We start from the raw sequence: 57,671 nt of genomic DNA, 5'->3' as shown, positions 1-57,671 counted from the left end.
TCAATGCCCTCAGTTTTTTGAAAAAAACAGAAGAAACCGGCTTGAAACCGGATTTTACCGCCGGACACAGTTTAGGCGAATATAACGCGTTATACGCCTCGGGCGCCTTTGATTTTGAAGAAGGCTTACAGCTGGTCAGAAAAAGGGGCGAACTGATGAGCCGCGCCAAAGGAGGCGGCATGGCAGCGGTGATCGGCCTGACTCATGAGCAGGTGACGGACGTTTTAAAAGAGTATCACTTGCATATGGTTGATATCGCCAACATGAACACACCGCAGCAAATTGTCATTTCCGGATATAAAGAAGATATTGAAAAAGCCGCATCCGTTTTTGAAGCCGTAAACGGCGTAAAAATGGTTCACCGCTTAAATGTCAGCGGCGCCTTTCATTCCAGATATATGATGGAAGCGAAGGAGGAATTTTCACGGTTTATTGAAACTTTCCATTTTAAGCCGCTGTCCATCCCGGTCATTTCAAATGTGACGGCAAGACCATATGAGCAGACCGAGCTGAAAGAGACACTCACCGGACAAATAACGGGATCGGTGAACTGGACAGACAGTATCCGTTTCTTAATGGGAAGAAAGAACATGAGTTTTGAGGAAATCGGTCCCGGAAAAGTGCTGACAGGGCTGATTCAAAGAATTACGGCTGAAGCGGAGCCGATAACAGATGAAATCAAAGTCCCGGCTGAGGCTGGAAAAAGCTCAATTACGGCGGCGTCTTTAGGAAATGAAGAGTTTAAGCGCGATTATCAATTGAAATACGCCTACTTGGCCGGCGGCATGTACCGCGGAATTTCTTCGAAGGAAATGGTCGTCAAACTGGCCGAAAAAGGAATGATGGGCTTTTTCGGAACGGGCGGTTTGAACATCGCGCACGTTGAGGACGCCATTTTGTCAATTCAGCATGAGCTTCGTGACGGCGGTTCCTTCGGTATTAATGTTGTACATAACATGAAGCATACAGATTCAGAAGAAAAAATGATTGATCTTTTACTGAAGCATGGGGTTCAGAACTTGGAAGCATCAGCATTTTTAACGGTTACTCCCGCTTTAGTAAGGTTTCGCGCTAAGGGGTTAAAACGCGGTGCCGGCGGACAAATAATAGCGCGTCAGCGGATTATCGCCAAGCTGTCCCGTCCGGAAGTAGCGGAAGCGTTTCTCAGCCCGGCGCCTGATCACATTCTGCAGAAACTTGCAGCCGAAAACAAAATTACCGCTGAAGAAGCAAGTCTGATGAGAGAAATACCCGTTGCGCATGACATCTGCGTAGAGGCTGATTCAGGCGGCCACACTGACGGCGGAGTTGCTTACAGTCTCATGCCGGCGATCATCCGTTTACGAGATGACATGATGAAAAAATACCGATACGGCAAAACCGTCCGCATCGGAGCCGCAGGGGGAATCGGGACGCCTGAGGCTGCCATGGCCGCATTTATGCTCGGCGCTGATTTTATTGTGACCGGATCCATTAACCAATGCACCGTTGAAGCAGCGACGAGCGGCCTTGTAAAGGATCTCCTGCAGCAGATGAATGTACAGGACACGGCCTACGCGCCGGCCGGCGATATGTTTGAATCAGGCAGCAAGGTGCAGGTATTAAAGAAAGGGCTGTTCTTTCCGACCCGGGCCTCTAAGCTGCATGAACTGTATCAGCGTCACCGCTCAATTGAAGAAATTGATGAAAAGACACTCAGACAAATAGAAGAGAAGTATTTTAAGGCAAGTGTAAGCAGTATTTATGACAAAGTGAAGGCTCATTATTCGAATGAAGACATTTCAAAAGCCGAACGGAATCCGAAACAGAAAATGGCGCTCATATTCAAATGGTATTTCAGGCAAAGCTCTGCTTCGGCGATTAAAGGAGACCCGGATGCCAAGGTAGACTTCCAGATTCATTGCGGGCCGGCATTAGGCGCCTTTAATCAATGGGTGAAAGGTACGGAGCTGGAGTCCTGGAAAAACCGCCATGCCGATGGTATCGGCCTTCGTCTTATGGAAGAGACGGCCTCGCTTTTGAATCAGAAGTTAGGTTCATTTCTGCAAACGTGTTGACAAGACGAAATGATAGATTGAAAACATGGAATATTCATAAAAGATGAAACAGGGAGGAACTGACAATGAGTGAAGAAAGAATCTTTGAATTGCTGCAGAACACAATCTACGAGGTTTTGCCTGATTTAGAAGGCGAACAGCTTTCACAGGAAGACCGGTTAGTTGATCTGGGGGCGGACTCAGTGGACCGCGCCGAAATTATCACGATGATGCTTGAAGAATTATCACTGCAGATCCCGCGTGTTGAGCTGACGGGAGTGTCAAACATCGGCGAATTGGCGGCAAAGCTTTATGAAAAGGTACAGGCTGTCTGATAAAGCGGTGAAACAATCGGAAACTCAAAATTCATATTGGAGGCGAAGTTCATGGCGGCTGCCGGAATAGAAGCGATAAATGTGTTTGGCGGGACGGCATACCTTGATGTCATGCAGCTGGCGGAGTACAGAAACTTAGACCCTGCCAGATTTGAGAATTTACTGATGAAAGAAAAAGCGGTGGCGCTTCCGTACGAAGACCCCGTCACATTCGGCGTTAACGCGGCAAAGCCGATTATCGGCCGATTGACAGAGGCTGAAAAAGACAGAATCGAGCTGCTGATTACCTGCTCGGAGTCCGGCATTGACTTCGGAAAATCACTCAGTACATATATTCATGATTACTTAGGTCTCAACCGGAACTGCCGTTTATTTGAACTGAAGCAGGCCTGTTATTCAGGAACGGCGGGTTTGCAGATGGCGCTTAACTTTATTTTGTCGCAGACATCCCCCGGAGCGAAGGCGCTTGTCGTCGCGACGGATATTTCCCGGTTTTTAATTGCCGAAGGCGGCGATGCGTTAAGCGAGGATTGGTCTTACGCCGAACCGAGCGCCGGAGCGGGTGCCGTCGCCTTATTGATCGGTGAAAATCCAATTGTATTTCAGGCGGATGCGGGCGCTAACGGCTATTACGGCTATGAAGTGATGGATACATGCCGTCCGATCCCGGACAGTGAAGCCGGTGACGCCGACTTGTCATTGATGTCTTATCTCGATTGCTGTGAACAGACATTTCGCGAGTACAAAAAACGTGTGCCGGGCGCTGACTATAAAGAGACGTTTCACTATCTTGCCTTCCATACACCGTTTGGCGGCATGGTCAAAGGAGCTCACCGGACGATGATGCGCAAGCTTGCAAAAGCGAAAAACGCTGAGATCGAACAGGATTTTCAAACCAGGGTAGAGCCGGGGCTCCGCTACTGCCAAAGAGTCGGAAACATTATGGGGGCAGCCTCTTTACTGGCTCTTGCAAGCACGATTGACCAAGGGGCATTCGACACTTCTAAGCGGATCGGCTGTTTCTCGTACGGCTCCGGATGCTGTTCAGAATTTTACAGCGGCATTGTGACGCCTGAAGGACAAACGCGGCAGCATTCTTTCAAAATAGAAGAGCATCTGAACAACAGATACAGGCTGTCCATGGAAGAGTATGAAGAACTGTTTAAAGGCAGCGGTCTGGTGAAGTTCGGAACCCGGAATGTCAAATTGGATATGAATATGATTCCGAACATTTTAGACCATCATGCCGGGAGCCCTCGTTTATATTTGGAAGAAATCACGGAATTTCATCGGAAATACAGGTGGATCCCGTGACCTATGAGACGATCAACGTCCGTTTTCAGCAAAATGTCTGCTTCATCACCTTTGATCGGCCTGAAGCCAACAATACGATTAATGAGCGTTTAGTGGAGGAATGCCTGCACGTTCTTTCTGAATGTGAGGACTCCGTGACCTCCGTAGTGCTTGAAGGGCAGCCGGAGGTATTTTGTTTCGGGGCGGATTTTGATGAGATGTACCGAAAAATGAGGCAGGGAATGCAGCATGCGGAATCGCAGGAGCCGCTTTACCGTTTGTGGCTGGCATTAAAATCCGGGCCGTACATCACAATCGCCCGCGTCCGCGGAAAAGTAAATGCGGGAGGTGTCGGTTTTGCCGCCGCGTGCGATATCGTCATTGCAGAGGAGAGTGCTACGTTCAGTTTATCTGAACTGTTATTCGGACTTTATCCAGCCTGCGTTCTGCCGTTTTTAATTCAAAGAATCGGATTTCAAAAGGCGCATTATATGACGATTATGACAAAGCCCGTGCCGGCGCGCCAGGCGCTTGAATGGGGACTTTGTGACGTATGCGTCCCGGACTCAGCAACAGAGCTGAGAAAGCATTTGCTGCGCCTTCGCCCGCTGTCGAAAAAAGCAGTCATCCGCTATAAAAAATACATGGATTCCTTAAACGACCTTGTTCATCGTTCGAAATCCATTGCTCTAGCCGAAAATCAAGCGATGTTTTCAGATCCGGATAACCAATCAGCCATTTTCCGTTATGCAGAAACGGGGCGGCTTCCTTGGGAAACGGAGAACAGTTAGGAGGATATCATGCCGAACGCCGCAGTTGAACTGCTCGAAATTGAACCGGATATTATCCAAGTGACAATGCAGGATAAAGCCCATAAAAACGCCTTCTCCAAAGAACTGACGGATGGATTGATGGAAGCATTCACCCGTATAAAAAAATCGTCAGTCTATAAAGCTGTGATTTTAACAGGATACGGCCATTACTTTGCTTCCGGAGGCACACAGGAAGGTCTGCTCAGGATTCAGCAGGGCATCACGAAGTTTACGGAAGACCGCATGTACTCTTTGGCGCTGGAATGTGATATCCCCGTCATTTCCGCCATGCAGGGCCACGGAATCGGAGGCGGGTTTGTCATGGGGCTTTTCAGTGATTTTGTCATTTTAAGCAAAGAAAGCGTGTATACCGCAAACTTTATGAAATACGGTTTCACCCCCGGAATGGGGGCTACTTTTATCGTTCCGGAGAAGCTTGGGGCAAGCCTCGGCCATGAAATGCTGTTAAACGGCGGCCACTACCGCGGCGGTGATCTGGAGAAAAGAGGGGTGCCATTTCCGGTGCTTCCGCGGCAGGAAGTATTAGACTATGCGCAGGAATTGGCCCGTGAGCTTGCGGAAAAACCGAGAAACTCTTTAATTACATTGAAAAGGCACTTGGTGACGCCGTTTCGCGAGCAGCTTCCGGCTGTCATTGAGAAGGAGTTAATCATGCACGATGAGACGTTTCATGATGATGAAGTGAAAAAACGAATCACGACGATGTACGGAGTATAAGACATACATCTTACATACAGATGAAATGGAGGCAGCTCTATGAAAAGTGATATGAAGGCAAGCGGGTTACTCAAGCCATCTGTCAGCTATGGAAAACCATTGCGGCTTTCAGCGGATCAGCCGATGACGATTCCTGAAGTCCTGCACAAAACCGCCGCGGCAGCGGGAGATCAAAAGGGCATCACATATATACAGCCTGACGGCACCAAAGTGTATCAGACTTACAGCGGCCTGAAAAAGATCGCCCTTTCGATTGTGAAAGGGCTCCGCCAATCAGGGGTGAAGGCTCAGGATGAAGTCATATTACAGCTCAGTGACAATTCTCAGCTGATTCCTGCTTTTTGGGGCTGTGTTTTTTTAGGAGCGATCCCGGTTCCGCTTGCGGCCGCTCCGGCTTATACAGAAATGAACAGCGGGACGCAAAAATTGAAAGACGCCTGGACGCTTTTGAATCAGCCGTATGTCATCACAAGCCGTGACGTGCTGCCGGAGATGACTGAATGGGCGGAGGAGCAGGAGCTTTCCGGGTTTTGCGCTTTGGCGGCAGAAGATCTCAGTGCGCATGAAATGGATACGGACTGTCATCATCCCCGTCCGGAAGATTTGGCGATGCTGCTTTTGACCTCGGGAAGCACGGGCACGCCGAAAGCCGTGATGCTCAGCCATGAAAACATCGTCTGCATGGTCAAAGGAAATATTCAGATGCAGGGCTATACAAGTGAGGATGTCACGTTTAACTGGATGCCTTTTGACCATGTCGGCGGCATCGGAATGCTTCATCTGCGTGATGTTTATCTCGGATGTGAGGAAATCAACATACCGAGCGAATCCATTTTGATGGATCCTTTAAAATGGCTCGACCTGATTGATCATTACCGCGCTTCGGTCACGTGGGCCCCCAATTTTGCCTTTGGGCTGCTTGCCGATTTCGCAGAAGAGATTCAAACACGGAAATGGGACTTATCTTCCATGCGTTACATGCTGAACGGCGGGGAGGCCGCGGTTGCGAAAGTCGGACGCAGAATTATGGAGCTTTTAGAGCCGCACGGTCTGCCGGCTAATGCCATCCGTCCCGCATGGGGAATGTCCGAAACGTCTTCGGGCGTTATTTTCTCAGATGAGTTTACACTGGAAAACACGAGTGACGACGATCGTTTCGTCGAGATCGGTCTGCCGATCCCGGGATTTAATATGAGAATTACGGATGACCGCAATCAAGTGGTGGAGGAAGGAGAAATCGGCCGCTTTCAAGTGTCCGGTCTGACTGTAACGAGCGGATATTATGAGCGCCCGGACTTAAATGAGAGTGTCTTTACAGAAGACGGCTGGTTTGAAACGGGAGATCTCGGATTTCTGCGTGAAGGCCGCCTGACGATAACGGGGCGCACGAAAGATGCCATCATTATCAACGGTGTGAATTATTACAGCCACGCCATTGAATCAGCGGTTGAGGAATTGCCGGAAATTGAAACGTCATATACAGCGGCATGCGCCGTCCGGCCGAATCAAAGCACGACAGATGAGCTGGCGATTTTCTTTGTGACATCCATTCCGTTGGATGAGAACCGCATGACGAAGCTTCTTCATCACATTCACCAGCACGTGACACAGAGAATCGGCGTTACCCCTGATTATCTGCTTCCGGTCGCAAAAGAAGACATTCCTAAGACGGCGATCGGGAAAATCCAGCGTACTCAGCTGAAACATTCATTCGAACAAGGGCAATTTGATTCATTACATAATAACAGACAAGAAGGCGGCAATTCAGACACGGCTTCTGCAGAGAAAGAAATTGAACGGGATTTTATCCGTTTTCTGAAAGAGGAACTTTCCATCGCGGATGAGCTTGTTGATCCAAATACACCGTTTCAAAGTCTTGGCGTCAACTCCATCAAGATGATGAAACTCGCCAGATCAATTGAAAAAACGTATCACATCCGGCTGACGGCAAGAGAGCTGCACAAAAACCCGACGATTGGCGCTTTAGCGGCTTATACTGCTGAAAAAGCGGCAAACATGTCAGCGGAGCATCATTCCCAAAAAGCCGAACCGCCGGCAGAACGGGAGAAACGGCAAACGGCGCCGGCGCTTTCAGAAGTCCAAAAAGGGCTGTGGACATTGCAGAAAATGTCGCCTGAAACGACTGCATACCATGTCCCGCTCTGTTTCCGATTCACAACCGGAATCGACAAAGAGAAACTGAAACAGGCGTTTCAGCTCGTATTAAAGCAGCATCCGATGCTCAAAAGCGCCGTGAATGAAACAGACGGCGGGTTTTATTTCAGAGAATCGGCAGATCCTTTTGTATTCTCGGAGGAAGATATTTCTGACGTCAATGAATCACAAATCTCCGCTCTGATACGGAAAAAAGTGAAAGAGCCGTTTGTCAAAGAAGGCGGGCCTTTGCTGCGCGTGCGGCTGCTTTCAAAATCCGCCGCGGAACATTATCTTTTGACGGTGATTCACCACATCGTGTTTGACGGTATTTCATCCATTACATTTATTCACAGTCTGCTGGATCATTATCAGGCGCTGCTGGAGGGAAAAGAAGAGTTTGCGGCCGCCGTTCCCGGCATTCATCCCGATTTCGCGGCTTGGGAAAAGCGGTATTTAGCGGGTGAAGAAAGCAAAGCTGCCCGCGCTTACTGGATGAAACAGCTCGGGGGCGATCTGCCTGACCTTCAGCTTCCGTCGATGCGCGCGGACAGCAGCGTTCCGGAGTTTACAGAAGATACGCTGACACGCCGTCTTTCCGAACGGCTGCTGAATAATCTAACGGCGTTTGCCGCATCCCGTTCGATTCATTTGTCTACCGTTATGCTGAGCTGCTATATGGTGCTTTTAAGCAAATATACGGATAAGGAAGATATTGTGACAGGCATGCCTGCAATGGTCAGACCTGAAGAACGCTTTGACGGAGTGGTCGGCCATTTCCTCAACATGCTTCCTATACGGAGCAGAGCCGGACGAAAAGAAACATTTGCTGACTTTGTTCAAAAGGTGCAGGATGCCGTTCTGGACGGACTGGATCACTCCTTTTATCCGTTTCCGAAAATGGTGCGTGATGTGCATGCGAAACCCCTGCAGAACGGTTCGCCTGTTTTCAGCAATGCCTTTTTCTATCAGAACTTTCTGCAGCATTCAAGCTATCAATCGATGCTGGATGAATACAAGGAATTCTCCTGTGAGTTTGTAAAAGACATTCATCAGGAGGGGGAATATGATCTTGTATTTGAAATGTGGGAAGAAGCATCAGGCATGGATCTTACGATTAAATACAGCACCGAATTATTCGACGAAGCAGGGGCGGCCAGACTTTTCAGCCAATTTGTACAGGCCGCTGAAGCTTTGACGGCGAATCCGGATATGCCGCTTGAGAACGTTTCTCTCATGACAAAAAGAGAGGAGCACATGATTCTTAAGACTTGGAATGAGACAAGCCGTGAATATCCGGATGCCTGCTTCCATGAATTATTTGAACGTCAGGCGGCAGAAACGCCGGACGCTTGTGCGGTCGTGTATGAACAGCAAAAGCTGACGTACCGTGAGCTTGATGAAAAAAGCACGAAGCTGGCGCTCTATTTGCAGGCGCACGGTGCAGGCCCTGATGATCTCATCGGCATTTATACAGACCGTTCATTGCATATGGCTGTCGGCCTTCTCGGCATTTTAAAAGCCGGGGGAGCGTATGTGCCGCTTGATCCTTCTTATCCCGCTGACAGATTGGAATATATGATCGCCGACAGCAGAATTTCAATGTGTCTGACGACAGCTGATTTAGAGTACTCCTTGAACTGGGGAGGCGTGCAGACAACTGCCATTGACCGCGATTGGTCTCGTATTGAAAGTACAGCCGCGGAAAGAACGTCGCTGAAGCGGTTAGTGACACCTGACGATCTGGCGTACGTCATTTACACGTCGGGCAGCACGGGCAAACCGAAAGGCGTGATGATTCCGCACCGGGCCCTGACCAATTTCTTAATCTCGATGGCATATGAACCGGGGCTTTCGTCTAAAGACAAACTGCTTGCCGTCACGACATATTGCTTTGATATCGCGGCACTGGAGCTGTACCTTCCTTTAATCAAAGGAGCGGAGTGCAACATCTGTAAGACAGAAGTCACAAAAGACGCACGGAAGCTGAAAGAGCTGATTCAAGAGTACAAACCGACGATCATGCAGGCGACGCCGTTTACGTGGAAAATGCTCTTTCATTCCGGATGGTCAAATGAAGAAAAAGTGAAAATCCTTTGCGGCGGAGAGGCGCTCAGCGAACAATTGAAGCAGCAGTTTCTCGATACGAAAAGTGAGGCTTGGAATATGTTCGGGCCGACAGAGACGACAATCTGGTCCGCGGTGCAGCGTATAACGGAAAATGAGAGCGCGCTTACGATCGGGCGCCCGATCGCCAATACCCGTGTGTATATTATGGATTCCGGTCTCAACCCTGTTTTAGAAGGGGTGCCGGGAGAACTTTGTATTGCGGGAGACGGATTGGCAAGAGGGTATTTCAACAAGCCTGAGCTGACAGATAAAGCTTTCGTCAGCCACCGGCTCGAACTGGGATCAAAGCTTTATAAAACAGGCGATATGGCGCGTTTTCTTCCCGGCGGCCGCATTGAATACATGGGACGGATGGACACCCAAGTCAAAATCCGCGGCTACCGGATTGAACCCGGAGATATTGAGAGCCGGCTGAATGCCTATCCGGCCGTACAGGAAAGCGTAGTGGTTGTGAACAATCACTCCGGAAATGAAAAGCTTTGCGCATTTTATATCCTGAAAAACGGAGAGCCGCTTCCGTCTGCAAAGGAATTGCGCAATCATTTGAAACAAGCGCTGCCGGCCTATATGACGCCAGCTTCGTTTATCCGTCTTGAAGAGCTGCCGCTCACACCGAACGGAAAAGTTGACCGCAAGCTTCTTGCTGCCCGTGATCTGACGGAAAAGCAGCCGGACACACAAACATTTTCATCATCTCATATCCAGCAGGCGGTGCTGGCGATTTGGCAGGATGTATTGAAAAGCAAAGATATAGAGCTTGATGACCGCTTTTTTGATGCGGGGGGAGATTCGCTTCTTGCCGTGACTGTCACTGACCGGATGACGCAGGAACTGGATTGTGAATTCAGTGTAACGGAGCTGTTTGAATACGCGACGGTAAAAGACATCAGCCGGTACATCACAGAACAAAAACCGAAAGAAGCCGTTTTGGCTCCTGTGCCGCAAAAGAAAGTGAATACAGAAGACCGGGAACACCCAGCGGGAGAAATTCCCGATTATTATGAGGACAGTGTCGCGGTTATCGGTATATCCTGTGAGTTTCCGGGAGCGAAAGATCATTATGAATTTTGGAATAACATCAAAGAAGGCAAAGAAAGCATCACCTTCTTTTCAAAAGAGGAGCTCCGCCGATCCGGTGTTTCTGAAGAACTGGCTGATCATCCCGGCTTCGTTCCGGCTAAATCAGTTTTAGAGGGGAAAGAAATGTTTGATCCCGGTTTCTTCGGCTTTTCGCCGAAAGATGCGGAATATATGGACCCTCAGCTGAGAATGCTTTTGCTCCATTCATGGAAGGCAATCGAGGATGCGGGATATATCTCAAAAGAAATTCCGGAAACAAGCGTGTATATGTCTGCCAGCACGAACTCTTACCGCAGCCTGCTGCCGGAGGAGACGACAGCACAGCTGGAAACGCCGGATGGCTACGTGTCATGGGTGCTTGCCCAAAGCGGTACGATTCCGACGATGATTTCTCATAAACTCGGGTTAAAAGGGCCGAGCTACTTTGTCCATGCCAACTGCTCATCTTCGTTAATCGGCCTGCATTCGGCTTTTCAAAGCCTGCAGTCCGGCGAAGCCAAGTACGCTCTTGTCGGGGGTGCGACCCTTCATACGGAATCAAGTGCCGGCTATGTTCATCAGCCGGGGCTGAATTTTTCAAGCGACGGGCATATTAAAGCGTTTGACGCGGCTGCTGACGGAATGATCGGCGGTGAAGGAGCCGGCGCCGTGCTCTTGAAAAAAGCGTCGGATGCCGTTAAGGACGGCGACCATATTTATGCTCTGCTGCGCGGAATCGGCGTCAATAACGACGGAGCGGATAAGGTCGGATTTTATGCGCCGAGCGTCAAAGGACAGGCTGAGGTCATTCAGAAGGTCATTGATCAGACGGGCATCCATCCTGAAACGATCGCGTACGTCGAAGCTCACGGCACAGGAACAAAACTCGGCGACCCGATCGAACTGTCCGCACTTCAATCGGTGTACGGCCGATATACAGATAAAAAACAATACTGCGGCATCGGTTCAGTCAAAACAAATCTCGGGCATTTGGATACAGCGGCCGGAATGGCGGGCTGTATCAAGGTTGTCATGAGCTTATATCATCAGGAAATCGCGCCGAGCATCAATTACAAAGAGCCGAACCCGAATCTTCATTTAGAAGACTCTCCGTTTTACGTAGCGGGAGAAAAGAAAGAGTTAACCCGTGAGAACAGAGCGCACCGCATGGCTTTAAGCTCTTTCGGTCTTGGCGGAACAAACACACACGCGATTTTTGAACAATATCCGGATGCATCCGAAGCAGCAGACGCTGCCGGTCCGTTCATCATTCCGTTGTCAGCCAGAAAAAAAGATCGTCTGAAGGAGTACGCAAAACAGCTGCTGGCTTTTCTGGAAAGAAAAACGGACGCCGGCCTCGCTGATCTTGCCTACACGTTCCAAGTCGGAAGGGAAGCGATGGAAGAGCGCGCGGCCTTTATCACAAGCGGCACTGCGGAGCTCAAGCGGCAGCTTGCCGATTTTATCAATGATAAGCCGGCTGTAACAGGCTGCTTCAGAGGAGAAAAACAGCAGGCGAAAGATATTGCCTGGCTTTCTGATGATGATGACAGTGCTGAACTCATTGAGAAATGGCTTGCGAAAGGAAAAGGAACGAAGCTCTGTGAAATGTGGAGTAAAGGTGTCGCCATCAATTGGCACAAGCTTTACAAAGACAAGCATCCGAAACGGATCAGCGTGCCGGTCTACCCATTTGCAAAGGAGCCGTACTGGCCGAAAAAAGCAGAAAAGAAAACATCTGCCGCACACACCGGAATCTCAGTTTTACACCCGCTCGTGCAGCAAAACACGTCAGATCTGGCCGTTCAGCGGTTCAGCTCACGGTTTACAGGCTCAGAATTTTTCCTGAAGGATCATGTGGTCAGGGAAAAAGCGGTGCTTCCGGGAGCGGCATATTTGGAAATGTCTTATGAAGCGGTAAAACGGGCGCTTGGCGGCTTATTAAAAGACCAAGACAGAATAACGCTCCATCATACCGTCTGGATGAAACCGATCGTCGTTCACGAACAAGAGCGCCAAGTCCATATTGCGCTGTTCCCTGAAGAGGACGGCATCATCTCATATGACATTTACAGCGTAAACGCTGACGATGAAGAAGTGCTGCACAGCCAAGGACGGGCCGAAATCATAAAGGCTGAACGAGAGCCTGAGGCTGACCTTTCTGCCATACAAAACAGATGCACAGCGGACATTCTTGATCCGGCGGCCTTTTATCGGGAAGGCCGGAGCAGGGGGATGTTCCACGGAAAAGCCTTCCAAGGCATTAAGTCCGCCTTTATCGGCGAGAAAGAAGTGCTTTCGGACATACAGCTTCCGGATTCTGTTTCTCATACGAACGGACAATTTACGCTTCATCCGAGCATCATTGATTCGGCTATTCAGACGGCGACGATCTGCATTATGCAGGAGTTTTCCGGACAAAAGCTGATTCTGCCGTTTGCGCTGGAATACCTTGAAGTCGTCAAACCATGCACACCGACTATGCGGGCGCATGCACGCTTCAGCGAAGGATATCAAACCGGTGATTCCGTGCAGAAAGCCGACATTGACCTGTTCGACGAAACAGGAGCGCTTTGCGTGAAGGTGAGAGGATTCTCTACGAGAGTGCTTGAAGGCGATGCAGAATCGGCTCAGCGGCCATCAGGCTCGGAAAAGGTCTTGTTTGCTCCGGTCTGGATAGAAACCGCCGCATCCGAGGAATCTTCTGTCCATGCTGATGTACATTTGATCATACTTTGTGAAGATGCCTGCCGTATAAAAGATAAAGCGGCATCCGGCCTGAAAGACGCCGAACTGCTGATTGCAGAAGGTGAGGGAGAAACAGCCGCTGAACGCTTCCAAAGCTACGCGCAGACAATCGCTGAACACATCCGGCGGATCATCAGCGAAAAAAGGCAGGGCCGCATTCTGATTCAGACCGTTATTTCAGCAGACGGCAGCCAGCAATTGTTTGCGGGGTTAACAGGTTTGTTAAAAACAGCCGAGCTGGAATACGGAAAACTTAACTGTCAGCTCATCGAAATGGAATCAATCGGCGAAATGCCGGCTGTCGCTCAAAAACTGAAAAACGACAGTCATCGGCCGCATGATAAACATATCCGTTATACAGGAGAAAAACGGTATGTGAAGGCTTGGGAAGAAATGCATCCTGCAGGTGGCGGCGCCGTCTGGAAGGACGAAGGCGTATATCTGATTACCGGAGGCGCAGGAAGCCTGGGGTTGATGTTCGCAAAAGAAATCGCTGGTCGCGTAAAACACCCGAAAATCATTCTGACCGGCCGCTCAAATCTGGCAGAAGCCAAACAGCGTGAGCTTGCTATACTTCAGGACTCAGGCGCAAATGTCGTCTACAAAAAGCTGAATGCGGCAGACCGGCGGGAAAATGAAGCGCTGATAAAAGAGATTACGGCGGAATTCGGGGAGCTTAACGGAATTATTCACGCAGCGGGAGTGATTCAAGACCGTTTCCTGCTGCAAAAAACGAAGGAAGAGTTCAGGGAAGTGCTTGATCCGAAAGTGATCGGCACCGCTTATTTAGATGAAGCCAGCAAAGACTGCAATCTTGACTTTTTCGTATTGTTCTCCAGTGTTTCCGGCGTTCTCGGCAATGTCGGGCAGGCTGATTATGCCGCCGGCAACGCGTTTATGGATGCATACGCCGCTTACAGGCAATCCCTTACGGAGAATGGCTTGCGGCACGGAAAAACGATCGCCTTTAACTGGACGCTGTGGAAAGATGGCGGTATGCAGGCGGGAGACGAGACGGAAAGAATGATGAAAAAAGCTTTCGGCATGGTTCCGCTTCAAAAGGCGTCAGGCCTGGCCGCATTTTATGAAGGAATGGCTCAGGAAAAGCCGCAGCTTTTAGCAGCTGAAGGAGACGCAGCAAAATTAAAACAGTCGTTCCTGTCCGTTTCTGAAACTGAAAAGCCGCAGGTGGAGAAAATAGAGCCTGTATCCGCCGTTTCGGGAGACAAATGGCACGGTGCGCTTATCAGATTGGTCAGTTCAATTTTAAAAGTCGGCCAAGACGAGATTGATATTGATACGGAACTGAGTGAATACGGTTTTGATTCCGTATCCTTTACCGTCTTTACGAATCAATTAAATGAAGCGTATCAGCTGGAGCTGGCGCCGACGATCTTCTTCGAGCACGGGACGATCCGCAGTTTAGCAGAGTATTTGACGGATGAAACAGAAGCAGGTCTTCCTTTTCAGCCGGAAGAAAAACACGATGCAGAAGAATCTCTTCAAGCGCTTCACACCGCTTTGACAGCCATGGTAAGCGGCATTTTAAAAGTTGACCGTGAGGACATTGATACAGATACGGAACTGAGTGAATATGGTTTTGATTCCGTATCCTTTACCGTCTTTACGAATCAATTAAATGAAGCGTATCAGCTGGAGCTGGCGCCGACGATCTTCTTCGAGCACGGGACGATCAGCAATCTCGCCGGATATTTGGCAAAAGAGCATCCGGGCCGTTTCGGCGAAAAGAAGAAGGAGTCTCCGAAAAAAGAGCAGCCAAAAGCCCAAAAACCGAAAACGCAGCGGAAAAAGCGCTTCGCAACGGTAATGAACGCTAGGGCAGCGACACAAGAGCCGCGCCGCTTGGACCCTGTTGCCATTGTCGGAATCAGCGGCCGATTCCCGGGCGCAAAGGATATGGAGGAATTTTGGCGCAATCTGAAAGAAGGAAAAGATTCTATCACAACCATTCCGAAAGAACGCTGGGATTGGCAAGCGTTTGATGGCGACCCGAATCTTGAAAGGAACAAAACGAATATCAAGTGGGGCGGCTTTATCGACGGAATAGCTGAATTTGATCCGCTGTTCTTTGGGATTTCACCGCGGGAAGCCCCATATTTAGATCCGCAGCAGCGGCTGTTATTGACTTATGCATGGCGGGCGATAGAAGATGCGGGCTGTAAGCCGGAAAGTCTTTCCGGCACAAATACGGGCGTCTTTATCGGCACCGGAAATACCGGTTATAAAGATTTGTTCACAAGGGCAGGTCTTGCGCCGGAAGGACATGCGGCGACAGGCAGCATGATTCCTTCCATCGGTCCGAACCGTTTAAGCTATTTGTTAAATCTTCACGGGCCGAGCGAGCCGATTGAAACGGCATGTTCAAGCTCGCTTGTTGCGATTCACCGGGCGGTATCCGCTATAGAAAACGGAGAATGCGACATGGCGATTGCCGGGGGAATCAACACGATTCTGACGGAAGAAGCGCATATCAGCTACAGCAAAGCAGGCATGCTCAGCAAAGACGGAAAATGCAAAACCTTCTCCAAAGATGCCAACGGGTATGTCAGAGGAGAAGGCGCGGGAATTCTGATGCTGAAGAAACTGACAGATGCAGAACGTGACGGCAATCCGATTTACGGCGTGATCCGCGGTACGGCTGAAAACCACGGCGGCCGGGCGAATACGTTAACCTCGCCGAATCCGAAACTGCAGGCTGATTTATTGGTGAAAGCATATCGGAAAGCGGGAGTGGACCCGAGCACCGTCACGTATATTGAAGCGCACGGTACAGGAACGGAATTGGGCGACCCGATTGAAATAAACGGTTTGAAAGCGGCGTTTCACGAGCTGTCGAAAACAAATCAAGAGCCTGAAGTCTCCGATCACCGCTGCGGCATCGGTTCGGTCAAGAGCAATATCGGCCATTTAGAGCTTGCCGCGGGAGTATCAGGCGTCATGAAAGTGCTTTTGCAAATGAAGCACAAAACGCTGGTGAAAAGCCTGCATTGCGAGACGATCAATCCGTACATTCAGCTCGATGACAGTCCTTTCTACATCGTGCGGGAAAATCAGGAATGGACGGCAGCGAAAGATAGAAACGGAAATGCGATTCCGCGCCGGGCCGGGGTCAGCTCATTTGGCATCGGCGGGGTCAACGCCCATATCGTCATTGAAGAGTATGTCCCGAAAGCAGCCGCTCAGCCTGAGCACAGCCCGGAAAATCCGGCAATCATCCTTTTGTCCGCCAAATCAAAAGAAAAACTGTTTGAACAGGCGCAGCAGCTGCAAAAAGCGATCCGTCAAACGCCGTATACAGATCAAGACTTGGCGGGCGTCGCTTATACGCTGCAAACCGGAAGGGACGAAATGGAAGAGCGCCTGGCCATTCTTGCAGCGACGATGGCGGAATTGGAAACAAAGCTGGAAGCATTTACGAAAAATGAGAAAAACATCGCGGGGCTGTATACCGGCCAGTCTCACCGCAATAAAGATACGTTTGCCTTATTCACGGCAGATGAAGATATGGACATCGTCATTGACGCCTGGATTAAAAAAGGAAAATTCGCCAAGCTGGCAGAGGTATGGGTGAAAGGCGGCGTGTTGAATTGGAACCGGCTTTATGAAAAAGGTACGCCGCGTTTACTCAGTCTTCCGTCTTATCCGTTCGCAAAAGACACGTATTGGGTGCCTGAGAATCCTGACAAAAATAAGGTCCATACAGAGGAACGGATGAAACGTATTCTGACAAAACAATGGGAACCGAGCCCGCTCGAACTGCGTGAACCGTGCGCACGTTCCGTTGCGATTTTGACAGGCGGGGACACGATCAATCTCGCAGAAGAGATCGCAGCGCATATGCCGAATCACCGTATTATCACAACATCAGACCTTACCGGTGAATATGATTGGCAGGCGTTTGGCGGAGTTATCGACCTCCTCGGCGCAGCGAAAGAAGAAGCTTCTGGAGATATGCCCGGTATCAAATGGCTTCAGCAATTGATTGAGCATGGGCATAAAGAAGGGATGACACTGCTTTGTGTCACGAAAGACCTTGAGTCATTAAATAAAGAGGCCAATCAAACAACAGGAGCAAAACGGGCCGGTCTGTACAGAATGCTGGCATGTGAGTACGGTCATCTGTCTTCAAGGCATCTCGACCTTGAAGGAGCGCTTTCTGATGACAAACTGGCGAAGCAGATTGCCGATGAGTTTCATGCCCGTACTGATGACGCGGAAGTTTGCCGGAGGGACGGCTTGCGCTACCGCGCTGTATTGAGCGGATCAGAAAATATGAATATGCAAGGCGAGAGAATTGATTTTCCGGACAACCATGTGCTTCTGATCACCGGGGGGACGAGGGGGATCGGTCTTTTATGCGCACGTCATTTTGCCGAACATTACGGAGTGAAAAAACTGGTGCTTACAGGCCGTGAGACCCTTCCGCCGCGAAGTGAGTGGACGGGCGGACTGAATGGGGTGACGGCTTCTGTAAAAGCGAAAATTGAAGCTGTTCTCGACTTGGAATCCAAAGGTGTACAAGTGAAGGTATTGTCAGTCCCGTTAGCTGATAAAGCCGGGCTGAGACAGGAACTGAGTCAGATCAAACAGACGCTCGGACCTATCGGCGGCGTGATTCACTGCGCGGGTGTGACCGATAAAGAGACGCTCGCATTCATCAGAAAAACCGATGCAGACATACAGCGCGTGCTCGAGCCGAAAGTAGACGGGCTTCAGGCATTATACAGTGTGCTCAGCGAAGAGCCGCTGAAGTTTTTCGTCTTGTTCTCTTCCGTGTCAGCTGCGATACCGGCGCTTTCGGCAGGACAGGCCGACTACGCCATGGCCAATGCGTATATGGACTATTTTGCAGACTCATACAAAGAGCAGCTGCCGATCGTAAGCATTCAGTGGCCGAACTGGAAAGAAACCGGAATGGGCGAAGTCACGAACAAAGCTTATAAAGAGAGCGGGCTATACAGCATCACAAATGCAGAAGGATTACAGCTCCTTGACGGCATACTTCTTGAATCAGCAAGAGGCCCGGTGCTGCCGGCCGTTCTGAATCCTAAGCTGTGGAAGCCGGAGCGATTCCTGCGGCGAAGCAGGCAGGATCAGCCAATGAGCCCGGCTATGGTAAAACCGGCGGAAAAAACCGCTGATACTGCCGCAGACAACGCTCAATTAACAAGGAAAACAGAAGAATGGCTGAAAGAATTATTTTCTGAAGAGCTGCGGATTGACCAGGATCAGCTTGAGACAGACGTATTATTCCAAGATTACGGAGTGGACTCCATTATCCTTGCTCAGCTTCTGCAGCGGATCAATCGGAATCTCTCGGCATCGCTTGACCCGTCCATTCTGTATGAATATCCGACGATTCAATCTTTCGCAAATTGGCTTCTTGAAGGATATACAGAAGTTTTGTCAGAACGGTTTGATTTGGCGGCGGAGCCTGTTATGAAGAAGCCGGCTGAGCCGGTAATTGTAACACAAGCCGTTAAGGTGCAAGAAGAGCCGGCCGAAAAACAGATTCACCGGGAAGATATCGCGGTCGTCGGCATGTCCTGCCGGTTTCCGGGGGCGGCTTCCTTAGAGGCGTACTGGTCGCTTTTGGCTGAAGGCCGTTCGGCTATCGGTCCTGTTCCGGCTGAGCGATGGGGGTTGAAGACGCCTTATTACGCGGGAATGCTTGATGGAATTGATCAATTTGATCCGGACTTCTTTTTACTGGCTGAAGAAGATGTAAAGGCAATGGACCCTCAAGCTTTGGCCGCTCTGGAAGAATGTCTTAACCTGTGGTATCACGCTGGCTATACGCCGGATGAGATAAAGGGAGAAGCAATAGGTGTGTACCTCGGCGGACGCAGCCGTCACAGACCGGGTGAAGAGAAACTGCTGGATGCGAAAAACCCGATCGTCGCGCTGGGCCAGAATTATTTGGCCGCAAATCTGTCTCAATATTTTGATATGCGCGGCCCGAGTGTTGTCCTCGATACGGCTTGTTCTTCTGCTTTAGTCGGAATGAATATGGCCGTGCAGGCTCTTGTAACAGGAGAAATAAAAGCGGCCGTCGTCGGCGGTGTGAGCCTGTTTGAATCAGAAGAAACCCATAAATTATTTGAACAGCGCGGCATATTAAGTAAAGCGCAGTCGTTCCATGTATTTGACGAACGCGCCGATGGAGTCGTGCTGGGCGAGGGAGTCGGAATGGTTCTTTTAAAAACCGTGTCTCAGGCCATTGAAGACGGAGATTCTATTTATGCCGTAGTGAAGGCGGCATCCGTCAATAATGACGGAAGAACGGCAGGCCCGGCTACGCCGAGCCTGGAAGCGCAAAAATCCGTCATGAAGACGGCTCTTGAAAAAAGCGGAAAACAGCCGGAAGACATTACTCATATTGAAGCGAACGGTTCAGGCACGGTCGTGACGGATCTGTTAGAACTGAAGGCCATTCAATCCGTCTACCGTTCAAAAGATGCCGGCCCGCTCGGAATCGGATCTGTGAAACCGAACATCGGGCACCCGCTTTGCGCGGAAGGAATTGCAAGTTTCATAAAGGTTGTTCTCATGCTGAAAGAAAAGAGCTTTATCCCGTTTTTATCAGGTGAGCATGAAAACACACATTTTGATAGAGAAAAGGCCAATATTCAGTTCAGCCGCACTCTGGCAGACTGGCCGTCACCAATACCGGCGGCAGGAATTAACTGCTTTGCCGACGGCGGAACAAACGCCCACGTCATTGTGGAAGCGTGGGAGGAAGACGAAGGGCGCCGAATCAAGCGCCACCCTTTAACACCGCCTGCATTAAATAAGCGGCTGATTTCGCCGGACAGCAAAGAAGAAACGAACGAAAAAGCTGCGGCAAACATCTGGGATACCTATGAAGTGGAGGTTTAACGTGAAGAACTTCAATAAGCAAATCACTTTATCGCTGAAAAATCCGTTTATTTTACATCATGACGTTTACGGACAAAAAGTCCTTCCGGGATTGGCTTATATTGATATGTTTTATCAGATTTTCAAAGAGCGCGGCTATTCATACGACGGGCTTCAGCTGCGCCATTTATCCATATATCAGCCGCTTATCGCGAAAGAAGACAGCGCCGTCAAGCTTACGGTTGAATGTACGAAGGTAAAAGAAGGGCGCTGGAAACTTACCGCAAAAGGGGCTGAGGTCAGCGGCGGACGAGTCCAGCCGGAAGCACGTATTTACGTCAAAGCGGAAATGCACGAGACGGCACCCGCAGTTTTCAGTGACACGCTTGATCTTGACTCTGTCAAACGCGAGGCGGAACGCACCATCGATTTAAATGAGCTGTATGCACAATGCAGAAGCCAGGAATTGGTTCACAGCGGATATATGAAAGCGGAAGGAGAAGTGTTTGAGGAGCGGGACGGCGTCACCTTTGATGTATCGCTCGGAAAAGACGCGATGGGACAGGCCGGAGGGTTTTTGTTCCATCCGACTCTTCTTGACGGAAGCGGCGTCGGCGCAAACCTATTGATCTCCTCGCTGTTAAATGGGGAAAAGAGGCTGTTTCTGCCTCTTTTCTATGAATCTTTTACAGCTTCCGAACCTTTGCAGGCCGGCTGCATCACGAGAATCAAACGTTCGTCGCTCAGGCAGGAAAAAGAGCTCATTTACATTACACTGGAGTTTTTTAACGCATCCGGCCGGAAAGTAGCCGAGCTGAAAGATTTCACAAGCAAGCTCGTGCGGGATGCCGAGCTGATCAATACAGACCGTAAGCCTGCTGAGAAGTCTCCTGAAAAAGCCGGTTTACCGGAAGTTGCGGCATCGCTTGAAGGCGGACACCCGCATGAGGAAGCAGAACGGTATGTCATGAATCTGATGGCGGAAAAAATCGGCAAGCCGCTTGAACAGATTGATTCTCAAGTCGGCTACTATGAAATGGGGCTGACATCGTCCGGACTGCTTGACGTCGTCGAAACGATAAGCGAAAAAATCGGCGAAACCCTTTCTCCGACTTTGCTGTTTGAATATACGACGGCAGCAGAGCTGGCGGCTTTCCTGACAGAGCAGTACGGAAGCCATTTCAGCGCGTCTCCTGCAAAAATAGAGAAGCAGGTTGAGAAGCAAACAGAAAGAAGACGGAAAAGCAGTGTTCCGCAAGATGAAGATATCGCGATTATCGGCATGGCCGGCCGCTATCCGCAGGCCGAAAATATTCATGAATTCTGGGAAAACCTGAAAGAAGGAAAAAACTGTGTCACCGAAATTCCGGAGTCTCGTTGGGACTGGCGCAAATTTGAAAATGTAAAGTCGCCTTCCGGAAAGAGCATTTCAAAATGGGGCGGATTTATTGATGATCCGGATTGCTTTGATCCCCAATTTTTCCGGATTACGCCGCGGGAAGCTGAAACAATGGACCCTCAGGAACGGCTGTTTTTACAAACATGCTGGGAAACGATTGAGGATGCCGGATATACGCCGAAGTCGCTCGCAGAGGCGCGCGGACGGAATAAGAGACAGCGCGTCGGCGTCTTCACAGGGGTGATGCATAAGGATTATACGTTGGTCGGAGCTGAAGCTTCTTCTGAAGATCATGTATTCCCGCTTTCTCTTAATTATGCGCAAATCGCAAACAGAGTTTCATATTTTTGCAATTTTCACGGGCCGAGCATGGCGGTCGATACGGTCTGTTCATCCTCGCTGACTGCGGTTCACCTTGCTGCGGAAAGCATTCGGCGCGGGGAATGTGAATCGGCGGTTGCCGGAGGCGTCAACTTGTCGCTGCATCCGAATAAATATCTGACATACGGTTTATGGGACATGTTTTCAACAGACGGGGTTTGTCATACATTCGGGAAAGACGGAGACGGCTATGTACCGGCTGAAGGAATCGGTGCCGTTTTATTAAAACCGCTGCGAGAGGCGGTAAAAGACGGAGACCGGATTTATGCGGTGATAAAGGGCAGTGCCGTCAACCACGTGGGGACGGTGAGCGGAATTTCCGTGCCGAGTCCTGTCGCGCAGGCCGATTTGATTGAAGAATGTCTGGACAAAGCGGGCATCGATCCGCGCACGGTCAGTTATGTTGAGGCGCACGGGACGGGAACTTCTCTCGGCGACCCGATCGAGGTTCAAGGCCTTGTCAAGGCGTTCCGCCAGTACACACAGGACAAACAGTTCTGTTCGATCGGATCAGTGAAGTCCAATATCGGCCATGCGGAATCGGCGGCGGGCATCAGCGGCTTAAGCAAAGTTGCCCTGCAGCTTCACCATAAAACTCTGGTGCCGTCTCTTCATTCCGAGGAGCTGAATCCGTATTTAGATTTTGAACAATCACCGTTTTACGTCCAGCATCATACCGAAGCATGGCAGCAGCCCTCAGTAAAGGAAAACGGAAATGAGACCGTATATCCCCGGCGTGCGGGCATCAGTTCTTTCGGGGCGACAGGTTCAAACGTGCATCTCATTCTGGAGGAATTTATCCCTGAAGAATCACTCGGAACAAATGCTGAACCGGCAGAAGAACAGACATTCATTTTCCCGGTTTCAGCCCGGAATGAAGAACGGCTAAAAGAGTATGTTGCGAAGCTGTCTGCATTTATTCATCCCGGCCTGCCGCTTGAGGATGCGGCGTATACACTTCAGATCGGCCGTGAACAGATGGAGGAGCGGGTTGCGTTCACCGCTCAGAATATGACACAGCTCAAAGAGCGGCTGGAAGGCTTTCTGGCGGGTAAAACGGTCAGAGGATGCTGGCGGAACCGAGCCGATAAAAGCAATCAGGCAGAGCTTGCTCCGGACTTGATACATAAATGGCTTTCTTCCGGGAGTCTGGAGATGATTGCCGAAAAGTGGGCCGGCGGAGGAACGATGGATTGGAATCTCTTGTACAGTGAAAACAAACCGAATCGGATCAGCCTGCCGACATATCCATTTGAAAAAATCCGGTATTGGGTGCCAAAGGCGGAGAAAAGAGAATCGCTGCCGCAAAACAGGGCAGGCATGCTGCATCCGCTCCTTCATGAAAATGTATCAAACATGTCAGGTGTCCGTTTCCGGTCCTCTTTTAGCGGCGGAGAATTTTTCCTGAAAGATCACGTCGTCAAAAACGAGCGGACGTTACCGGGCGCGGCTTATCTGGAAATGGTCCGGGCGGCCGTTGAACACGCGGCAGAAACGAAGGAAGAAGGAACAGTCCGCCTGAAACATGTCGCATGGATACGTCCGTTTACAGCGGCGGATGAGTCCGCAGAACTGTATCTCCGCCTTTATGACGAAGAAAATGGGGAGATGGGATTCACGGTTTACAGTGAATCGGCTTCCGCGGAACAAGAGCCCGTTCTCTATGCGCAAGGAAGCGCGGCGGTTGTCCGAGCGGGCGAACCGGCCAAAATCGAGATTGACAAATTAAGAGAGTCACGCCGTCTGATGATCACACCCGACGCTTGCTATCAGGCATACAAACAGATGGGGATTGAATACGGGGATGCTCACAAAGCGGTCACGGAAATCTATGCAAAAGACAGCAAAGTGCTCGCAAAGCTCTCACTCCCGTCATCTATTTCTCATACAAAAGATCAGTTTGTCCTTCATCCGAGCCTTTTGGATGCGGCCTTCCACGCGACAATCGGGTTAATGCTTGACAGAGACGGGACTGACATAAGGCCGATGCTGCCGTTTGCTCTCGAACAGATTGATGTGTTGAAAAGCTGTAAAAGCGATATGTGGGTTTCCATTGCGTACAGCGGCGAAAGCAAGCCTGAAGATGCCGTGCAGAAGCTGGATATTGATGTATGTGACGAACAAGGCAATGTATGTGTGAAAATGACTGGTTATTCCGCACGGGAAATTGAAACGGATAAAACAGATACACTATTTTTTGAACACGTATGGGAAGAGAAGACCGCTGTACATGAAAAAGCACCGACTCATTTCAAAGCCCGTCACGTGATGATATCAGACCGGTTTACGGATCAAATGAACAGCATACAGACAGACTTCAGCTGTCATGTGCTCCGTGATCAGCATAAGAGTGAAGACGAACGGTTTGAAGCTTGTGCGCTTCAGGCGTTCGAAGAAGTGAAGAAAATCCTCGCTTCAAATTCCGGCGGGCGCGAGCTCATTCAGATTGTCGTGCCTCAAGAAGCGGATACGCAGCTCCTTTGCGGCTTAACGGGGCTTTTGAAAACAGCGGCGCTTGAAAACCCGAACCTGACCGGCCAGCTGATTGAATTGGAGCCGGACGTCAAGGCAGACACGCTGTCCCGATATGTAAAAGAATGCAGCGCTCATCCTGATGACAAGCATATTCGCTATGAAAACGGCAAGCGCTATACGGCACAATGGCAGGAAACAGGGCTTGAACAGTTCGGCGCCGAAAAGCCGTGGAAGGATAAAGGTGTTTATCTGATCACAGGCGGTGCGGGCGGACTCGGATTTTTATTCGCCAAAGAAATCGCCCGGCATGCAAAAGACGCCGTTCTTATTTTAACGGGGCGTTCTCTGTTGGATAACCGTAAAGAAGTCCAGCTTCAAGAACTGTCCGATCTCGGCGCGCAAGCCGTGTACAAACAAACGGACATGACGGAAAAACAAGAAGTTCAATCGCTCACAGCGGACATCTGCCGGAAGTACGGCGGATTAAACGGTATCATACACAGCGCGGGAACGATAAAAGACAACTATATTCTGAAAAAGCACAAAGATGAAATCCGTGATGTACTGGCGCCGAAAGTCTCCGGGCTGGTTCATCTTGATGAAGCGGCAAAGGACATTGAGCTTGATTTTCTGATTCTTTTCTCTTCCGGAGCCGGAAGCGCCGGAAGCGCGGGCCAGGCTGATTATGCGATGGCCAATGCGTTTATGAACGCCTTCAGTGAAAAAAGAAACCGTAAAAAAGCCCGAAATGAACGCTATGGACACACCCTTTCAATCTGCTGGCCGCTTTGGAAAGACGGCGGCATGACGGTTGACGCTGAAACGGAAGCGATGCTGACAAAAGAAAGCGGCATGGTCCCTATGAAAACAGAAAACGGCATCCATGCTTTGTACCGCGGGTGGGCGGCAAACACATCCCAAATCATGGTGACGGAAGGCTACGCCGCAAAAATCCGGGCGTTTCTGAAAAAATCAGCGGATGATCAGCCGGATAAGGGCAGCGAAACGGAAGAACCGGCAGGTCTTACAGCAGGCGGAGAGAACATGCTTGCAGAAAAAACAGAGCATTTCTTGAAACATGTGCTTTCGGAAGTAACCAAACTTCCTGTCGGCAAAATTGACGCCAAGGCGCCTATGGAAGATTACGGAATTGATTCGATTATGATTATGCATTTGACGGGCCGGCTGGAAAAGAGCTTCGGTTCATTGTCAAAAACATTGTTCTTCGAGTACCAGAATATCGAATCGCTGGCGCAGTATTTTATGAAAGCACACCGGGACACGCTGCTGGAAGTGACCGGGATGAAAACAGAAGAAACCCCCGCAGCCAAACCGGCGCTGTCTGAGAAAGCGAAAGTAAAGCCCGTTTTCAAACGGAATGAAGGCAAAAAAGGCTTTACGCAAGTCCGCACAGACACGCGGAAAAATCCAGTGACGGAGCGTGAAGATATCGCGATTATCGGTATATCAGGACGATATCCGCAGGCCGAAAATCTTCAGGAATTTTGGAAGAACTTGAGTGAAGGCACTGACTGCATAACCGAAATTCCAAACGATCGCTGGGATCACAGTCTTTATTACGACGCTGATAAAGATAAAGAAGGCAAGACGTACGGAAAATGGGGAGGATTTTTGAAAGACGTGGACAAATTTGATCCGCAATTCTTCTCTATTTCGCCCCGGGATGCAAAATTGATGGACCCGCAGGAGCGGTTATTCCTGCAATGTGTCTACGAAACGATGGAAGATGCCGGTTACACGCACAAAAAGCTCACGGAAACATCGGGTGATTTGCTTGGTGCCAATGTCGGTGTTTACGTAGGCGTCATGTATGAGGAATATCAGCTTTACGGAGCCGAAGAACAGGCGCGCGGAAAATCGCTTGCGCTGACCGGAAATCCGTCATCAATTGCGAACAGGGCTTCCTATGTATTCGGTTTTAACGGTCCGAGCATGGCGCTGGATACGATGTGCTCTTCTTCTTTAACAGCCATTCATCTGGCATGCCAAAGCTTGCGGAACGGGGAATGCGAGACAGCATTTGCCGGGGGCGTCAATGTATCCGTTCATCCGAATAAATATTTGATGCTCGGCCAGAACAGATTTTTATCAAGCAAAGGCAGATGTGAAAGTTTCGGTGAAGGCGGGGACGGTTATGTGCCCGGTGAAGGAGTGGGAGCCGTGCTCCTTAAGCCGCTTTCTAAAGCGAAAGCGGACGGTGATCATATTTACGGCCTGATCAAAGGAACGGCCGTAAACCATGATGGAAAAACAAACGGGTATTCCGTACCGAACCCGAACGCCCAAGCCGCGGTGATCAAACAGGCGTTAAAAGACGCGGGAACCGATCCGAGGGCGGTCAGCTACATTGAAGCCCACGGCACCGGGACTTCACTCGGTGATCCGATTGAAATCACGGGTCTGACAAAAGCCTTTTCAGAACAAACACAAGATAAACAGTTTTGTGCCATCGGCTCAGCGAAATCCAATATCGGGCACTGTGAAAGCGCGGCGGGCATCGCGGGTCTGACGAAGGTGCTCCTGCAAATGAAACATAAGAAGCTCGCACCGTCACTGCATTCCCGGACGCTTAACCCGAATATTGATTTTCTCGCTACGCCGTTCAAAGTGCAGCAGACGCTTGAAGAGTGGAAAAGACCGGTCATAAATGAAAACGGAGTAAATAAAGAACTGCCGAGAACCGCGGGGCTTTCCTCATTTGGAGCCGGCGGTGTCAACGCTCATATCATCATCGAAGAATATACCGCTGATGAGGATAAGGAGATGGCTTTTGCCGCACCTCATCCGTCGATGATCGTCCTTTCCGCGAAAAGTGAGCAACGGCTTCAAAAACGGGCGGAACGTCTTCTTGATGCGCTGCGGAGCGGGCGTTACCGGGAAGCGGATCTGAGCCGGATCGCATATACGCTTCAAATCGGACGTGAACCGATGGAAGAGCGTCTCGGAATGATTGTCAGCAATTTGCGCGAGCTTGAAGAAAAGCTTGACGAATTTACGGGCGGCAAGGAGTCAATTGAACGGCTCTACCGCGGACAAGTCAAACAGAATAAAGACACGATGGCGCTGTTTGCGGCTGATGAGGACATGGAAAAAACCATTGAGGCATGGCTTGAAAAAGGCAAAGCCGCAAAGGTATTAGAGCTTTGGGTGAAGGGCCTTCCGCTGAATTGGGATAAGCTGTATCAAATGGGCAGACCGCAAAAAATCAGTCTCCCGGCCTACCCGTTTGCAAAAGACCGTTATTGGATCGACACATCAGCTGATACAGCTGTCAAAAGACCGGCCGAAACACAGTCTGCGCCGATCGCACCGGCGGCCGTCCCGGAACCGGTCATTGAAGTAACAACTCTTCACGAGGAGACTGCCAAAGAAAAACCGTCAAACATTTCATTGCAGCCTTTGAGCGGCGCGACACCGAAAAGAACCGTACAGTCTGCTTCCCGTCCGGCGGTTTCCGCTGAAAAAGTAAGTGCCGAATTAACGGAAAGGTTGGCGGACGTTTTATATATGGATGCCGACGATATCGACGCAGATGACACATTTATTGATATCGGCATGGATTCAATCACCGGTCTTGAATGGATAAAGGCCGTTAATAAAGCGTACGGCACGTCCCTTACAGTGACGAAGGTATATGATTATCCGACAATCCGCCAGTTTGCGGCCTTCTTGCAAAAAGAGCTCGGGACAGAACCGATCCTTGAGGAAGCAGCCGAACCGCAGAAAACAGAGGCCGTAAAAAAACCGTCAAACATACTGCTGCAGCCTTTAAACGCTCATAAGCAGCATGTGATACAAGCAGAAGCGGATATTCTGGAGGCGATGTCTGAAACAGCAGCTTCCGCCGAACCGGAAGAACCGATTGAAGCGGTGCATGACGAGTTATCAAAAGCACTGGCTGATGTATTGTACATGGAGCGGCATGAAGTGGATATTGATGAGGCCTTTATTGACCTCGGTATGGATTCGATTACCGGTCTTGAATGGATAAAGGCCGTCAATAAACGGTATGGCACGGACTGTAATGTAACGAAAGTGTATGATTATCCGACAATCCGTCAATTTGCCGATTTTCTGCGCACGCAGCCGTCCGTCCGCGGAAGAAAAAAACAGGCGGTTCCCGTACGTCCAAAGCCGCTTACGCAGCAAGCCGCCCCGCAGGAGAAAACACCTGCCGAGCCGGAGAGATTAACGGTTCAAAAGGAACCTGAACCGGTGCAGGCCAAACGGGAGCCTAAAGACGAGATAGCGGACGCGATAGCCATCGTCGGCATGTCGGGCAAGTACCCGGATGCGCCGGACCTAAAGACATATTGGGACAACTTAGCCCGTGCGAAAAACGCCATTCGCGACATCCCGCTTTCCCGCTGGGATGTAAACAAATACTATGATCCGGCCTTAAACAAGAAGGGCAAAGTATACTGCAGATCAATCGGTATGCTTGACGGCATTGAAGAGTTTGATCCGCTGTTCTTTAATATATCTCCGTCTGAAGCGGAACTTATGGACCCGCAGCACCGGATATTTTTACAGGAAGGTTTTAAAGCCTTTGAAGATGCGGGTTACAGCTCAAAAGAATTAAACGGAAAAAATTGCGGCGTTTATTTGGGGATTATGAACAATGAATACGGCATGATGTTAAACAAACATCAGACAGGAGGAAGCGCGACGGGCAACAGTTTCAGCATCGCGGCGGCCCGCCTGCCTTATTATCTCAATTTGAAAGGGCCTGCCATTCCGATTGATACGGCATGCTCTTCATCTCTTGTCGGGACTCATTTGGCGCGTCAGGCGCTGTTGAATCATGAAATTGACATGGCCCTTGTCGGCGGCGTCACCTTGTATTTAACGCCTGAATCATACATCAGCATGTGTGAAGCAGGAATGCTGTCTCCTGACGGCCAATGTAAAGCATTTGATAACAGTGCGAACGGATTTGTGCCTGGCGAAGGCGCGGGGGCGCTCGTTTTGAAGAGGCTGAAAGATGCGGAAGCCGATCAAGACCATATTTACGGAGTCATTATCGGATCAGGAATTAACCAGGACGGAAAAACCAACGGCATTACCGCACCAAGCGCGAAAAGCCAAATGGAATTAGAGCGTCAAGTGTATGAAGCGCACAACATCCACCCTGAGAGCATCACCTATGCGGAAATGCACGGCACCGGCACAAAGCAGGGGGACCCGATTGAATTAGAAGCCTTATCTTCTGTATTCAAGGAAAAAACGGACCGCAAACAATTTTGCGCCATCGGTTCGGTTAAATCGAATATCGGGCATACGTCGGCGGCGGCAGGTGTAGCAAGCGTCCAGAAGGTTTTGCTGTCGATGAAACATCAGCAGCTTGTGCCGACCCTTCATTTCAGCACGCCGAATGAACATTTTGATTTCGATGACTCGCCTTTATTTGTCAATACCGAACTCAAACCTTGGGAAACAGGCGGAGCACCGCGGCGGGCCTGTGTCAGCTCATTCGGCTACAGCGGCACAAACGCTCATCTCGTTATCGAAGAGTATCGGCCGAAAGACCGAGGAAGCCGTAAGTCTGATGAGACAAACATTTTTGTGCTGTCGGCGAAAAAAGCGCCGCAGGTAAAAACCTATGCCGAGTCTGTGATCGAATTTGCAAAAGCCAATCAGAATATCAATCTTTCAGATATGGCATACACGCTTCAGACCGGGCGTGATGCGATGGATTACCGTCTTGCGGTTACAGCCGGTTCGAGAGAAGAACTGATCAGCCGTTTAACCGATTTTGTAAACGGAAATACGGGTGAAGGGATATATGAAGCCCACATCAAAACGGCAAAAAAAGAAATCAAAGCATTTGAAACGGACGATGATCTGAAGCAGCTTGTCAGGTCGTGGTTCGATAAGAAAAAATACGTCAAAATAGCGGAATTGTGGGCCAAAGGGCTTCAGATGGACTGGGACAGACTCTATCAAGGCGAAAAACCCCGCAGAATCAGTCTGCCGGCTTACCCGTTTGCGAAGGAGCCTTACTGGCTGCCTGAATCGAAAGCCGTACCGCAGGAAACAGAAGACCGGCGCGAGGCTGTGCTTTTAGAAAAGCAATGGGTTCCGAGTGAGATCGATTCGGCCGGTGAGAAAAGCGGCAGGACGGTCATGATTCTGGCTGATGCAAGGACAGCGGGGCTTGCCGAAGAGACTGCAAAGCATTTCGCTGACTCGTTCATTTTCCCGGTCGATTCCGCTGACACTGCAGCTAGCGATTGGAATCACATAGATGGCGCAATCGATCTGACGGGATGCGGAGACGAAGACCTTTCACTGGAAGGGATCAGCCGGCTCCAGACTCTGATTGATACAAGCCGCCGGCAAGCGCGGCCGCTGACGCTGCTATATGTAACAAAAGGCTTGGAGCCATTTCAGCAGAAAACGATTCATCTTGCAGGAGCGGCAAAAAGCGGCCTGTACAGAATGCTTCAAAATGAGTATCAAAACGTGACGTCCAAACACATGGATGCCGATACAGATACGGATCAGCAGACGCTTGCCAAACAGATTGCAGATGAATTTTCGGCGGACAGCACAGAACCGGAAGTCTGCCGCCGAAACGGACAGAGATACCGTGCTTTATTCAGGGAGATTCCAAGCGGGAAGCGAGCAGAACATAAGCCCGCACCGTTTCCTGAAGACCATGTGCTTTTCATTACCGGAGGGACGAGGGGACTGGGTCTCTTATGCGCCCGCCATTTCACAGAAAAACACGGCGTGAAAAAAGTAGTGCTGACAGGCAGGGAGCCGATTCCTCCCCGTCATGAACGGTCAGCCGTTAATACGAAGCTGAAAGAGAAGATACGGGCGATTGAAGAGCTTGAAGCAAAAGGAGTGCAAGTGGCGGTGATCAGTCTGAAATTGTCTGATCATGATGCGGCGGCAGCGGAAATTGAAACGATTCGGCGCACGATGGGACCGATCGGCGGCGTCATTCACTGTGCGGGATCGGTTAATTCAGTAAATCCGGCGTTTATCAGAAAGACTGCCGACGATATACAAGAAGTGCTGGAACCGAAAGTCGCCGGGCTTCAAACATTAAGCAGCCTTTTCACAAATGATCCTTTGCAATTTTTTGTCTTATTTTCTTCAGTATCTGCAGTCGTTCCGGCGCTCGCGGCGGGACAGTCGGATTATGCGATGGCAAATGCGTACATGGATTATTTCGCGGCGGCTCATCAGTATCAATATCCGTTAGTCAGCATTCAATGGCCGAACTGGAAGGAAACCGGATTGGGTGAAGTCCGCACAGAAAACCTGAAGCAGACCGGGCTGCTGGGACTGTCCAACGCGGAAGGACTTGACTTGCTGGACCGCATTTTATCTGAAAACATCCGCCCGTCCGTTCTGCCGGCTATCGTTGATCGGAGCGAATGGCATCCTGACAGGCTGCTCTGTCAAGAGAAAAAACAAAAAGAGACTGAAGCCGTAATAAACGGCAAAGCCGCGGAAAAACATTCAGACAGAGAACTGCTTCTTGATACGAAGGCGTGGCTTGTGAAACTGTTTTCCGATGAGCTGAAAATCGCTCCGGAAGAACTGGAAACAGACGAACCGTTTCAGGATTACGGGGTTGATTCGATCATTTTAGCGCAGCTTTTACAGCAAATGAATCATGCGCTCAAAGAGGACTTAGATCCGTCTGTTTTATATGAACACCCGACGATTGACGCGTTTGCCGAATGGCTTGTATCCAATGGTCAACAGCTGCTTGCAGAAAGGGAGGAACCTGATACAGAAATGTTGGTTCCGGCTGCCGTACAAACGGTTCACACTGAGCAAAAGCGTGCTGCTGTAACTGAAGACATTGCCGTCGTCGGAATGAGCTGCCGTTTTCCGGGAGCGGAATCGTTAGAACAATATTGGGATTTGCTGAGAAGCGGCAGGTCCGCAATCGGCTCCGTCCCGGCGGAACGTTTCGGATATGCAAATCAATACGTTGCGGGATTGATTGACAATATGGATCACTTTGATTCCGAATTCTTTTTCATTCCGGAAAACGACGCGAAAGCGATGGACCCTCAGGCGTTGGCGGTGCTGGAAGAGAGCTTGAAACTTTGGTGCCATGCCGGCTATACCCGTGAAGAAATCAAGGGCATAGAAGCCGGTGTGTATATCGGAGGCCGCAGCCAGCATCAGCCTGATCCTGAAAGTCTTGCGAATACCCGCAACCCGATTGTTGCGGGCGGGCAGAATTATTTAGCGGCAAACGTTTCGCAATTTTTTGATCTGCGCGGGCCGAGTATCGTACTTGATACGGCTTGTTCATCGGCTTTGACAGGAATGAACATGGCCGTTCAGGCACTGAGAAGCGGCGATATCAAAGCGGCGGTAGTTGGCGGCGTCAGCCTGCTGAACACGGATGCGGCGCACCGGATGTTCCAAGAGCGCGGGCTGTTAAACGAAAAACCGGCATTTCACGTATTTGACAAGCGTTCCGGCGGAGTGGTCCTCGGTGAAGGCGTCGGCATGGTGCTGTTAAAAACAGTAAGACAGGCGCAAAAAGACGGCGACACGATACACGCGGTCATTAAGGCTGCCGCCATGAACAATGACGGCAGAACGGCAGGCCCGTCAGCCCCGAATATGCAGGCGCAAAAAGATGTCATGCAAAGCGCGCTTTTCAAAAGCGGCAAAAAGCCGGAAGACATCAGTTATATCGAAACAAACGGATCGGGTTCCGCGGTGACTGATTTGCTTGAGCTGAAGGCGATTCAATCCGTATACCGCTCAGGTCAGCATGTTCCGCTCGGCATCGGGTCAATCAAGCCGAACATCGGGCATCCGCTTTGCGCAGAAGGCATTGCAAGCTTCATTAAAGTCGTATTAATGCTGAAGCATAAACAAACGGTTCCGTTTCTCTCAGGAGACGAACCGATGCCGCATTTTGATATAACAAAGACAGATTTTCACTTTCATAAAACAGCCGGCGAATGGGATGCAGCCAGACCGTCAGCAGCCATCAACTGCTTTGCCGACGGCGGAACGAACGCCCACGTCATTCTGGAAGCTTGGGAAGAAAAAGATACCCGAATGAAAAGAAAGCCGCTGCCGGTACCGTCATTAAGACGTAAGGCTCTGGTAAAAGAACCTGACGTACGAGCGGAGAAACAAGAGCTTCCTGCGAAAAAAATGTTTTGGAAAGCATTTAAATAAGAGAGGAGTGGGAAGGAATGATATCGGAAAAAATCAATATCTCACTGGATCATCCCATCATGAAGGGCCATATGGTCTTTGGTGAAGTGGTATTGCCCGGTCTTGCTTATATCGATTTGATTTATCAGGTTTTTCAGGAACACGGTTATGTATACAATGAGCTCGAATTGAAGCATGTTACGATTTATCAGCCTTTAACCGTCAGTGAAACGGCTGCAATCATTCTGACCATTCAATGTTCTGATAGCGGAGATGGAAAGTGGCTCATCTCCCTTTCAGGGCAGAAACAGCAAGGTGACGAGCTGTCAGACAATATACAATATGCGACGGCTGAAATGGTGAAAAGAGACGCTGTCACATTTGACGAAACCATTGATTTCGGCGATGTGAAGCAGTCAGCCAGGTCTCTGAATCTTGATGACATGTATAACCGCTGTCTGGATCATGACTTGGTTCATTCCGGTATGATGAAATCGAACGGACGATTGTACGAAACAGAAGGCGGCATGCTGGCTGAGCTTTCTTGCGAAGAAGGAAAAGATTTCTTTTTATTCCATCCGGCCCTTTTGGATGCGAGCGGGATCGGGGGGAGCGGTTTGCTTTCAGAAACAAACCGGCTTCACCTGCCTTTATATTATGAATCGTTCACGGCCGCTGACAGGCTTCAATCAGAATGCACGGCGCGTATCGCCGCTTCCGGCGTCCGTCAGGAAAAAGAACTCACAACGATGACGATCGAGTACTTCAGCCGATCCGGACAAAAGGTGGCGGAGCTTAAAAACATTACGGGAAAAGCGGTTCGGCTCGAAGAAGACGCGAATACAGCCGAACAGAATCAACAGGCTGCAACTGAGCCGGAAAGCGCAGGTGAAAAAGACATCATTCTGTTTTTAAAGAAGCTTTTGGCTGATAAGCTTGGGCAGCCTTGGGAGACGCTGGACGTTCTTGCAGGCTACTACGAGCTTGGGCTGGATTCATCTTCTTTGCTTGAGATTGTACAGGATATCAGTAAAAAGACGGGTGCGGACCTCGCGCCCACTCTTCTCTTTGAATATACAAATATAAAAGAACTCGCAGCCTTTCTGAAAAAGACTGGTTCATTTGAATATGCGGAGGAACGTGCAGCCGAATCATCACGGTCTGAAGCTGAAGCGCCGGACGCGCCAGAACTTCATAAAAACACCGGAGACATCGCGATTATCGGAATGGCCGGCCGCTATCCGAAAGCGAAAAGTGTGGCGGAGTTTTGGGAAAACCTTAAGGCGGGCACGGATTGCATCACTGAAGTTCCGAAGTCCCGATGGGATTGGAAAACATATCAAAACGTAACGTCCCCGTCTGGAAAAACAGTATCAAAATGGGGCGGTTTCATTGACGATGCCGACTGTTTCGATCCGCAGTTTTTCAGAATCTCACCGCGTGAGGCGGAAACGATGGATCCGCAGGAGCGCCTGTTTTTAGAAACATGCTGGGAAACGATTGAAGATGCGGGGTATACGCCTGAAACGCTGGGGAATAAAGGGGAGAAACCGCATCCGATCGGCGTATTTGCAGGGGTGATGCATAAAGATTATTCCTTAATCGGCGCAGAACAATTATCTGAAGCTGATCCTTTTCCGGTTTCACTGAATTATGCGCAGATCGCCAACAGAGTGTCCTATTATTGTGACTTTCACGGGCCGAGCATCGCGGTGGATACTGTTTGTTCCTCATCATTGACCGCCGTCCATCTGGCCATTGAAAGCATCCGCCGCGGCGAATGTGAAGCCGCGCTTGCGGGAGGGGTGAACTTGTCGCTGCACCCGGCGAAATATCTCAGCTACGGAAGCGTAGGCATGCACTCAAGTGACGGCCGCTGCCGTACATTCGGCGAGGGCGGGGACGGCTACGTTTCCGGAGAAGGAGTCGGTGCGGTCTTGCTCAAGCCGCTGGAAAAAGCCGAACAAGACGGCGACCGCATTTACGCGGTCATTAAAGGAAGCGCCGTTAACCACGTCGGGAAAGTAAGCGGAATTACCGTCCCGAGTCCTGCTGCACAGGCAGAAGTCATTAAGGCCTGTCTGAAAAAAGCAGGTATCAGCCCGCGGACCGTCAGTTATGTGGAAGCCCATGGCACGGGTACTTCGTTAGGAGACCCGATTGAAATTGAAGGTCTGTCAAAAGCGTTCAGCCAAGGGACGCAGGATCAGCAATTTTGTTCCATCGGTTCGGTCAAATCAAATATCGGTCACGCAGAATCAGCGGCGGGAATCAGCGGGTTAACAAAAGCGGCGCTGCAGCTTCATCACAAAACGCTTGTCAAATCACTGCATTCTGCGGAATTAAATCCTTACCTGAAATTTGAGGGATCTCCTTTTTACGTACAGCAGCAGACTGCTTCGTGGAAGCAGCCGGCAGCCGAAGAAAACGGAAAAGTCACACATTATCCGCGCCGGGCCGGACTCAGTTCCTTCGGTGCATCAGGTTCGAACGCCCATATCATTTTAGAAGAATACATTCAGCCTGAACAAAAAGCGCCTGCACCTGAGAACGATGCAGCAAAACTCATCCCGCTGTCAGCAAGAAATAAAGACAGGCTTCTGGCCTATGCGGAAAAATTAGCCCGATCGCTTTCAGAAAAGACGGTGCTGTCTGAACTGGCTTATACACTTCAGACAGGACGTGAAGCAATGGAGGAGAGAGCTGTCTTCCTTGTAAATGACACCCGCGACTTGAAAGAAAAGCTGAATGATTTCGTAAAAGGAAACGAAAACATCCCCGGTCTTTGGCGCGGACAAGCCGAGCTGCCGGAACTGAGCGAAACCGCTCCTGAGACGGATGATCCGATACGGCTTGCCGAGTTATGGGCAGAAGGGAAAATAATAGATTGGAATAGGCTGTACGCTTCGGGTAAACCGCGTAAAACAAGCGTTCCGACGTATCCGTTTGCAAAAGAACGCTATTGGATTCCGCAGCAGAAAAAACAGGAGAAAAGCCCGTCAGGCACAGTGCTGCATCCGCTTTTACAAGAAAACACGTCAGATTTTTCGCAGCAGCGCTTCACGTCTCTTTTTACTGGAGATGAATTTTTCCTATCTGACCATGTCGTCAACGGACAAAAAATACTGCCGGGCGTCGCCTATTTGGAAATGGCCAGAGAGGCGGTTAAAAAGGCTGCTGCCGTGACGGAAAAAGACCATAGCGTCACACTCAGGCAGGTTGTTTGGGTCCGGCCGGTCATGATTGAAGACAAACCGAAGGAAATACATATTGCCCTTTACCCAGAAGATAATGGTGAGATTACCTATGAAATATACAGTGAGGCAGAAAACGGTGAAGATCCGGTTATTCACAGCCAGGGTGAAGCGGTCATTACCGAACCGGGAAGCGCCCAGATTGATATCGAGTCTGTCAAAGCTTCCTGCAATTCAGGGACCGTGACTGCGGAAGAATGTTACGGTGCTTTTGAGAAGATCGGTCTGGATTACGGAGAGGCATACAGAGGCGTACAGCAATTGCTGATTGGAGAAGACCGATTATTGGCCCGTATTTCACTCCCGGCTGCCGTACATGACAATAAAGAACAGTATACGCTTCACCCGAGTATGATGGACGCCGCTTTTCACGCCTCCGTCGGTCTGCTTGTCCGCTCAATACATGACGATGCAGACAGCCACGAGCTTTCTCTGCCGTTTGCGATGCAGGAAGTGGAAGTGTTCGGGCCGTGTCCTGAACATATCTGGTCATATATCCGGTACACAGAAGGCAGCAAAGCAGATGACAACGTAAGAAAATTTGACATTGATATGTGCGATGATGCCGGTACGGTTTATGTTCGGATGAAAGGCGCGTCCGTCCGGGCGCTTGACACAGGCCAAACAGCGGGCGGAGAAACCCCGGAAGCGCCTGTCGGCCATACGATGCTGATTCCGGCATGGGAGCCCGTTGCACTTGAAAAAACGAAGAAAGCAAAAATAGCGGAAAAGCAGACTGCGGTTTTCGGTGAAACTGACAGAACGCATACGCGCATAAAAGAACATCTGCCGAACGCTTCCTATTATCCGATCAGAGGTACGGATGATATCACATCTCTTACGCACATGCTTGAAGGACAAAAAGAACTGGAGCAAATCATTTGGCTTGCTCCGCAGGCTGAGAGTGCTTGCAGCCTCAAGGAACAGGAAAGAAACGTTCTTCATGTGTTCAAGCTGATGAAAGCATTACTTGCCTTGGGGTACGGAGAAAAACATTTGGACTGGTGCATCGTCACAGCAAATGCCCAGCCGTTTTCCGATCAAGACAGCGCCGCCCCGTCACAGGCCGCAGTCAGCGGACTTGCCGGAACAATGGCGAAAGAATATCCGCATTGGAATATCCGCATGATTGACACGGAAACGGACGGCAGCTGGCCGGTCAAAGAGGCGCTCAGTCTTTCTGCCGGAAAAAACGGTCAAATTTGGGCGTACCGCAATCAGCAGCTGTTTGAGCGGCAGCTGATACCGCTTGACAATATGCCGAAAAACGGCACGCTGTACCAAACAGGCGGGGTTTATGCCGTGATCGGAGGCGCCGGATATCTTGGCGAGGCATGGAGTGAATACATGATCCGCCGCTACAAAGCACATATCATTTGGATCGGAAGAAGCACACTGAATGATTCCATACAGGCGAAACTCGACCGGCTAAGCGCATTCGGCCCGGCGCCTGAATATGTTTCCGCCGATGCCGCTGACAGTGCTTCCTTAGAGCGGGCTTATCAGTTTATAAAAGAGCGTCACACAAAAATGAACGGAATCATCCACTCGGCAATGGATCTGTCTGAGCAAAGCTTAAATAATATGAAGACAGAAGAGTTCAAATCGGTGCTGCGGGCAAAAGCCGATGTCAGTGTGTCCATGGCGGAGGTATTTGGACGGGAGCCGCTTGACTTTGCGCTCTTCTTCTCCTCGCTTGTGGCATTTATCCATAACGTGAAACAAAGCCACTATGCCGCAGGATGCGCTTTCAGTGACGCATTTGCGAAAGAACTTGATCAGACGTGGAATTGTCCGGTCAAAGTCATGAATTGGGGCTATTGGGGCAACAGCGAAGCGGCTGAAGACGGAGATTTTATTCAGCTGATGGATCAGATCGGATTGGGATTGATCGAACCGGACGCTGCGATGGAGGCGCTTGAAACCCTTATGACGCTGCCGGTTGATCAAGCGGCTTTCATTCATACGACAAAACCGGTCGCGGTCGAAGGGATGAGTGAAACAGAAAAAATTTCCGTTTATCCGTCTCAGCCGCTTGTCTCTTCACAACAGCTGAAGGCTGCTCCGCCCGGTGCACGTCTTGTAAGAGAAGCTGAACATCAGAAGCTCGATGATTTTCTGTATCAGCTTTTGATCGCCCAGCTTAAAGAAGCAGACTTGCTGACGCCGCAAAGCCTTAAAGCGTATGAGCCCGAACACGAATACTTTAAAAAATGGCTCAATCAAACGATCGCTTTCCTTCTGGAACATGGTTATCTGGAAGGGAATGCGGATTCATATAAATTGTCGGCGCGAGCCGAAGACACAACCGCCTCGCTATGGCAAAAATGGGAGCAGGAAAAAGAGGAATGGCTCAATAACGCCGATACAAAAGCGATGACTGTTTTAGCCGAGACGATGCTTAAAGCACTGCCGGACATTCTGCGCGAAGACGTGCCGGCGACTGACATCATGTTCCCGCACTCTTCAATGGAACTTGTTGAAGGAATTTATAAGCACAATCAAGTCGCGGATTACTTTAACAGCGCTCTGTCAGATACATTAACGGCTTATGTGAAAGAAAACATCAGCAAACATTCAAAAGCCGAGATCCGCATACTGGAAATCGGAGCGGGCACAGGCGGCACAAGCGCAGGCATATTTGAAAAGCTTAGGCCGTATCAAAACTATATAAAAGAATACTGTTACACCGATGTATCGAAAGCTTTTCTCGTGCATGCGGAGACGGAATACGGCAAACGGAATCCTTATCTGACGTATAAGCTTTTTAACGCAGAAGCGCCGCTTGCCGGCCAGGACATAGAGCCGGGCGCATACGACATCGTCGTTGCCGCCAATGTGCTCCACGCGACGAAAGACATCCGCCAGACGCTGAGAAACGCCAAAGCCGTTTTAAAAGACAACGGTTTGCTGCTCTTAAATGAAATGGCGGGAAACAGCCTGTTCCCGCATATTACTTTCGGACTGCTTGAAGGCTGGTGGCTGCATGAAGATTCCGCCCTTCGTATTCCGGGGTGCCCGGGCTTGTATCCGGAAAGCTGGAAGCGCGTGTTAGAAAGTGAAGGCTGGCATTCTGTCTTCTTCCCGGCAGAAGCGGCACATGAATTAAGCCATCAGATTATAGCGGCAAAAAGCAACGGCGTTGTTCGCCAAAAAACGCTTACATCAGGGGCCGGAAAACGGACCGCTCCGCCAAAAGCAGCATATACGCCGGAACTTCAGGCGCAAACAACGGTGCAAAAAGGCGACACGTCTTTAACAGAGAAAAGCACCGAGTACTTGAAAACGTTAATCGGAGAAACATTAAAAATTCCGCCGGCTCAAATTGATCCGAAAGCGCCGCTTGAAAAATACGGAATTGATTCTATCGTCGTCGTACAGCTGACAAACGCGTTACGAAATGTATTGGACCAAGTCAGCAGCACTTTATTTTTTGAATATCAGACGATCGAGGCGCTCGTCGCTCACTTAATCAAAACGAAAAAAGACGCGATGATCAAACTGACGGGACAAACGCCTGTTCAGGAAGAACGGAAGGCATCACCAGAACCGCAGGCTGTACAGCCGGCTAAGCCGCTTCGCACTGACTGGCGGCGGAGGGAAAAGCGGGCAGCCAAAGAGCCCGTCCGGCAAAGTTCGGTTCGCGACGTGGCCATCATCGGTGTTTCAGGACGCTACCCGCAGGCAAAAACAGCGGCTGAGCTTTGGGATAATATTAAAAAAGGAAAAAACTGCATAGAAGAAATTCCCCGGGAACGCTGGAACTGGCAGGATTACTACGATGAAGAGAAAGGTAAAGAAGGCTCTATTTATACGAAATGGGGCGGCTTCATTGAGGATATGGACAAGTTTGATCCGCTGTTCTTTCAGATTTCTCCTTTGGAAGCGGAGCGAATGGACCCGCAGGAGCGATTATTTTTAGAAACGGCGTATGCGAGTATCGAGGATGCCGGCTATACGCCTGACAACCTGTGCCAAAGCAGAAAAATCGGTGTTTTTGCCGGCGCGATGAACAAAAACTACCCGACAGGCTACGGCTACTGGTCCATTGCCAACAGGGTATCTTACCTTTTTGATTTTCAAGGGCCGAGCATTGCCGTTGATACAGCCTGCTCCTCTTCTTTGACAGCCATTCATCTGGCGCTTGAGAGCATATACAGCGGTTCAAGCGAATGCGCAATTGCCGGTGGCGTAAACATAGTGACCGACCCGATCCATTATATGAATCTGTCAGTCATGAACATGCTTTCCGCAAGCGACACGTGCAAATCGTTCGGCGACCGCGCGGACGGCTTTGTCGACGGAGAAGGGGTGGGCGCTGTCGTATTAAAGCCGTTGGAGCAAGCGATCGCCGATAACGATCACATTTACGGTGTGATTAAAGGAAGCACCATTAACAGCGGAGGCAAAACGAACGGATACACCGTTCCGAATCCGAATGCGCAGGCCGCCTTAATAAAAGAAGCTTTCCAAAGGGCAAACGTCCCGGCGCGCACCGTCAGTTATATTGAAGCCCACGGTACGGGGACCGCATTAGGAGATCCGATTGAAATCGCCGGATTAACGAAAGCATTTGAAGAGGATACAACAGACAAACAGTTTTGCCCCATCGGCTCCGCAAAATCAAATATCGGTCATTGCGAAAGCGCCGCGGGCATTGCGGGTCTGACAAAAATATTATTCCAGCTCAAAGACCGCCAAATTGCGCCGTCCCTGCACGCGGAACAGCTGAATCCAAATATTGATTTCGCGTATACGCCGTTTGCCGTTCAGCAGGAGCTCGGTGAGTGGAAACGTCCCGTCATCGGCGGCAAAGAGCTTCCGAGAAGGGCGGGGTTAAGCAGCTTCGGCGCGGGAGGAGCAAACGCCCACCTCATTATAGAAGAATATACGCCAGACAAAGTGCCTGATGAGACGCCGGCAGATCAGCCCGCCATCATCGTCCTGTCCGCGAAAAACAGCGAACGGCTCACTGAAAAAGCAAAACAGCTCAGAGACGCCATCCGTGAAAAAAGATACAGCGGCCGCGATCTTATGAGCATAGCCTTTACTCTCCAGACTGGCCGGGTGCCGATGGAAGAGCGTCTCGGCTTTATCGTCCATTCACTTCATGAACTTGAGGAAAAACTGAACGGATTTATCGCCGGACAAAACAGCGCCGGACTGCACCGTGACGGCAGGGAAGAAAACAAACGGATGCTTGCCGTATTTGCGGCCGATGATGACATGGAAACCATCATAGACGCTTGGATCAGCAAACGGAAATATTCTAAGCTGCTTGAGCTTTGGGTAAAAGGATTGGACATCAATTGGGCGAAATTATACGGAGACCGTCCTCCGGTCCGCATCAGCCTGCCTGCTTATCCGTTTGCGAAAGAACGCTTCTGGCATCAGCAGCCTGTACAAAGCAAGGCCGCGCCCGTTAACGCGCCGGCTGATGAAAGTGATCCGGCGGAGCAGTTTGAAGTAATGGCTTTTAGAGAAGTTCTTAAAGAACAGGCTCTGCCGGCTGCCGGAGAAAAGCAAGTCAAAACGGTGATTTCTTTCTTAACTGATCAGAAGAAGCAGCAGGAAGCCGTCTCTGTGATCAAATCGTATGACAGTGACATTGACGTTATTTTTATCGCTCAGGGAGACCGGTATGAGGCCTTGTCCGCCGGCCGCTGCCAAGTGGTGCGGGAAGATCCGCAATCATATGTGAACGCTTTTGCGGATATTCAAAAAGAGTACGGTGAAGCTTCTGCCATTTTGTATTTATGGGCGCTTGAAGATAAAAGCTGCATCGAAGATTATTCATGTATTGTCCATATTCTCAAAGCAATGGCTGAGACCGGTCTGCAGCCGGAAAGGCTGTTATTGGCGGGGGAATATGCATCCGGTCTGGAAAGGTGCTACTTGGAATCATGGATCGGCTTTGAGCGTTCGCTCGGCATTGTTCTTCCGAAAACAAGTGTTACCGGCCACTTCAGAAAAGCCGGCGCGCCCATAACGGACTGGATGAGAACCATTTGGGACGAGCTGAAAGCTGAAACAGACCATACCGTTTTCTTGGAAGAGGGAAAACGATATGTCTATCACACCGAACCAACCGGACTAACGAAAGAAAACGGCAGGATCAGAACCGGCGGAACATATCTCATTACAGGCGGATTAGGAGGGCTCGGCTACTTATTTGCCCGCCATCTCGCCCGGAACTACCAGGCAAATGTCATTCTCACGGGGCGGTCGCCGATCAATGAAGAAAAGAAAGAAAAAATGAAAGACCTGGAAAATCTCGGCGCGGGTGTTCTTTACGCCGAAGCCGATGTTTGTGATCCGATCGGAATGGGCGACTGCATCAAGCGCGCGAAAGAACGATTCGGAGCTATTCACGGCGTCATTCATGCGGCGGGCATCGAAAGCAGAACATCCGTCTTTGAAAATGAAATCGGGAATTTCCGCAGTACGCTTGAACCGAAAATAAACGGGAGCCTGCTTCTTGACGAGTGGCTGAAAAACGAAACGCCTGATTTCATCTGCTACTTTTCATCCACATCTGCTGTTTTAGGAGATTTCGGCTGCTGTGATTACGCGGTCGCGAACAGGTTCCAAATGGCGTATGCCCGCTATAAAAACGAACAATCCGAAAGCGGAAACGCTTTTGTCATAAACTGGCCGGTCTGGAAAAACGGCGGAATGGCCGTCGGCGGTGAAGAGACGACGGGCATGTACCTGCAATCAAGCGGACAGCGCCTGTTAGAAACAGATGAAGGCATTGAGCTGTTTGAGCGCATCATTTCTCAAGACAACACCCAGTGCCTTGTCATTGCCGGCAAAAGAAGCCGCGCCGAACGATTTTTAGGCATACGGCGGGACGATTCATCAAAACCGGATGCGCTTTTGGAAACCGTGAGCCGCCGCATCCCGGAAGAAAGCACGGAAAAACGGCTCGAAGCGGATTTGAAAGAGCTGATACACAGTCTGCTGAAAATATCTAAAGATAAACTCGTCCTGCATAAAAACTGGGCGGAATTCGGATTTGATTCCATCTATTTAGCCAAATTTGCCGCTCTTTTGTCGAGTCATTACGGCATTGAAGTCACTCCGGCTTTATTTTACAGCTATGCCACGCTCGGAGACGTCATCAGCTATTACCTGACAGAACACAAAGAAACGATCAAAACGTTTTACCGAACGGAAGAAACTGAAACAAAAGCCGCCGCTCCGGATAACAAGGAGTACACGGATCAGGAGATCATCGCCATGATGAAACAGGTCTCTGAGGGGACATTAGATTTTAAAAGAGTGCAAGACATCATAGAAGGGAGTAAGACCTATGAATCATAAAGAACTTCTCGATGCCTACAGATCAGGAACGCTCACCATCGCTGAAGTAGAACAAAAGCTTCAGGCTTTCAAGCGGACAACTGCAAAACGTCCGCTTTCTGAAGGCCAGAAAGGTTTGTGGATGCTTCAGAAAATGTTTCCGGAGATGAGCGCATATAACATTCCGTTATGCTTTCGTTTTCAAAAGCTGGATATCGAGACATTCAAAAACGCCCTTTTGTCCGTGCAGCGCCAGCACCCTATTTTGACCAGTGTGATAAAAGAGGAAAACGGCCTTCCGTATCAGATAGAAGATACGGATCGGCATTTTCCGATTGAAGAAATGGATCTTTCTGAATTAAGCGGGCGTGACGCTCTTTCGTTTATTAAAGAAAAAGCAAAAGAACCGTTCGCGCTTGAAACCGGGCCGCTCCTGCGTGTTCATGTATTCCGGCGGGCGAAGCGGGAGCCGATTGTGTTAATCACCATTCACCATATTATTTTTGACGGCGTCTCTCTTATGACGTTTATGTCGGCGCTGCTGGACGCTTATGTAAAAGCAAGTGAAGGCAAAGAACCTGTCATGGTTCAGCAGGCCGCAGATTATCATGACTTTGTGAAATGGGAAAAAGAGCTGCTGGAAAGCGAAGCGGGAAAAACGCATCTCTCTTATTGGAAAAAGCAGCTGGAAGGACCGCTGCCGGTGCTTGAGCTTCCGTCGGATTATCCGAGATCATCGGTTCAAACTTGCAAAGGGCAGGCGTATCAGCGCTTGCTTCCTGATGAACTGAACCGGCAGATTAAAGTGTGCGCCCAAAAACATAATGTCAATGAATCCGTTGTGTATCTCGCTATTTTCAAAGGGCTGCTCTATCAATATACGAATCAGGAAGATGTCATCGTCGGCATGCCGACGATGGGGCGCTCTGAGGCTCAATTTGAGTCTGTCATCGGATACTTTATTAATATGATCGCGGTCAGAAGCAGGGCGACGGGCGCCAAATCCTTTACGGCGTTTTTGAAGGAGCTGCAGCTGACACTGGCAGAAGGGCTGGACCATGCCGCGTATCCGTTTCCCGCGCTTGTCAAAGAATTGAAGACGGAACGCTCGCCTGCGGTTTCGCCTGTTTTTCAAACCGCGTTTTTCTATCAAAACTTCTTCCGGACAGAAGGAGCGGAAAAGCTGGCGGAACTATATCAATCACTCGGCATTGAAATGATAGAAGACATTCATCAGGAAGGCGAATTTGAGCTTGCGCTTGAAGTCTATAAAAAAGAAACGGGAACCGTCCTGCAATTTCTGTACAACCCGGATGTCTACAGCCCTTCTTTCATCGAACGGATGGCGGAGCATTATATGAAACTGGCAAAAAAGGTGCTTTCTGATCCGGAGATCACTTTTGAAGCCTGTTCCGGCCTGCTCAATCAAAAACGTGAAGCAAGCCGATCTCATCAGCCGAATGAGCGCTGCATTCATGAAGTGTTTGCGGAAAAAGCCGGACGCCACCCTGACAGAGAAGCCGTCACATTCGGTGAAAGCAGTCTTACATATCGCGAATTAGATGAACGAAGCACGGCGCTCGCCGTGTACCTGCAAGAAAAGGGCGTCACACCGGAATGCCCGGTCGGCATTTGTACGGAGCGTTCTTTTGAGATGGTCATCGGCATCCTCGCCATTTTAAAAGCGGGAGGCGCGTATGTGCCGCTGGACCCGGCTTTTCCAAACGAACGGATGGCGCACGTGTTGACTGACAGCGGCGTTTCAATCGTATTAACGCAAGCAAATACGCGCGGCATGATTGAACAGTTGGCCGTCGGCGGTGTGAGCACGGTGGAAATTGAAAAGAGCGGACGTTCTGTCAGCGGGGCAAAACTGACGCCGCGTTCAAAACCGCATCATCTCGCTTATATTCTATATACGTCCGGAAGCACGGGAAAACCGAAAGGCGTCATGGTTGAGCACAGGGCCATCATGAATACGCTGCAGTTTTTGGAAGCTGAGTATCCGGTCGCACAAGAGGATGCCTATTTGTTAAAAACGAATTACGTATTTGACGTTTCGATTTCTGAATTATTCGGCTGGTTTATCGGAAACGGACGGCTTGTCATTTTGCCGCCTGGTGCAGAAAAAAACCCGCAGCTTTGCATGGAATACATCCAAACCCACCAGGTCACGCATCTGAATTTTGCTCCCGCCGTGTTTAATGTATTTCTGGAAACGGTAAAGCGGCATACGGCATTTACAGAAGACGGCCCTGTGAAATATGTGATGGTGGCCGGTGAGGCATTTCCGAAAGATTTAGTCAAAAAGGCCGTTTCCATCTTCAAACATGCCAGAATTGAAAACATATACGGCCCGACGGAAACATCTATTTATGCCGCTTACTACAGCTGCGGCCAAAAGGAAATCACAAGCAGGAATACGCCGATCGGGAAACCGATTCACAATACGCGGCTTTATATCGTCGATGAAAAGCTCAGCCCCGTCCCTGACGGTGTGGCCGGCGAGCTTTGCGTGGCCGGCGCCGGTCTGGCCAGAGGCTATTACAATCAGCCTGAGCTGACGGCGGCATCATTTATTGATAATCCGTTTAGTGAAGGAGAAAAGCTTTATAAGACAGGTGATTTGGCCAGATGGCTGCCTGACGGAAATATAGAATATGCCGGCCGGATTGACAGTCAGGTGAAAATTCGCGGCTTCCGCATCGAATTGGGAGCGATTGAAACGAAATTGAACGAACATCCGGACATTCTTGATCAGGCGGTTGTTGTTCAGGAAAAGAACGGACATAAAAAGCTGATTGCTTATTATACGGCCCGCTCCGGTCATACGGCTGATGAAAAAGCGCTCCGCAACCATCTTTTATCGAGTCTGCCGGATTATATGGCGCCTGCTCATTTTATCCGTCTGGATGCGCTGCCGTTAACACCGAGCGGAAAAGTGAACCGCAAAGACCTAAAACAGCGCAAGGTAATTGTTCACCGGTCTGAAAAGACGGGCAGACTGCCGTTATCAGAAGCGGAAGCGAAAGTGACCGCAATATGGGAAGACCTGCTGAATACGGCGGGCATCAAAACCGAAGACGGCTTTTTCGATGTGGGAGGCGACTCGCTTTTGGCTGTTGCGGCGGCAGAACGCATTAAACAGGAGCTGGAATGCGATTTTACCGTCACGGATTTATTCGAACACTCTACCATTCAGGCGATCAGCCGATTTATTGTTGAAACTAAACAGACGGCTGAATCAGAGGCACCAGGCCAAGATGAAAGAGAAAGAGAACAAACACCGCAAAACGGGGTGCCGTCTTACTTTGACGACAGTGTGGCGATTGTGGGAATTTCCTGCCAGTTCCCCGGCGCGAAAAATCATCATGAGTTTTGGAAGCAGTTAAGAGAAGGAAAGGAAAGCGTCCGGTTCTACTCGGAAGAAGAACTTCGGGAAGCCGGCGTGCCTGAAGATTTGATCGAAAATCCCGACTATGTGCCGGCATTATCGACGATAGAAGGAAAAGATCTCTTTGACCCTGAGTTCTTTCACATTTCTCCGAAAGACGCAGAATTTATGGATCCTCAGCTTCGGCTTCTGCTGCTACATTCTTGGAAAGCCGTCGAGGACGCGGGATATGTATCCAAAGAGATTCCGAAGACAAGCGTATATATGTCGGCAAGCAATAATTCGTATCGGTCGCTTTTACCGGAAAAAACGACAGAAGGCCATGAATCTCCCGACGGCTATGTGTCATGGGTGTTAGCGCAGAGCGGCACGATTCCGACGATGGTTTCCCATAAGCTCGGATTAAAAGGGCCAAGCTATTTCGTTCATTCCAATTGCTCATCATCATTAGTCGGTCTTTATTCAGCCTATAAAAGCATCACGAGCGGGGAATCGGAATACGCGCTCGTCGGCGGAGCAACGCTGCATGCAGCGACAAGCATCGGCTATGTGCACCAAAACGGATTGAATTTTTCAAGCGACGGGCATGTCAAGGCATTTGACGCTTCAGCCGACGGTATGGCGGGCGGAGAAGGAGCTGCCGTCATTCTTCTGAAAAAGGCGTCGCAAGCCGTTCAGGACGGAGATCACATATACGCCATGCTCAGAGGCATCGGTCTGAACAATGACGGAGCGGATAAAGTCGGTTTTTACGCACCGAGTGTAAAAGGTCAGACTGACGTCATCCAGCATGTTTTAGACAGCACGAATATTCACCCGGAGACGATTTCCTATATCGAAGCGCACGGCACAGGAACGACATTGGGTGATCCGATTGAAATGTCCGCGCTGCAGCAAGTGTATAAACGTTACACGGACCGGGAGCAGTATTGCGGAATCGGCTCCGTAAAAACGAATATCGGACATTTGGATACAGCAGCAGGTCTGGCCGGGTGCATCAAAGTCGCCATGAGTTTATATCATCGGGAGCTGGCACCTACCATTAATTACACGTCACCGAATCCGAATATCAAATTCAGCGGTTCGCCGTTTTATGTGGCGGATAAGAGAAAACCGCTTCCGGAGAGAGAGACGCCGCACCGGGCAGCGTTAAGCTCATTCGGACTCGGAGGAACAAACGCACACGCCATTTTTGAACAGTATGAAAACAAAACGATCAGCGGATTAAATGACGGACAGCCGCCTTATATCGTTCCGCTGTCAGCGAGAAATAAGCAGCGTCTTACTGCCTATGCATCTTGTTTATCCGGCTTTCTGGATGAAGCCGAAAACGATGTTTCCTTGCATGATCTGGCATTTACGTATCAGACCGGACGTGAAGCGATGGAAGAGAGAGCCGTTTTTATCAGTCATGATCATCACGATTTGAAGCGTCAGCTGCAGGATTTTATCAACGGCAATGACCAAAACATCTTACGGGGCGAAAAAGTGAGAAGCAGAGAAGTGTCGGCTCAGGAGATGGAAGAGCTTGCGGCATGTCAGACACATGATGAAAAGCTGAAAGCATTTGCGGCGCTCTGGATTGAAGGAGCGCGTGTTGATTGGGGCTTATTGTATCAGGATTCCGCGCCGCGAAGAATCAGTGCGCCGACCTACCCGTTCGCAGAGGAGCGCTTCTGGCCGGAAGAAACTGTGAAGCAAACAGATGCGAAGTTTTTGCATCCGCTGGTACATCAGAATACATCCGTCTTGCAGGAGCAGCGGTTCAGTTCGGAATTCACGGGAAAAGAGTATTTTATTGCCGAGCATATCATTAAAGGAATGGCGATCGTGCCGGCTGCCGTTACCCTTGAGATGGCACGGGCCGCGGCGGAGAAAAGCATCGGCGGGGCAACAGAGGATTCTCTCGGCCTGCGCTTAAAGAATATCGTATGGGTACGCCCGGTGATAGCCGATCAGGACGCTGTCCGTGTCCATATCGGACTTTATGAAGAAGAGGACGGACAGATTCAATACAGAATGTACGGCGGTAACGATTCTATCGGTGAAGAAGCTCCTCTTTATAATCAGGGCATCGCTGAAATCATCCGGAAGGAACCGGAGGAAGCGGCGGATATTGAGCAGTTGAAGCGCCGGTGCACACAGGGAACAATCGAATCTCAAGCGTTTTACAAAGGAATGATCGGAGCTGATTACGGGCCGGGCTACAAAGGTGTCCAGCTTGTATACAAAGGCGAAGACCGGCTGCTTGCTAAATTGAAGCTTCCTGAATCCGTCTCCCATACGAAAGCTGATTATATCCTTCATCCGAGTATGATGGACGGTGCGCTTCAGGCCGCCGAATATTTACAAAACGTGACGAGAGCGCTGCTGGCAGAAAGCGGGGAACCATTCAAAGCCGCATTGCCGTTTGCTTTAGAGGAGCTGGACGTTCTGAATCCGTGCGCTGATGATATGTGGGTGCACGTCACATTCAGCGCGAACAATAAAGCCGGCGATCCTATCCAAAAAGCAGATATTGATTTATATGACAATAACGGCGGGCTTTGTGTGCGGATGAGAGGTTTCTCAACGCGAATCATGGAAGAAAACGCGGGTGCCGGCGTTTCGGTCAGCCGTACGGACACATTGTTCGCTGAACCGGTCTGGAAAGAGCAGCCGGAACCGGCCGATCATGCGCCTTCGTATGAACAGCATATCATTTTCCTTTGTGAGTACGATGAAGCCGTTAAACAAGCTGTCGAAGCAAAGCTTGAACATGCAAGCGTCATTATCTTGGACGATCGTCCCGCATCTATTGCAGAGCGGTATCATTCTTATGCGGGTCAGCTGTTTGACCATATCAAAACCATAATGAAAAGCAAGCCGAAGGGCCGCGTGCTTTTTCAGGCTGTTACGCGGTCAGCAGGCTTACAGCAGGTGTTCTCAGGCATTACCGGCCTCTTCAAAACCGCATGCCTTGAACATTCCAAGCTGATCTGTCAAATGATCGAAGCCGAGGAGAAAGAAAGTGCTGAAGGCATCGCGGAAAAAGCGGCGGAAAACCGTATGCATGCCGAAAGCGTCCATGTGAAATATGAAAACGGCAAGCGCTTTGCCGCTGATTGGGAAGAGATGGATATTTCTCAAGCGGAGCCGGACATTCCGTGGAAAGACGAAGGCGTTTATCTCATTACAGGAGGTGCCGGAGGTTTAGGTCTGATTTTTGCAAAAGAGATCGCAAACCGTACAAAAGCCGCCGTCATCATACTAACCGGCCGGTCCGCTCTCGGAGAAAAGCAGAAAGACATGCTGGAAACAGTACGTGCTGCCGGCTCTTCTGTTTTCTACGAGCAGACCGATGTCACGGACGAAGCAGAAGTATACCGATTGATCCGCAATATCCGTAAACGGCACGGCAAGCTGGACGGGATTGTTCACAGTGCCGGCATTATAAAAGACAACTACATGGTGAAGAAGACGGCAGAGGAATTCCAACACGTTCTCGCTCCGAAAGTGAAGGGCCTTGTGTATCTTGATGAAGCGTCACAACATGAGAAATTAGATGTCTTTATTGTCTTCTCATCCTTATCAGGTGTGCTTGGAAGCGTCGGCCAGGCTGATTATGCGTCTGCAAATGTCTTTATGGAGATGTATGCCGAGTACCGCCGTTCTTTACAAGCCGCAGGACAAAGATACGGAAAGACGCTTTCTGTCAGCTGGCCGTTATGGAAAGAAGGCGGAATGCAGGCAGGAAAGCAGACGGAAGATATGCTGATGCAGGAGGCGGGAATCGCACCGCTCGGCACAGATGCCGGCATCAAGGCTTTATATCAAGGCTTGATGAGCGGGACAGCCCGGATGACGGTTCTTGAAGGAGATGTGAAAAACATGAAAGCAAAACTGTTCCGCAAAGAGAATGATCATCCGGAAGCAGAGACCGGCGTACGTCATGATATTGATGCTGACAGCCTGCTTGAAAAAGTGAAGCATCTGTTAAAACAGCAGACGGCCTCACTGTTAAAAGTAAACATTGACAAAATTGATCCTCATGAAGAAATGACAAAATACGGGCTGGATTCTATCTCGATGACTGAGTTTACGAACCAGTTAAACAAAACGTACCGGCTTACGTTAACGCCGACGATTTTCTTTGATCATCCGACAATCCATGAATTTGCCGTTCATTTAATCAGTGAATACGAAGAGGAATTTGCCGGACGGTTTGCGGTAAATACAAAAACGGTTCAATCGGCAAGACCGGTAAAAGAGACTCAAATCAGGCGCCCGGCCGTTAAGCGACGCCGCACTCTGCCTGAGACACTTCCGCAGACAGTGCAGCGGGACCAAGGGCCGGAACCGATCGCAATCGTAGGCATCAGCGGGATTTTCCCGATGGCAGAAGACATTGAAGCTTTCTGGCAGAACCTGAAAGAAGGCAAAGACTGCATGACCGAGATTCCGAAAGACCGCTGGGACTGGCGGGACTATTACGGGGATCCCGCAAAAGAAGCCAATAAAACAAACGTCAACCAAGGCGGGTTTATTGACGGAATTGCTGAATTTGATCCGTTGTTTTTCGGGATTTCACCGCGGGAAGCGGAGCAAATGGACCCTCAGCAGCGCCTCTTGCTGACGTATGCGTGGAAAGCGATTGAAGATGCCGGATATGCGTCAAAGAGTCTCTCAGGCACAAAGACAGGTGTGTTTATCGGGACCGGAAACACCGGCTACGGTTCTCTTTTAGCCAATGCCGATGCGGCGATTGAAGGGTCATCCGCGGCGAATACAAGTCCGTCTGTCGGACCGAACCGTGTCAGCTATACGCTCAATCTGCATGGGCCGAGCGAGCCGATTGATACCGCCTGCTCAAGCTCGCTCGTTGCCATACACCATGCCGTTTCTTCAATTGAAGAAGGGACGTGCGACATGGCTTTGGCGGGAGGAATCAATACGATTGTTCTTCCGGATGTGTATATCAGCTTTGACAAAGCGGGCGCGCTGAGTAAAGAAGGAAGATGCAAAACGTTCTCCGATCAGGCTGACGGTTTTGCCCATGGTGAAGGAGCCGGGCTCTTTTTCCTCAAAAAGCTGAAAGCCGCTGAGGCGGATGGGGACCATATTTACGGCGTCATTAAAGGAAGCGCGGTGAATCACGGCGGCCGTGCGGCATCTTTAACAACGCCTAACCCGAAACAACAGGCGGAAGTCATTAAAGCCGCATACAAAAAAGCGGGCATTGATCCGAAAACAGTCTCTTATATCGAAGCGCACGGCACCGGAACAGAACTGGGGGATCCCGTTGAAATTAACGGCCTGAAACAAGCGTTCAGCTCGTTTGCAGACGGAAAAGAGAAAGCGGCCGGCTATTGCGGCTTAGGGTCGGTCAAAACGAATATCGGCCATTTATCCCTTGCCGCGGGAGCAGCGGGCATTATTAAAATTTTGCTGCAGATGAAGCATCGGACATTAGTCAAAAGTCTCCACTGTGAGACGGTAAATCCGTATATTCAGCTTGAAGACAGTCCGTTTTACCTGGTGCGGGAGACGATGGGATGGAAGACGCAGACAGACGAACGCGGAAACGAACAGCCGCGCCGCGCGGGCATCAGCTCATTCGGCATCGGAGGCGTAAATGCCCACGTCGTCATCGAAGAATACATCCCAGAAGACAGAGAGGAAGCAGATGATTCTCATATCGACCCATGTCTTTTCGTTCTGTCCGCCAAAAATGAAAAACGCCTGAAAGAGCAGGCAAAACAGCTGAAACGTGCGCTTACTGAAAAACGGTACGATCATTCCAGCCTCGTTTCTATGGCATATACTCTCCAAATCGGAAGGGACGCCATGGAAGAACGCCTGGCGGTTATTGCCGGATCCGCAGAAGAACTGCAGGAAAAACTGTCACAGTTTATCACTGGAGATAAGCATGCGGATTTGTACAGAGGAAGAATAGACAAAGGCACGCTGCAAATGCTGACGGAAGATGAAGAAATTCAAGAAGCCGTTGAAAAATGGATGGCACGCGGCAAATACGCGAAGCTGCTTGAATTATGGGTCAAAGGGCTGAACGTCGATTGGGCGAAGCTGTATGGAGACCGGCCGCCTAAACGCATGAGCCTGCCGTCGTATCCTTTTGCAAAAGACCGCTATTGGGCGGCGAAACACACCGGAAAACACAAAAAAACAAGCACAGTATCTTCCGGAAAACAAGACGCGCTTCATCCGCTTCTGCACAGAAATACTTCAAACCTTGCAGAACAGCGGTTCAGCTCAATCTATACAGGAGAAGAATTTTACCTTGCGGATCATGTTGTAAAAGGCGTGCCGATTTTACCGGGTGTGGCACATCTTGAAATGGCGCGCGCAGCAATGGAACAGGCATCTGAAGTTCCGGCCGGACAAGGAAGCGTCAAGCTTAAGAATACGGTTTGGGTGCGGCCGATTACCATTGAAGACGAGCCGGTTCATGTCAACATCCGTCTCATTCCCGAAACGGCAAATAACGTTCAATTCGACATTTACTGCGGCCGGGAAACAGATCAGCCGTCCGTTTACAGCCAAGGGGCAGTATCAGTCCGCCCTGACGCAAAGGCTCCGGTCATTGATCTCCAAAAACTGAGATCACAATCCGCCGAGACACCGTTTTCTGCAGATGAAGTGTACGATATGTACCGCAAAATCGGTTTTGATTACGGCCCGGCTTTCCGGGGAGTCAAAGCGATTTATACAGGTGATGATTTCGTATTGGGCAGACTGTCTCTTGACGCGGCTTGTGCGGACACGGTACAGGAGTATGTCATGCATCCGGGCTTAATGGACTCTGCATTGCAGGCATCAAGCATATTAACCGGAACAAATGATGAACAACTGATGCTTCCGTTTGCGGTTCAGGAGCTCGAAGTATTCAGCGCATGCGCTGCCGAGATGTGGGTATATGCCAGACTTTCTGAAGACCACAAAGCCGGCCAGATTGAAAAACGCGATCTTGATATTTGTGATGAAAACGGCAAGGTGTGCGTAAGGCTGAAAGGTTTGTCATTCAGAACGGCTGAAAAAGAACCTGAGAAAAAAGAAAAAGCTCCGGAAACGCTCATGCTTGAGCCGGTATGGACCCGAAGCGATGAAACTGCTGCTCAAACGGAACCGGTTTTTGCCCGGCATATCGTAATGCTTTGTGACACAGACGCCGGACTAAAACAAGCGGTTGAAGCCGCGGGAGCTGAATGTATTGAAATGACCTCCCCGCACGGGAAAGCGGCGGCGCGCTTCCGTGATTATACAGGACGGATATTGGAGACGCTGCAAAAACTGCTGAAGGAAGAGACGGAAGGAGACGTCCTTATCCAGACGGTTCTCTCTAAAACAGATAAGCATCAGTTGCTCTCAGGGATTTCAGCTCTGTTAAAAACAGCCGGCCTGGAACATAAAAAACTGAAAACCCAGCTGATTGAAATAGAACCGGCGGAAAACGGCAGAATCACAGACATCATCAGAGAAAATAAAACAAGGGCTGATGACAGCCATATCAAATATGAAAACGGCATCCGATACAGCGCAGATGTCAAAGAAACGGCCGTGTCCGGCGGCAAAGTACGCATTCCGTGGAACGACGGAGGCATTTATCTCATTACCGGAGGAGCCGGGGGCTTAGGATTTATTTTCGCGAAAGAAATTGCCCGGAAAGTCAAAGAGCCGACACTGGTTTTGACAGGCCGTTCCGCATTAAGCGAGAATCAAAGGATGCAGCTGCAATCGCTTGAATCACTCGGAGCAAAAGCGGAGTACAAACAGGCTGACGTAACAAACGCTCTAACTGCGGCAGACCTGGTCAAAACAATTGAAACGGAATATGGCGGCCTTCACGGCATCATTCATAGCGCGGGTGTGATGAAAGATCAATATATCGCAAAGAAAACAACCGAAGAGTTTTACAGTGTATTGGCTCCTAAAACGGACGGATTTGTCAACCTTGATGAAGCAACCGAGCATTTAGCGCTGGACTTTTTCATCGTTTTCTCATCCATTTCCGGTGTCACCGGGAATGCGGGACAGGCGGATTATGCGGCGGCAAACGCATTTATGGACAGCTATGCGGCATACCGCAACGCGCTGGTTACGGCAATGTACCGCCACGGTCACACATTGTCAATCAATTGGCCGCTTTGGAAAGACGGCGGAATGCAAGTCAATGAAGAAATGGCGAAGCTCACCGAAAAAAGAACCGGCGTAACACCGATGCGCACTGAAACCGGAATAGAAGCTCTTTACAAAGCATGGAGCACGGGGAAAACAAGCGTGCTCGTCATGGAAGGAAACCGCGCCGTAATGCGGGAAAAACTGCTTCAAAAGACTCCCGCAGCCGCTTTTGCACCGGTTAAGAAAACGGAGGAAACGCCTGCGCCGAAAGACCTGACGGCCAAACTTCAGGAACTGCTGGCAAAAGAAGTTTCCGGGCTTCTGAAAATAAACATTGAAGAAATCGATATCGAATTGGAGTTCAATCAATACGGATTTGATTCCATTACGCTGACGGAATTCGCCAACAAGCTGAATGACACTTATCAGCTTGATCTCACACCGACCATATTTTTTGAATATGCGACGATTCAAGCCTTGGCGCATCATTTAGCAGAAGACTATCAAACACAATTTGCAGGCAGCACACAGCCGAAAGAAGAAAAACAAAGCGGCGTAACAGATGATGGCGGCATCAGACTGGCAGGGAACAAACGATTTGCAAAAACTGCCGTACAGCCTGTTCAGACTGCGGCTGAACATAAACCGGAACCGATCGCCATTGTCGGCATGAGCGGAGTGTTTCCGAAGGCCGCAAATATTGATGAGTATTGGCGCAATTTAGAAGAGGGAAAAGATTGTATAACAGAGGTGCCGGCGGATCGCTGGGACTGGCGGGAGTATTACGGTGACCCGCTTAACGAAGCCAACAAAACAAATGTAAAGTGGGGCGGGTTTATTGACGGAGTTGCGGAATTTGATCCGCTGTTCTTCGGAATTTCACCGCTGGAAGCCGAACAGATGGATCCCCAGCAGCGCTTGTTAATGATGTATGCGTGGAAGGCGATAGAAGATGCGGGATATTCCGCTAAAAGCCTTTCCGGCACGAAAACAGGCCTGTATATCGGCACGGGGAATACCGGATACGGCTCACTGTTTTCCGACCTGGATATCGGCGGTGCGTCAGCCGCAAATATGAGTCCGTCAGCAGGGCCGAACCGCGTCAGCTATATGCTCAATCTGCACGGGCCGAGTGAACCGATCGACACGGCTTGTTCCAGCTCGCTGGTCGCGATTCATCACGCCGTATGCGCCATTGAAAACGGGAACTGCGAGATGGCGATCGCCGGCGGCGTGAATACCGTCGTCACACCGCAAGGCCACATCGCTTATGACAAAGCGGGTGCGCTGAGCAAAGAAGGGAAATGCAAAACGTTCTCCGACAGGGCGGACGGATTTGCCGTCAGTGAAGGTGCCGGAATTCTGTTTTTGAAAAAGCTGTCAGAAGCGGAAAAAGCGGGCGATCATATTTACGGCGTCATTAAAGGCAGCGCGGTCAACCACGGCGGACGCGCGAACTCCTTGACGACACCGAACCCGAAAGCCCAGGCGGAAGTCGTCAGAACGGCTTATGACAAAGCAGGCATTGATCCGAGAACCGTCACTTATATAGAAGCGCACGGAACCGGAACGGAGCTTGGCGATCCGGTCGAAATCAACGGCCTGAAATCCGCCTTTCAAAAGCTGTACGAAAAAACAGGCGATTCCTCCGTTTACGCGAGTCACTGCGGTCTGGGATCGGCTAAAACCAATATCGGCCACCTGTCACTGGCAGCCGGTGTCGCGGGTGTGATCAAAGTGCTGATGCAGATGAAGCATAAAACACTTGCAAAAAGCCTCCACAGCGAGGTCATCAACCCGTATATCAAGCTGAAAGACAGTCCGTTTTACATCGTACAGGAAAAAAGAGAATGGACGGCATTGAAAGACGAAAACGGCAATCATCTGCCGCGCCGTGCGGGAATCAGTTCTTTCGGCATCGGCGGCGTAAACGCCCATGTCGTCATTGAAGAATATATCCCGAGGGAAGAAAGAAAAACAGCTGTTT

General features: G+C 50.0%; 9 protein-coding genes (2 of these 9 cut by a window edge). All 9 read left to right on the top strand.

The annotated features are described in order from the left end of the window. A protein-coding gene (fabD, locus tag ACWJJ4_RS15540; RefSeq protein WP_454021797.1) for an ACP S-malonyltransferase crosses the window boundary here: on the top strand, window positions 1-2,057 show its 3' portion. The gene continues 184 nt to the left of window position 1, outside the view; only the last 2,057 of its 2,241 coding nucleotides appear in the window; its start codon lies beyond the left edge, outside the window; the stop codon is at window positions 2,055-2,057. Between the two features lie 65 nt (window positions 2,058-2,122). After that, window positions 2,123-2,371: an acyl carrier protein gene (locus tag ACWJJ4_RS15535; protein ID WP_017417810.1), complete on the top strand. Its 249-nt coding sequence runs from the start codon at window positions 2,123-2,125 to the stop codon at window positions 2,369-2,371. Between the two features lie 51 nt (window positions 2,372-2,422). Continuing rightward, entirely contained in the window at window positions 2,423-3,685 is a 1,263-nt protein-coding gene (locus tag ACWJJ4_RS15530; protein WP_454021796.1) for a hydroxymethylglutaryl-CoA synthase family protein, read from the top strand. After that, window positions 3,682-4,455, top strand: coding sequence for an enoyl-CoA hydratase/isomerase (locus tag ACWJJ4_RS15525; protein ID WP_071391809.1), 774 nt, complete (start codon window positions 3,682-3,684; stop codon window positions 4,453-4,455). The genes ACWJJ4_RS15530 and ACWJJ4_RS15525 overlap by 4 nt, the downstream gene beginning before the upstream one ends. Window positions 4,456-4,464: 9 nt before the next feature. Then, window positions 4,465-5,214, top strand: a complete 750-nt coding sequence (locus ACWJJ4_RS15520) for a polyketide synthase (protein WP_003154094.1) — start codon at window positions 4,465-4,467, stop codon at window positions 5,212-5,214. Window positions 5,215-5,253: 39 nt separating this feature from the next. Beyond that, window positions 5,254-20,205, top strand: a complete 14,952-nt coding sequence (locus tag ACWJJ4_RS15515; protein ID WP_454021795.1) for an amino acid adenylation domain-containing protein — start codon at window positions 5,254-5,256, stop codon at window positions 20,203-20,205. A gap of 1 nt (window position 20,206) precedes the next feature. Next, the gene (locus tag ACWJJ4_RS15510; RefSeq protein ID WP_454021794.1) at window positions 20,207-33,634 is read left to right on the top strand and encodes an SDR family NAD(P)-dependent oxidoreductase; all 13,428 of its coding nucleotides are present in this window, start codon (window positions 20,207-20,209) and stop codon (window positions 33,632-33,634) included. Between the two features lie 17 nt (window positions 33,635-33,651). Then, window positions 33,652-44,193 carry an SDR family NAD(P)-dependent oxidoreductase gene (locus ACWJJ4_RS15505; protein WP_454021793.1) on the top strand — a complete coding sequence of 3,514 codons (10,542 nt, stop codon included), beginning with the start codon at window positions 33,652-33,654 and terminating at the stop codon, window positions 44,191-44,193. Next, window positions 44,183-57,671 carry the 5' portion of an amino acid adenylation domain-containing protein gene (locus ACWJJ4_RS15500; RefSeq protein WP_454021792.1) on the top strand. 2,810 nt of this gene lie beyond the right edge of the window, so only the first 13,489 of its 16,299 coding nucleotides appear in the window; it begins with the start codon at window positions 44,183-44,185; its stop codon lies beyond the right edge, outside the window. Before ACWJJ4_RS15505 ends, ACWJJ4_RS15500 begins: the two co-directional genes overlap by 11 nt.

The organism is Bacillus sp. JK62, assembly GCF_053663455.1.
Note: the sequence above shows the minus strand (reverse complement) of the source record. Positions and strands in the feature narration are given on the sequence as shown.

Coding starts and splice junctions, on each gene's coding strand:
- ACWJJ4_RS15535 (WP_017417810.1), top strand. CDS start 2,123: ATGAGTGAAGAAAGAATCTTTGAATTGCTGCAGAACACAATCTACGAG.
- ACWJJ4_RS15520 (WP_003154094.1), top strand. CDS start 4,465: ATGCCGAACGCCGCAGTTGAACTGCTCGAAATTGAACCGGATATTATC.
- ACWJJ4_RS15515 (WP_454021795.1), top strand. CDS start 5,254: ATGAAAAGTGATATGAAGGCAAGCGGGTTACTCAAGCCATCTGTCAGC.
- ACWJJ4_RS15505 (WP_454021793.1), top strand. CDS start 33,652: ATGATATCGGAAAAAATCAATATCTCACTGGATCATCCCATCATGAAG.
- ACWJJ4_RS15530 (WP_454021796.1), top strand. CDS start 2,423: ATGGCGGCTGCCGGAATAGAAGCGATAAATGTGTTTGGCGGGACGGCA.